Genomic DNA, 57671 nt, shown 5'->3' with positions numbered 1-57671 from the left:
TACCTGTGCCAATTCAACTGCTAAAAACCTTCTTGCCTAGTGATAAGTCACCAGAAGCTAATTCTTAGATCTAAAGAAGAAATTATATATGCCGGTATATAGGTTTCTTTTATTTTTCCCTAAGAACTATGCAATATGCGCTGGGTGACGTAAGGGCAAAATGATGCTGGCTACGCCGAGGGCAATTTTCGATGTCTGGCCTGAGAGCAGCCCAAGGTAGACGAATGGGTCAAAAGTTTGACCCGCATCGCCAAAAGAAGGCACATTGAAGAGGACATCTCTAAGCCAAATCGCACTAAACCCCAGTTCTTCCGCAAGCCGAACCTTTTCAACATGATTAAGCATTGTTGGAACTGGGTTCGTGCCGTAATTCTCTATGGGAACCACAATTCCCACCGTGAGCTTACCTGGCCTAAATACAGCGTTGTAACCGGCATTGATACTAGTAAAAGAGCCACATTGAGCTTGGTGTTGAGAGTGCACTGAGGTAGCTCCTATGCTTCTCGGATAGGAGAGGCTTGGTGGCCAAAGGTGCTAACTAGATCACTATTAGCGGCTTGGACCTGGCCATTTTTTGCGCCGCCGTTCATAAATACTCGTACATGCATCTTTTATCTCCCACAAAGCCTAGGCCAGTCATCAATCAGTGCTGGCTCGATCTATGATTCAAGACTAAATCATTGGAATCTATGTATAAACGGCGTATAAATGGAATCAGAATTCGGTTTTTGGAGATAATAAGTGGATACAAATGGGGTTCGGCTATTCGTGCTGGCCGCGGAGATGCTGAATATAAGCTCTGCGGGGCGAGGGCTTGGATTGGCTCCCTCTGTAGCCAGCGCCCGCTTGTCCAAGCTTGAAGTTCAGCTGGGGGCGGATCTTTTTCATCGATCTACCCGCAAGGTCTCACTGTCGATAGAGGGGGAGGAGTTCCTGCCTTTTGCCCGGGAGATCATCGCACAAGAGGATTCGGCATTTGCTGCGCTGGGGCGTGGAAATTCCTCCGTGAGCGGAACACTCAGGTTTGCGGCATCGAGCACTTTCGTTCAGCGCTTTATCGCGCCTATCCTGCCTGAATTCCTGGAAAGGTATCCTGGAGTCAACATAGAGCTGAAGCTCTCAGACACACAAGTCAGCCTTATCGAGGGCGGCTTTGATTTGGCACTACGCAATTATGCGGTTGAAGATAGCAGTTTAATTGGTCGGAAGCTTGCGGATGACAGGCGAGTTCTATGCGCTTCTCCCAGTTACTTGAAAAAATATGGTGTTCCCGAAAAGCCGGAAGAGCTAGTTGCACATCAGCTTTTGGCCTTTATCAATTCAAAACCCAGGAAACTCATATCTGCGAGCGATCAGACTACTTATCAATTCCCACCTTCAAACAGCAGATCTCGAGTGACTTGTGATGATGGCGCCAGCATGCGTATCGCTGCAAAAGCAGGGGTGGGAATTTGCATGAGTTCTATCTGGAATATCCAAACAGAAATTTTAGAGGGCTCCCTGGTTAGAGTGCTGCCAGAATATTATATAGATGATCAATCAGCCATTTGGCTCGTATACCCCAAGTCCAATGTTCTGACATCTAAAGTGCGAGTCTTTATTGACTACCTGATTGAGAAAATCGGAAAACCGCCAGTTTGGGAACAGTAGATTGTTGCTTCATCAAAAGGAATCCACTTCACATGGGTATGCGCAAGCTCTGTTCTGCATAGCATAGGTAGATTAATTTCGCTCCTTAAAGGGGAAGATCTCGGTGCTCAGCTAGAGGTCTTTTTTCTTTCAGGTAATAATTCACGGCTTGATGCGGCCTCCCTTTACTAACCTGGTAAGTTTTCTATCTATTATCGGTAGATTCATTTACAGGATATCTTACACGTCTAGTAGTGATACTTCAGTTGTATAAACCAACCCCTCTCAATTTAAAAGGCCAAAATCTAAGAAAATATGCCCAAAACCTAAAGGCCGCACTGCGAACTGCGTGTAGGCTTAAGTTTTAGAACAAACTGGGAATCTTTTGGATACTTTAGGTCATACGATCCACGGACTTTGATATTTTTTTAGCCTTTCCTTTGCGTATGAATTTTGTGTAAGGCATTTTTCAAGCCAAGCTTCCTAAGAATTTGGCTTTATTAATTGGATTCAAAAGATTAATTCAGTTTGTGTTCACAGATACAGACCTATAAACAAGTCAGGGTTAAGGGCGGTGAGCAAGTTCTTAACTTTGGCGTATTTGATAATAGTAGTTGGATTGGTGCTTATTTTTAGAGGCACAAAATATAGATTTAGTAGTTTTACATTCATCGTAATAAATTTCTATAAATAGCATTTATTTAGCTAATCGAAATTTATATGTAGGCTGCCCCGAAACAGGAAGTTAATACATGGACCTTATATTTAACAATGCTGCATTGCGTCAAAACCTTATAGGCTGCCCGGCTTCTCATGCAGACGCATTTAAAACCACTGCAGCATCTCACCGTTGCGTTATCATCGTTCGCGCAACAGGGCCAACATGTACCCAATTACTTGAGCAGGGATATGACACAAAGGGCTTTAGGATTCATGGGAAGTCATGTGATTGGGGGCCGATGGCAGGCTTTGTATTACGAGACCCCCGGTTAAATAAACACGGGATGAGAAAAGCGGCCTATAACCGTGATCAACATCGAGAAGCCTTTACTGATCTACAGTCTGGTGCAGGTTGGACTGCATCAACAACACCGCTTCGCTTGCATCAGGAACGGGTTGATTGGCTGATTCAGAACGGAAAGATCAATGTTACAAGAAAAACTCAAGATCGTTACGAAGGTATAGCCAGCCACCCCAGTGGCATTACTTTTCACTATTCTCTCATCAGGGTTAACACATGCTTGGGAGATATGTGGGGTGTTTATGTTGATAAGGAAAAGAGCAGACAGTCAGGTTTTATCCAGGAGCGGGGTAATATCGTTGTTCAGTATGACACTAAGTACAAAGACATGTATGAGCCGCTACTGGCGATGACCAATCCAGTGGAGCATCGTCATTTTCGAAATGAGCACCCTCTGAATGCCATTACCGGGGATTACGACTTATTTGCTATTTGGCCATTTAAGCAGGGGGCAAAGAGGTTTGATCGATATGGAGATGACCGCCGTATTCTCGGCACTGCTCAAGCTTGGTCGCAGCGCCAGCATATCGAAACTCAATTGGAAAGAAATTTCACTACCCAAGGGCAAGGCACCAAGCTGGGTAATATAACTAATCGGATTTATGAAGTAAGCCAGACACTCAATTCCACTATTGGTGGCATTCGCAACCCGAGAGCTGGAGCTGGGCATTGGGGGCCATTCCCCAGAAGAAATGTACTATGGCACAGTGATGAAGCCGCACGCCCATATGTGAACGACATAGATTTACCCCTTATTGCATTTACTCCTGCTCGCAGTGAAGTGGTTATTCAAACTTTGCAGGCTTTTAGAGAATTTATCGCAATGTGTAGAATACATGGTGTCCATGTCACTTTGGCAGAGGGTTGGGCAATGAACCCTACCAATAATAAGCCCGACCGATTGGGGCAAGGGTATGGAAGATTTGTACCTCGCGACTGGCACTTTGGTCAGTGGATCGTCCCACCTTGGTACAATGCTTAATAGAGTTATTATGTCGATGTCTGTGGTTACTTGAAAAGTAGCCACTACTTCTCCGGAGGCTGGTTGTTAACAGCGTTTTTTGGAGCGGTCCTTTTAGGTAAAGTAGATGATTCTGTATATATTTGAGGTGTTCAATATACACAGAGAGAAGGTGTGCGCGGAAATAAATACATTTACCTAGGCGGCAGTCAAGTGAGGTGCTCCAATCTAGCCAAGCTCACCATAAGCTTGTGGAGCAAATCATAGAGCATCAACCTACTTGGAAGTCTGATAAGGGGTTTCTACTTCAGGTGGTAGCTCTCGTGGGATGCGCAAGGTTGTAAGGGGGGCGACGGAATAGTACTAAACTGACATCAAAGATAAAATAGGAATTTGTTCTCAATTTTTTGTGTAACTAACTTTGAGTGCTGTTAAGCCATTTAATAATTTCTTTATGTTCGACTTCTCCTATTGTATTCATGCTTGGGTGATATCTGCCAGTAATTTTAATTAACGTTACATTGTCTTTTTTCAAGTTTTCATAATCCACATAAGGAGATATTTGGTCTGAATCTGAGAGTATTAGTAGTGTTGGAACCTTGGAGGACTTTAGGAGTGGTATTATCTTCGTGTCATCCAGATTGATTTTGGCTTTCTCTAGAGCCAGAATTGCACCCTTGCGAAAGTCTTTTTCAGGGATGATTTTGCTAAGTAGTGGGTGGTCACGTTTTGCATAATTGTACACAGCTTCATCAAATGATGGCATTGGGGCCGAAAGGATAATTCCACTAATGTCTTGTCGTTGGAAAGAAATATGGGCTGCCGTTAATGCACCCATCGAATTTCCCAGAATATAAATATCCTCATCTTTAATGACGCCCTCTTTAATTAAATTGTCAATGAGGTGGTTAATATAATTGCTGTCATCCACTCCGTATTTTTTATTGCCACCTGAATCACCATGACCGAGAAGATCTGGAACAACAACCTGAAACCCAAGAAAACGGAAGTATAAAGCTGAATTGATCATAAAATCTTTGGAGGTGCGAAATCCATGCAATAAGATTACGGTACCATCGTAACTCCGCTCCATAGAGTTTCTGGTTAAATCGATTTTAACATTGTTCTCTTTGTCGCCTTCTCCATGCTTTACGGAGTACTGAAGTTTGTTATCGGTTAAAGGTGGACCATAGTAATAGCTAATACAGTTCTTTTTTTGCAGTGGGCAATATTTGTCTTTTTTGAAGTCTAAGTCTTTAATTTGATCGGCAGTTATTCTGTTGTTAAAAGAATAATCTTCAGCATTGTCTATAAAGCTTGCGATCCTTTGGGAGCAAGCTGAAGTAGCTAAGCATGTTAAGGTAATGGCGAGTACTTCAATTAGAGATACTTTGGTTTTCATGGTTTTTGACTTTAGGAGGTTGCGGTAATTTACTCGCAGGATTATTCGTTTTTCTCTTGCCTTTGATATGTTCCATATAGGCAACCAGTTCTTCTACCTGCAAACCTGCTGTGAGGGGTACTTCGTTCATAATTTAGGGCTTTTCCAACTTTTGCCCTTGTTTTGCGAAGGGAGCTTAGGAGTCTGCTGAGGTATTGTGTTTCGAACCAGCGTACGCCTAAGATGAGTACTAATTACTTGAGCCGGTTTGTACTTCTTCTAGGCTAGCGTGTGCCACTTATGTTGGGAGTCTAGGGTTTTGCCGAATAACTAAAGTGACCACTAAAGCCCTTCTTTGGTTGAGAAGGCTGTCGGCTATCCTCTAAGGCAGCATGAAAACCTCCATTCCTCAAGGTGCTACCGTGTTATATCTAGTCACAGCAAAGCGTGAGGCCGAGTATGGTGCTTACCTTTGCTTGCTGTAGTTGCGTTCCAGCATTTCCTGGCGACTTTTTTCTTCAAAGGAGAGTTCTGCAGTGGGCCTTAATAGCAGTCGCTGCAAACCGATCGGATCTCCACTTATCTCACAGTACCCGTAAGTGCCATCTTTAATCTTCTCTAATGCCCGCTGGATCTTGCGCAGAAGTAGATGCTTGCGGCCGGTAAAGCGTAGGTGTTGCTGGTTTTCTTGCTCTGCGGCCGCTCGGTCCAGGTCATCAGCTAAGGCAAGGTTCGTGGTTGCAATAGCCTGCTGTCCCTGTTCAACCTCTGCCATTAGGTCGCTTTTCAATTCCATTAGACGATGCTGGAAGAATAATAGTTGTTTTTCGTTCATATAGTCTGAGGCGGGCATCCCCAGCAGTTCTTGCTCACTGATTTTTGGCATTCCATGAATCCCCTGTTCCATAGCTCACGTTGACTTGAAATATTAAATTGATGATATAACATATCATCATGTTGGCTGAAGTGTATGTGGTTGTCTTGGGTTCTCGTAGATTAAAAGGATTGTTGTGAGAGATACTTTAGGAATTTTGGCTTCTGGGCTTTGCTTGCTGCACTGTCTTTTGACTCCTTTGTTACCGGTATTGGGAGGTTTGGGGATACTGGGTGCTTTACAAGAGGACCAGTTTCTCCACTTGCTGTTGCTTGTACCCGTGGTAATTCTGGCCTTGGCCAGCTTCCCAGCCTCTTGCCGACGCCATCAGCGCTACGCGGTAATGATTGTTGGTTTCTCCGGGGCATTGCTATTGGTTGGTGCGCTATATATCGAGGGGGTATGGGAGCTAGTTGCCAGTGTTCTTGGTGCAGGCTTATTGATTGTTGCCCATTGGGTAAATCAGCGCTTGATTTATCGGGACGCTCTTGTCGAATAGGTGAAGATCATGAGGCTTGCAGGAGCATTGTTCGTTGTGTTTTTTTGGGCTGGCCCGGTGGCTGCAGAGGTGGGAAGCCATGTTCACGGTAAGGCGATGATGTACCTGGTGGCCGAAGCAGACAGAATCAGTGTCGAGCTGGAGTCGCCCACAGTCGACCTGGTGGGATTTGAGCATGCGCCACGTAACGATGCTCAAGAGCGGCTGTTAGAACAGGTTGCTTTTAATCTATCCAAGCCAGACCATTTTTTGGAGTTTGTCGGTGCTCAGTGCCATCCCTTAAGTGTGGAAGTTAAGGCGCCATATAGCGCAGAAGTTACCAGTGACAACTCAGTGCACAGTGGTTTCCGTGCTAGTTACCAATTCAAGTGTGATAATCTGGCAGAGTTCAACAGTGTCATTGTTACCCTGTTTGAGAGGTTTCCCGGTATTCATGGGATTGCAGTGCAATGGATCAGCTCCGGTTGTCAGGGGGCTGAACTGCTCACTGGTAAAGACAACAAATTGCAAATGAAATAGGCTATGAAAGCATCCCAAATCAAACAGACCCTGAGTGTGGCGGAACAAACCTGTCGCAGTTCAGGTGCCCGCCTGACTGAAAAGCGTAAGAACGTTCTTACCGTGTTGTTGCGGTCAAAAACTCCGCTCTCTGCCTATGAAATAGCGGAGCATTACAATGGTGACTTTGGCGACTCAATTCCCGCCATGTCAGTCTATCGAATGCTGGACTTTCTGGCAGCAGAGAACCTGGTTCACAAACTCAATTCAGAAAACAAGTACCTGGCCTGTGCTCATATTGCCTGTGACCACAGCCACCAGACTCCACAGTTTTTAATCTGCAATCGCTGCAGCAAAGTGCGGGAAATTGGCATTAGGCCCGAAGTCATTGATGCATTGCGGGATACGGTTGAAAGTGCCGGATATCATCTCCAGACATCCCAATTGGAGCTGGATTGTGTTTGTGATGAGTGCAGCCGGGATGCAGCTTAGTGGCAGCTAGTCAGTTAATACGCGGGGTACCTGCCAACGTTATCACTGGTTTTTTGGGCGTCGGCAAGACAACGGCTATCCGGCATCTCCTGGAAAGTAAGCCCGCTGATGAGCGCTGGGCTGTTCTGGTCAATGAGTTTGGAGAAGTGGGTGTTGATGGCGCACTTTTTGAACCAGAACAGGAAGGCAATATTTATATTCGAGAGGTACCTGGCGGTTGTATGTGCTGTGCTGCTGGTTTGCCGATGCAGGTCGCTTTAAACCAGTTACTGGCTAAGGCCAGGCCCCATCGATTAATAATTGAGCCGACGGGCCTGGGGCACCCCAGAGAGGTGCTGGCGGCTTTGTCTGATGCAGTGCGCGGCGGTGTGTTGGACCTTCGCGGTACGCTAACTTTGGTCGATGCTCGCTGTATTGAAGACGACCGCTACTTACGCAGTGAGACTTTTCGGCAGCAATTAGAAGTTGCTGATCTGGTAGTGGCTAATAAGTCTGATCTCTACGGCCCCGAAGACTTGCAAAACCTTCAGCGATTTCTCTCGTTCTTAGGTGAGGGCGCTGAAAAACCGCTGCAAGTGGTGGAGCAGGGGCGTATCGAATTGGATTGGCTCCAACTGCCCTGCAGTTTTCAGGTCTCGTTGGGGAGTGACCACCACCACCCAGTAACTCAGGCGGCGGATGAGATTGAGCTATTGCCGGAGTGTGGCTATCTCCGCTCAGAGAATAGCGGAGAGGGTTACTACAGCTGTGGCTGGCGTTTTAGCCCCGAATTTATATTTGATTATGATGCGCTCTTTTCACTATTCAGTGGCACTGACGCTGAGAGAATCAAGGGGGTATTTATTACCGAGCAAGGTGTATTTGGATTTAATAAGGCTGACAAAGTGCTTACAGTTTTAGAGCTGGATGACACATTGGAAAGCCGGGTAGAGGCGATTAACCAAGCGCGTTTGGATTGGGATGCAATGGAGAGCTCCTGGATCGCTGCCCTGGCGGATAACCAGGGTACCGAAACAAAAGTGTTTTACGAATCCAAATAGCTATATGGCCAGGTATTCAAATCTGGCCTGGCTTATTAGAAATTTTTGCATAAATTCGGTCATTTTTTCGCGGCCGTATTCCGTAAAGTTTTAATCTGACGTAAATCTCTGAAGTAAACCAATGAATATAAAATTACTCGGCCGCTTAACTGTGGCATGGCTTGCTATGTCCGGAACCTCGGGCAGCTTTGCCGCAGATCCCCTAAATGTAACCGGTGATAAGTTCCGCCAGCTGGAGGAACTGCTGCCGACACCGAATAGTTACCGAACAGCGTCGGGAGCCCCTGGTCATGCCTATTGGCAGCAGCAGGCGGACTACGATATCAAGGTTTCATTGGATGATGATAAGCAACTGATCACTGCTTCAGAGACCATCACTTACACCAATAATTCGCCGGACACCCTGCGTTACTTGTGGGTGCAACTGGATCAAAATCGCTTCAAGCCAAATTCCTCTGGTAATTTGGCGACGCCGGTTGATATGGAAGCTATTGAACCGGACACCATTCCATTTAAGAGTTTTCGTCGTGCAGTAGTATCCGGTGAATTCCCAGGCGGATACCAGATTACTAAAGTGGCTGACACTCGGGGTAGGGAGCTTCGCCATACTATTGTCGATACCGGCATGCGAATTGACTTGCCCCAGCCTCTGGCCCCAGGTTCCAGCGTGAGTTTCCAGATTGACTGGGCTTACAAGGTTATTGAGCAGAAAGCACTGGGTGGGCGTTCCGGTTATGAATATTTTGAGCGCGACGATAACTACTTATACGAGATAGCCCAATGGTTCCCTCGTATGGCTGCATATAACGATGTTAGCGGCTGGCAAAACAAGCAGTTCCTGGGACGCGGCGAATTTGCGCTGGAGTTTGGGGATTATCGCGTTGCTATTGAAGTGCCAGCAGATCATATCGTTGCTGCAACCGGTGTTCTTCAAAATCCCAAGGATGTATTGACCTCCAAGCAGCGCGAGCGTTTGAGAAAGGCTCGAGTAGCCAGTAAGCCTGTGATGATTGTCACTAAGGATGAAGCGCTGGAGAACGAAAAAAGTCGTTCAAATAAGCGTAAAACCTGGGTATTTGAAGCTGAGAATGTACGTGACTTTTCTTGGGCTTCGTCACGTAAATTCCTGTGGGACGCACAGGGTTACAAGAAGGGTGGAACCGATACGATGGCTATGTCCTTCTACCCGGAAGAGGGCACTCCACTGTGGGACAAGTACTCAACAGAGTCCATTATTCATACAATAGATATTTATAACCGCTACAGTTTTGACTATCCCTATCCGGTCTCTATTTCCGTCAATGGCCCTGTGGGGGGAATGGAATACCCCATGATCACCTTCAATGGTCCGCGCCCTGAAATAGATGAGGAGGACCGCAGCAAGCGCACCTATTCCCGTCGCACCAAGTATGGGCTTATCTCGGTGATCATTCATGAAGTAGGGCATAACTACTATCCTATGATCATCAATTCTGATGAGCGCCAGTGGACCTGGATGGATGAGGGGCTGAACACTTTCGTACAGTTCCTGGCTGAGCAGGAATGGGAAGAGAAGTATCCATCCCGCCGTGGCGATGCACGAAAAATTGTCGAGTATATGAAGAGTGAAAACCAGGTTCCGATTATGACGAACTCGGAATCTGTGCTTCAGCTTGGTAACAATGCCTACGGTAAGCCTGCAGCTGCACTGAATATCCTGCGTGAATCCATTATGGGGCGTGAGTTGTTCGATTTTGCTTTCCGGGAATATGCCCAGCGTTGGAAGTTCAAACGCCCTATGCCTGCGGACTTTTTCCGCACTATGGAAGATGCATCAGGTATGGACCTGGATTGGTTCTGGCGCGGATGGTTCTACACCACTGATAATGTCGATATCAGCCTTGATGCCGTACATCATTACACCGTTGGTACACAAAATCCTGAAGTGGAAGGGCCTTGGAAGCGCGCCCAGCATAAACGGGAACCCGAGACTATCACTGTTATTGAAAATCGCGCGAAAAAGTTGACTCGAATCGTCGATGCTAAGCCGGAGTTGGAAGACTTCTATAATACTCACGATGAGTTTGACGTTTCTAATGCGGATCGCAATAGCTACCAAAGTAAACTAGAAAATCTAGAGGACTGGGAAAAAGACATGCTCAAGGTTGAGAGTAATGTCTACGTGCTGGACTTTAGCAATATTGGTGGCTTGGTGATGCCACTGTTCCTGCGGCTGGAATATGAAGATGGGAGTGTTGAGGATTTGCGTATCCCCGCTGAAATCTGGACTCGCAATGCCAAGAAGACCTCCAAAATGCTGGTGAGGGATAAGAGCAAGGTGCTTAAGTCTGTAGTGCTCGATCCCCATTGGGAAACAGCGGATGTCAATGTGGAGAACAACTTCTATCCACGTCGAATTATCAAGTCACGCCTGGAACTATTTAAGGATGAAAAGCCGCGTAACTTGATGAAGGATTGGGACGTAGAGCTTAAAGAGGAAGATTAAGCCTTGGAAGAAGTGCAGCTCTGCGGCAGTGGGCCTGGAGAGCTGCACTTAGTGCTCTTTACTTAACGTATCCACCTGAAACATTCATTGTGTTGTGGTAGTAATTGATGAAAGTTTTATTTTCCTTCTTGTTGATAGTAACGACCTCGATATTTACACTCCAGGCAAATGCACATCGCTATCATTTTGGTTTGACCGACCTCTCCGTAAACGAGCGCACTCAAACACTGGAGGTCTCCCATCGTTTTTTTGTTGCTGATATTGAAAAGGCCTTATCAATAAGTGCCAGTAAAGAATTGAATGAAGCACAAAAACAGATGGAGAGCTATGTCAATTCAAGATTCCAGATTAGCCAGGAAAATGGTGAGTTGTTGAAGCTCAATTGGGTAGGTGTGGAGTCCGATGTTCATGACATCTGGATATATCAGGAAATACCTTTGGTAGATATTTCCAGCAAAAAATTGTGTGTTAAGCAATCAATGCTCATGGAAATTGAGCAGGATCAAGTGAATACTATAAATGTCAATCGAGGTAAGAAAACCCAAAGTTACACCTTAAAACCAGGTGGGAGTAGGGTAGAGTTTGCCTTATAAGCTGGAAATTTATCAGATAGCATCTAATTTTGTGCTTGTCTGAAGAGCTGTAGTTCAGGGTTGACCTGACAGAAGACCTTTTGAAAACCGGTAACTGTCAGATCAAATCTGAACTGATGCAGTCAAAAGCAGAATAGCTCAATAGGCTATACGTCCACTCTTGAGAAAAGTTAAATTACTTGCCCCGTTACCGGCATATATATCATGGTTGTATGGGAGTTGCCGTTATGATTACTATCTTTACCAAAAAAATGAGCCATATCTAGTAGCTCCCAACCGCCTGTATTTCCATCAGTAAAAACACAGTCACTTTTATTGCCTGCTCCATGACCATTTGAGGTATGAATCATTACATGTCTCATAACTCCTAAATTTGATAGAAAACCAACGAAGCAGCCCTCCGGCAAGGTCATTAAATCGTGCAGAGTATTAACTGATCGGGTTCTGGGGGTGGCTCCAAAAATTCTATTGTAGTTATTGTTACCAGTAACATTATAGTTTTTGTTGTCCATGGTTACACTTGGGCAGTTTACACCCTTGGCGCTCCAGGCACAGTAGAGCGCAGCGTCCCAGCATTGCAAACTGCTTAGTTTTGTATAAAGGGAAAGCTCTGGTCCTGTCAGAGTGCCGTTCATGAAAGCGGGTTTCGCATTCCCCATCGCTTCAGCTAACAGACGTGTTCTTCTACCCGGTGTTTGCCCCTCAGGGATTAAGGTCATTAGTGGCATTTTTGTTCCTTATTTTTATGCTTAGAAGTTGTTTTCTAAATGTTAATGCACCAAATGAATCGCATTGAAGCCATGATAAATGAATGGCGGACCTAACTGTTAGAAAAAAGTGCTATTTGTAATGCTGTGTTTTAGTAGGCTAATGGCAATCTATAGATATGACTCTTTATTTTATATTTTTCGATTAATAGGTTGTGCTTTATGGTGGTGTGAGTCGTAAAATCCTACTAGGTAGCAGAAATATAATTTTCGCTGCAAGCTTTCAGCTTGAGTAGATGTGTTTCTGATGATAATTCCTGTGTGTTATTAGCAGCTTGGTGTTTCCTGGGGGCTGGGGAAATAGGATCATTGTAGTTTTATTAAGTTAAAGTAATAGTTAATGGCAAACCTTTTCTGTTTTTTAATGGCGGTGGGGTAGTGTTCGCGGTTGTGTGTTTGATCTTCAACCTGGCGCTACATAATATCAACCTAAGCTTTTACATTACTTGAAGTTTATTGTTGTAATTTTTTTGTGATGCTTTTGGGTGTTGGCAGACGCTGGGTACTTTGGGATTATATTTCCTTACGCGCTTGCTTAAACCAGCTAAGTATTTTCTGGTGGTGCTCTGTTCCATATAAAAGAATAAAGTTGCGGGTATGGTAGTTGCTGTTGTCTTGCAGCGCGCGGATGCGTTCATCAGCAAATCCTGGAGTTAGCTCAATGCCGCACTCTATCGTAATGCAATGCAGCCACGCGTTGTAATTCTCGGGTACTATTGACTGGGTCATATTAATTCCTAGTTAGATACTTGGTGTCTATAGATCCAGGGGAAGCTCTTGTGAGAATGTAGGGACATTCCTCAGTTCTTATTGAGAGTTGTTTGTGTATGAAAAACCACCAGCAATAATTTTTGTTGGTGGTTTTACCGATATACTAGATCCTATTCCTAACTAGAAGCTGCCCCGTAATCCAATACTAAAGCTCCGCCCCGGCAGTGGAGCAAGTTCTTTTAGGAAGGACGAATGCACATAAGCTAACTCGTCCGTCAGGTTATTAGCCTTAAGGTAAACGGTCAGGTTGTTTGGGTTCCCTAGAAAAGTGTACGCAAGCTCAGTATTCAAAAGTGTGTAAGCAGCGGTGGCGGTTTCCAGTTCTGCTACTTTGGTTTGCTTAAACGCATGCGTAATCTCAATCCCTGCATCCCATCCATTGGAACTATAATTTAGCATGCCGCCCAATCGCATAGGTGGGATGCGAGGCAGATTACCTCCGTCATCCAGCTTTCCTCGAACAGTGTCGCCCCACAGTGTCAGTGTGAGAGGCTTGGATAATTGCCAGGCAAATTCAGCTTCTAGACCGTAGAGTGTCGAATCCGCTTGATCGAAGACATAAACCGGCAGTTCGCCATGATCATGACTCTCTTCTTCCTGTTCGTGATCGTGTTCTTCAAAGTCTTCGCTGGTGTAGCCCGTATTGCGTTCGTAGTAGAAATTATCTATCTGGTTGTAGAATAAGTTCAGTACCCAGCCGATATTTCCTGAATGCCTGCGAAAGCTCAAGTCAATGTTGTTGGATACTTCTTCATCAACATTGTTCTCATAGTAAAAATAGGGCTCTTCTGTGTCATCATCCGGTTTAAAGAGCGCGCCGACTTCGAAACTACTGGTGCCGATATGGGGGCCATACGAGAAAAGTTCAGCGGCGCTGGGGGCCCGTTGTGCGTGGGTAAAAGAGATCCCGGCATTGTAATTGGCGGCGATATCCCAGACCAAGCCAGCAGAAACGCTATAGGGCGTGAAAGCCAGTTTATCGAGATTTTCTCCTTCCCATTCATCATCGGCAGCTTCAACCGTGACTCTTTCGACACGGGCCCCTAGTTGCCAGAGGAATTCACCCGTGTGCTTTTCTTGTATCAGCCCAATTGCTGAGCTTTCTGTTGTACTCGGCGGAGTGAACGCCTCTTCGCCTATTGCTTCAAAATCGGTGGTTTTGCTTTCCAGGGTTATTGCACCACGCCAGCCGGCCATATCTTGCAGCAGCAGGTTGACCCGTGCTTGCAGTGTTTGATTACTGAATGTCGTACCGATAGCGTTGTTTTCGATCTCAGAATGTTCGTAGTCTGTGTAGCCAATTCTGGCATCCAGGCCGCTCAACCATGGGTTATCCAGTGACAGTTCGCTAGCCAATTGCCAGCGGTCCTGTTTCAAGTCAGAGACTACTTCTAACTCTTCTTCATGCTCGTCATGATGCTCTGACTCATCTTCCTCGTGTTCCTCATGTTCTTCAGCGTGCGAATGGCTGTGCCCGGGAATACTGTTAATTCGCTCCAGGCGTCCATAGGCAAGGCCGATTGAACCATTATCTAAAAACCAGTTGCCACCGATGTTGAACCCTTTGCTTTTTGAGTCACTGTTCTCTAATACCCCACTGGATTCTTCGCCATAGTCGCTTGAGGTGGGAATTTCATAGTTGTCACCTTTGCGCCAGAAACTGTCCACGTGATACGCGAGCTGATCATTGCCGCCGGTATGAGCCAGCGAGGCTTCGCGCTCATCTGCCACGGTATTGCTGCCCAGCGAGTAAGCGGTCCTGTTTTCACTAGAGGTAGGGATCCGCTCATCTACAACATTGACTACGCCACCAATGGCTCCTGAACCATAAAATAAAGTGGCAGGCCCCCGCAGGATTTCTATCTGCTCTGCAGTAATGGTCTCAGTGGCGACGACATGGTCTGGGCCAACTCGGGAGGCATCAGCGCTATCGAGCCCATTTTGGGTAATCAGAACGCGGGGGCCGTTGAGTCCGCGGATAATGGGACTACTGGCTACTGGTCCAAAGTAACTGGAATGAACCCCTACTTCATTCTTGAGGGTTTCTCCCAAAGTGGAGGCTTGTTTTCGACGCAGCTCTTCGCCGGCTACCACTGTTACTGGTTGTGCTGATTCAATGGTCGAAGCATGTAATGGCGTGGCTGTTACGTCAATTTGCTCGATAACAGTGTGTTGCAAGGTAACCTTCAGGGGCTCATCCTGACCAGCTTGTAAAATTACTGTCTTATGGCTGTGCCCCGGGGCATTGATATGGATCTCGCGGAGCTGTGAAGTATTCACCTCAAGTGAAAATCGGCCCTGCGCATCTGTTTGTGCCTGCTGTCTACTTCCCGCGACTTCAATACTAGCGCCATAGATGGGCTCTCCAGAAGAATCTAATACCTGGCCGGAAATCCCATGGGCCAGGTTAGATAGGGTCATCAGTGCGAAAAGGTTCGCAGTAAGTTTCATGAGTTATTCCTTATAAGATTTTTACGTCCAAGTGCACGCTAGTTACTCGTCGGCGGACCCGAAATCGAAAGTGAGTAGCAGTCGCAGTTGGCCGGGCTCGACACTCGGCGAGCAGTGGATTAGACCGGCCCCTTCATTGCCCTCCCAGAGTTCGCCTTTGAGAAGGGCAACCGAGCCGCATGCCAGGTGATTGATGGAAGTAGAAGGAAATTCCTGGTTGGCCTTCAAGTCGAGTGTATGAGGGGCAATAGAGTCTGGAGTCAGCCACTCTGTACCTGTACCTAAATATGTCGTAATCAATCGGCAGGGCACCCGATCTACATGAAACTTGGGGCACATTGCACCGTTCAGGGTTGTTAAACGAATACCGACTCCACTTAGCTCAAATAGGTAACTGAACATGTCTGCCAGTAGCTGGATATCAGCACATAAGTGCGGGTAGGGAACAAGCTCTGGCAATGCTTCACCGAGGTGCTCGATCTTGGAGGTGGGTAATAGAATCCTGCGGTTGGGGTGTACACCACTATTTAAGAGGGTGCGGCAATCACTGGCTATGCTACTGGGCAGTTCCCGTTGCCAGATGGCCATATTGATATCAGCTTGGAAAATATCTGTTAAAACTTCTCCATTATCTGCAGACACGGCCCGACGGATATTTGGCAGGTCTGCCTCTGACAGTCCTTCCTCTTTCGGAGCCAGTTCAGCACTTGGAGTTTGTGTGATAAGTGTCTCATGGCTTCTTTCTGTAAAGTCAGTCAGGCTCAAGCTAATCTCCAATTAAGTAACTTCGGCTAATAAACACAATTTTCAGGGGGGTTAATTGCTTTGCTCTCTGCTGTGGCGGGCGCTGCAATGCCTAAATTCCTCACTCGCACTACCCACCCCTCAATTCGGGCTATGATATAACATATCACATTGAGGATGGTCGGCCTAGGCAACCTCCAACATTGGGATGAGTTAAGCTTAAAGACCGAATTCATCGGGAGTTCTGACAGCTGGAGGGAACCTTGGTGAGGCGTATTGACCACTGCCTGGCGCAAGTAGATTATTCGGCGATGTTCTTTTTAGCAGAAAAACTGTTTATCGCAGATTTCTTTCTTGCTGTCGTCGTAATTCACATTTTGCTCAGATTTGATTGAATCAAAATGATACGGTATATCAAATGTGTATTTATGGTTTATCCCACTTGAGTGGAGGAGCCAGGGAAATAATGGCAATGATTGGCCGGATTTAGCTAGGGGTGCAGCTTCGTGCCGGCCTGCAGCCGGGGAGGGTGTGTTACTCTGTCAGCCTGCCGTGTTTATGAGTGAATTTTCGGTGTACCGGAAAAGGCAGGGTTAGCGTTGGGAAGTACCCAAAATTAACCTGTTATTTTTTAAATATTGCTGAGTAAATATGAAAATAAATAATTCTATTGTTTACGGGGTTGCAACTGCTGCACTACTCGCTGGAGCCAGTTACTCCAGCCTTGCTGCAGAGAAAGAAAGTGTTTCGACCGAGGGGATGTGGCAGCCTCACCAGTTGCCTGAATTGTCCAAGGAGCTTCGCAGTCATGGCCTCGAGCTGGACCCAGCCAGCATGACCAAGCTTACTGAATTCCCTATGAATGCGGTGATTAGCCTGGGGGGGTGTTCCGCTTCCTTTGTCTCTCCCACGGGATTGGTGATTACCAACCACCACTGCGCCTACGGTTCAATTTCATACAATTCAACTGAATCCAAGGATTTACTGGCTGAAGGTTTCCTGGCCGGAGATTTGTCTGAAGAGCTGCCTGCTGCACCGGGCTCCCGCGTCTACGTCACCGTTGCAATGAACGAAGTAACGGACAAGGTTAACGAACGCCTGACAGATGAGATGGATGGTGCTGCACGTTTTGCCGCAATCGAAGAAGCGGAGAAGGCGCTGGTTTCCGAGTGTGAAAAAGATCCGGGCCATCGCTGTGAGGTCTATAGCTACTACGGCGGTTTGAATTACTACCTGGTTAAGCAGCTGGAAATCCGCGATGTGCGTTTGGTTCATGCGCCGGCGTCTTCGATTGGCAAATTCGGCGGCGATATCGATAATTGGATGTGGCCTCGCCATACCGGCGATTACGCTTTCTACCGCGCCTATGTTGGCAAAGATGGTAAACCGGCTGATTATTCCAAAGATAATGTCCCTTACGAGCCCAAGCACTACCTGCCCGTAGCGGCAAAAGGCCCTAAGGAAGGCGATTTTGTGATGGTTGCCGGTTACCCTGGCCGCACTAATCGCTATCGCACCGCCCAGGAAGTGGAAAGTAACTTTAATTGGTATTACCCAAACATGCAGCGGGTATTGGGTGAGTGGTCAGAAACGATTGGTGCGGCTACCGCCGACAATAAAGATGCAGAGTTAAAGTATGCAAGCCTCGTGGCAGGTTTGAATAATTACTCTAAAAACTTTACCGGCATGATGGAGGGTTACCAGCGTAGCGATCTATTGCAGCGTAAAGAAAAGCTGGAAAAAGATTTGCAAGCTTGGGTGGATTCAGACAAGGCCCGCGAGAAAAAATACCAGTCGACGATCGATGATCTCGAGGCGCTGGTTGTAGAAAAAGAATCAACCCGTGAGCAGGACCTGGCCATCGATTATATGGATCGTTCAGCCATGCTGGGTGCCGCGAGCAAACTGTATCGATTGGCCAAAGAGAACGAAAAACCGGATGCTGAGCGCAAGCCGGGTTATCAGGAGCGGGATCTAACCCGATTCAAAGAGGGCATGCGTCGTATAGAGCGCAGCTATCACCCATCAGTCGACAAGCAGATCTGGCTTTACTTCCTGGACCGTTACCAGGCGCTCCCTAAGGAGCAGCGTATAGCCAGCTTTGATCGTTACTTGAATATCGGCAAAGGCAATACTGACTTAGAGGCAACTCTCGACAAAATGTATAAGGAAACAGAGCTTTCCAATGTCGAGGTACGTGAAGCGTGGATCGGTAAAAAGCCCGAAGACTTCAAAGAGAGCAAGGATCCGTTTATCCAGCTGGCAGTGGCCATGTACGATGATATGCTTGCCCGTGAAGAGCATGAGGAGTCCATGAAAGGGCGCTTCGCCCAATTGCGCCCACAGTATATGGAGATGCTGATTGATTATTACCACTCACTGGGTAAGCCGGTTTATCCTGATGCAAATAGCTCCCTCCGCGTGACCTATGGTTTGGTCAAAGGCTATGAGCCACCAGCAGGTACGATTAAGAAGGCCGCTGACGGCAATGACGGTAAGCAAGGTTTTGTACCCTTTACAACTTTGCGTGGCATTAAGGCCAAGTACACAGGTGAGGCTCCCTTTGATGCCCCTAAGGCTTTGATGGAAGCTATCGATAAGAAGAGCTATGGCCGTTACTATGAAAAGCAGCTGGATTCGGTGCCGGTTAATTTCTTAAGTACCGTAGATATTACGGGCGGTAACTCAGGATCTCCGACAATGAATGGTCGCGGCGAGCTGGTGGGAGTCGTATTTGACGGAACCTACGATAGTATCAATGCTGATTGGGACTTCACCGATAGCACCCGGGCGATTCATGTCGACATCGCTTACATTCTCTGGGTAATGGAGAATATCGACGGTGCCGGATACCTGGTTCGGGAGATGGGCCAATAGCCGGCAATCGATGAAGTAGTGTCCTCGGGTGAGCAGCGCTCGCCGGGGACATTATTCTGTGTAAGGTTGTATGTTATCCACTTCCATACTGTAAGCCGCAGTTCCGAACTCGCTTTCTATTTTCAATGTTCTCAGTTTCCCTTCTATAGAGAAAGGTTCATGCAGAGCGTCAACTTGAACCCCCTCAGGAAAACTGCCATGGATAACCTGATTTGGGGGTGGGGGCGGCAGGTGGATACAGGCTCCGAAGTAGGGAACAAAAAGGAAATTGGAAATTGTTAATTCGTCATTGAATTCAATTGGAACTATAAACCCAGAAATACGTATCTGTTGGTTGTCGAACTCTGGTTTTATTCGGGTGGAAGTCAAAGCGGCTTGGTAGCGGCTTTCATTTTCGCTCGTAGTGGCAATAGCTGATGTGTTAGGCATTGAGTCGGCAGTGGAGCCTTCAACAATATCATCTATGTATTCTGGTGGGTTGAGTAACGCATCCAGATCATCTTTTGGGATTAACTCTTCCCAGCTGACTTCACGATAATTGATACTTACCTGTTTGACTTGAGTATCTTCAGCGACTGGCGCTGAAACTTGATTGGTTTCAACTGGGCTATCACAGCCAGCTACGAGTAGTACGATTGCCAGGGTGCAGGCTGATGAGAAGAGATATCTGTTCATGGCTGGGGTTTATTTATCGCATTAAATGATTTGATATATCATTATATATCTGTTTGCAAAAATCCATGCTGCAAATGAGGTGCAAGATGAATGCTTTCACTACGAAATTGAAACTAGCGGTTGAAGTGGAGCAGCTGCGCTTCGCCTATCGTACAGGTCCTTCGGTTTTAGAGGTCCCTTATTGGTCAGTGCCTGTCGGTGAGCAGGTATTTTTACGTGGCCGCTCCGGTAGTGGTAAATCAACACTGCTGAACCTCCTGGCCGGTATTCTGTCAACAAAAGTTGGAAGCCTTAAGGTTCTGGGTCAACCACTGGGTACACTGAGTGAGCGCAAGCGGGATCGCTTCAGGGCGAGACATATTGGCGTTGTATTTCAGCGCTTTAACCTAATTCCCTATTTGAGTGTGGAGGACAATATTCGTGTCGCTACCCACTTTTCTGGTTTCCGTGGCGATTTTCGCGGCAGGGTTAATGAGCTGCTAACGGGGCTCTGTTTAGGAGAGGAAATTTTACCCAAGAAAGTGGCCAGCTTGAGTGTCGGACAGCAACAGAGGGTGGCAATCGTGCGGGCATTGATCAATGAACCGCAGTTATTGCTGGTTGATGAGCCTACATCTGCTTTGGACTCTGAAGCGAGAGATGCTTTTGTCCAGTTGTTGATGACTGCATGTCAGCAAAAGAAATGCACTCTGATCTTTGTCAGCCACGATAGCTCTTTGGAACGACACTTCCCTCTGGTTATGGATATGCGCGAAATAAATATTGCCTGGAAACTTAGGCCCGAGTGGGACACTGTACCGGAGGCTTTAGCCGATGTTTTTTAAACTTGCTTGGCAAAGCCTGATGCAGCGTAAGGGTAGTGTGTCACTGGCCGTATTGTCTGTAGCAATCAGTTTGATTCTAATGTTGGGGATCGAGCAGTTGCGAAGCCATACTAAAAACAGCTTTAGTCGAACTGTGTCAGGAGTAGACCTTATTGTTGGGGCGCCTACGGGACAATTGAATCTCTTGTTATACAGCGTATTCCACATTGGGAATGCCAGTAATCATATTTCATGGGATAGCTACCAGGAACTTTCTCACTTACCCCAGGTAGGTTGGGCGATACCCCTATCCCTGGGGGATTCGCACCAAGGTTACAGGGTGGTGGGAACCTCAACGGGATTTCTCGATCACTATCGGTATGGGAATAAGAGGCCATTGGAGCTATCAACCGGCCAGAATTTTATCGATACTTTTAGTGTCATATTGGGGGCGGAGGTCGCTCGGGAACTCAACTACCAACTTGATGACACTCTCACATTGGCGCACGGTTTGGTTGGAACGCGCTTTACTGAGCACGGTGAAAACCCCTTTATCGTTAGTGGCATACTCAAGCCTACTGGTACACCAGTAGATCGAGCACTCTATGTAAGCTTGGCGGGACTGGAAGCCGTTCATGGTGCTGATGCGGAGCACGATGATCTGGTGCCTAATAACATTACTGCCTTCTTATTCGGGCTTAATTCCCCTATAGCTACATTTCAGGTACAGAGAAAAATAAACGAATATTCGAAGGAGCCGCTGCTGGCAATATTGCCGGGCATTGCACTATCGGAGCTTTGGCAGATATCCGGTGGTATAGAAAAGGTATTATTTTTTGTCTCAGCTATGGTGGTTTTGGCTGCATTACTTGGCTTATGTATCTTACTACTTTCCACGATGCGCGAGCGCAGACTGGAGATAGCACTACTGAGAACTGTAGGTTCTGGCCCTTTGTTTTTATTCCTATTGATCCAGACTGAGGCATTTTTGGTTTTACTTTTAGGTGCGACAATTGCTGTTTCTGGATTGGTAATGGGAGGCTGGCTGGTTGAGCCAATTCTGATAGATAAATTTGGAATCTATTTGGACGGCGTTGTTATAGGCGAACATACGATTGTGCTTTTAGCTTTAGTACTGGTAAGCACATTAATTGTGGCTGCTATTCCCGCTATAAGTGCATGCCGCCAGTCTTTGGGGGATAGTGATCTTCTGCATTGACTAGAAGCTGAGGCCGAGCCAAATTCAGAGTAAGACTTTCTCTAGATTTTGATGTCAGAGGTAACCGAATATCTTTTATTTTATGGGCGATATTAGCTTTGTAATTTCTATATATTTGCTTTGTTGCCTTTCCTCACCATTCGTGATCCTATTTCCAGGCTGCGAGCTTTTCCTGTCACTGGGACTATTTATATCCCGTGGCTTGTAGCAGCCTACAAACACTATCTAATAATTTTTCATGACAAGGAAATAGTTTTGAATAGGATAATACTAACAATCTTAATGTTGCTGGGTAGCCTCAATATATTTGCTTCAACCCCAGATATTGAGCAGGCCAGAGATTCCTTAGAGATTGTGAAAGAATTAACCCCCTGGCCTTGGGAAGAGCCGGTAACTCCAATTATTGAAGAGTATCTGGCAGCTGATTTTGATCAATATTCGGGAATGGCAAAATCCCACTATATGGTTGATGAGCTGCTGATGCACAAGTGGGGTCAGTCAATCACAGAATTTATTGTATTAGCCGAGCTTCTGTACACGTTTCAGCCAGAAGATTACCAGAATCAGTATAGGTCAGAATTTGATGCGGCTATTGCTGACCTGAATCTCTTCAGGTTGGCAATTAATGAGTTACTGCTTCCCCATGTACCCGGTTATAAACTGAAACAGCAAATTTTGACTAAACGCTTTGATGGCGAGGGTATGGTAATTGCTGTCTTTGATTTGTTTGATCCGACACGCTTACAAGAGCAGCGCGAACAGTATCCCAATATTGAAGCAGAAGTTGCATTTGGTGATCCCATTACTTTCCTTCATGGTAACACCGTAATTGATATCATTTTGGATATTGCTCCGAAGGCGACTATTGTACCCGTTAGTGCCGAGAGCAAAACTTATAATGATGCAATGGCCTATATGCGGTATCGAGATGACATTAGTGTGATCAATATGAGCCGTGCATTTCATATCACCAATGACCAACTCGACCCAGAGTTTGCAGAGCATCTTTCCGCTATTTTACAAAGTAAGATTTTTACCAAGTCACTGGGGAATACAGGTACAGATCTTGAGCATAACAACACCGATGTGAGAGAGCGCTTGGAGCTACCACCACTCGGCAGCTTCTTTACCTATGACCTGGATTTAATCAGGGCATTCCTTGCTCAGAACGAAGGGCAAGCCGGTGCTGAGAATTTGTTTTTTGCAATCAACCTCCAGCCATTCTCAAATGAGATCTCACTTACGGCGACGGTTCCGGGTTACAACCCCTTGGCTATTAGGCAGAGCTTTGCTATTGCCGGCGATGCAGTATATTCAGCTTCCAGTCAAAACTTTGAGTCTGGTAGCTCTTTTGCCGCGCCTCAACTAGCGGCTGTCAGTCTATTGCTCCTTGAAATGGCAGACTATTATGGCCTTAGCAGGGTAGAAGCTGCTCAAATAGTGAGCAAATCATTGAAAGATAATGCTCGCCGCAGTTGGTTAGGTGATCACAACACCGGGCTTGGGTTCGTTGATGCCCACCGGGCTATGAGCACTATTCTGAGAGCGAATAGCAAATAAGCTTGATTTAGTCATCGAGTTGAATGAGAGTTCGCTGGCAGGTTGAATATTTGCAACCTGCCAGTTACCTGTATAGATGGTACTGCGGGTAAAGGAAGTGAATAGGAGTGAATATTGAACATACTTTCTGCTCATATGGGGTCCTCATTCAATGAATTATCTCCACTGTTGCAATTTGCACACACTGGGGTGAAGAGGTATGAGGGTTCTGTTGTAGTCAAACGAGGTGGAGTTATTGCGAATACTATTTGTTCAATATTTAGATTCCCGAAGGCGAGTTCAAGTTCGCAGTTAGTTGTAGATTGTGGACACTTTTCCGATCGGATGGATTGGGTGAGAGATTTCGATGGGTTCAAGATGAGTTCATCATTTTATTCAGAAAAAAACTACCTGGTAGAAAAGCTCGGTCCTCTAGAAATGCAGTTTACCGCTCATAGTGTCAACGGAGCCCTCGAATATCAGTTTTCGAAAACAAAGTTGTTTGGTATACCTCTGCCAAAATTTCTTTGGCCTAAAGTCACGGCTTATGAAACAGCAAGTGAAGGGCAATATCAATTCAGTGTCAGCGTACACATGTTTCTAGTAGGGTTCATCTTGTCATATGCTGGCGAGCTGAAAGTTAAGGAGCCTGCTTGATTTAAAGCATAATTAGGGAAGAGCGACCTCTGTAACAAGCTCTACCCTAACTATCACACTTTATGTACTCACCTGTTCTTAGATGCTTCTGCTAAGCCCTTTAGGAGTTTCTCACTATCTGCATGAGCGCCAAAGACGCCCCCCTGCATAGTAATCATCTTGAGAGCCGACTCATGGTTGCCGATGTCGGTAGCCCCAGTGCAGTCTGATAGAAGCAGGCACTCGAATCCTCGATCATTTGCTTCCCTCATGGTGGTGTGTACGCATACGTCGGTTGTAACGCCCACGAGAATCAAGTTATCGATCCCTTTAAGCTTGAGTATGAGCCCGAAGTCTGTAGAAAAGAAGGTACCTTTGCCAGGCTTATCAATAATGACCTCACCAGCTTTGGGCGCTAGTTCAGGGATCACGTCCCAACCAGGTTCCCCTCTGACTAAAATACGTCCACATGGTCCTGGGTCGCCGATACCGGCAACAATTTGTCGCGAGCGCCAGCGTTTGTTTGGAGGGAGGTCAGAAAGGTCGGGGCGATGCCCCTCCCGGGTGTACATAATGTGATAGTTTTCTGCCCGCATCGCATTCAATACTTGCTGGATGGGTTCGATGGGCTTGCGCATTGCCTCCAGGTCATATCCCATCTTGTCGACATAGCCGCCGGGGCTGCAAAAGTCCACCTGCATATCAATAACCACGAGAGCGGTGTTTTCTGGCCTGAGATCCCCATTATATGGCCACTTGTATGGGTTGGCCTCGACAGGGCCATTTTTGTCCGATGAATCTGAAGTACTCATTGTCAAGGCCTCTACTTATTGATAGAGAAAGTGATTGCTAATGGATAATAGCGTTGATTGAGAGCTTGATTGAATGGCAAGGCTTTATCGGGCGCACAATTCTTGCTTAGGTGAGGCATAGCTGGATTTGCATAAGTAATAAGTGCTCATCTGGTAGTGGTTTTAGGCGTATCTCTCCTATATCTTTTATTCATGAAGGGCCAAAAATATTTTGACATATATTTTTGTGTATACGTGTCTCTTCAAGTATTTGATCAAATTTAAAAGGCGGTTTTTATTCGTATATCTAGCATTTGAAATTGCGAATGCGATTTTATTGTGCGCTAAATATCTACAAACAAGATCGCGGTTGGATAGTTGAAGCTTACTTCTATATTACGGTTCAAAGAGTTCGTTCCACTGATATGTGGAAGTGAAACGTCATACTTTTTTTATTGAAAAATTATCTATATCATCCTGCGGGTCATTTTGAGTGAATTTTAGTGGGGCTTATTTGGTACTCCCTTCTGATTTAGAAATATAGGGATTAAAGAATATCCGCTTATGTATTCATCTTTGAAGTTAAGAACCGTTTTTGGATGTAAGTAGTTAAAGGAAAGTTTGTGGAAAATCTTAAGAAGGGAATTTTCGCTGGTGTTGCATTACTGATTATTCCTATCGCCATGGGGACTGTTTTCACGGTTGACGAGGGGCACGTAGGAATTGTAAAGCGATTTGGTAAGGCAATCTCACAGGTTGATCCTGGAATTCATACGAAAGTCCCATTTATGGACAATGTGGTCGAAATCGAAGTAAGAACCCGGAAAAATGTTGAGACGATGAATGCCGCCACTGCAGAACAAATGCCGTTAAAAGCAGTGACTGCGGTGAACTGGACGGTAACTCGCAGTGCAGCCATTGATTTGTATAAGCAATATGGCGGTTTGGAACAATTTGAACAGCGGATTCTCGATCCCAGGCTGAGAAGCGCCAGTAAAGCTGGTTTGGCTGAATTCAAGGCAGAGCAGATTATCCAGAACCGGAATGCAGCAATTCGACGTATTGAGGAACTCTTGGAGGAGGAAACCAAGGGGTTGCCTATGGAATTGGGAGATGTACAGATTGAGAGCATCAGCTTGCCTCCCAAGTACATCCAATCTATTGAAACCAAGCAGACAGAGTTGAATCTGGCGGCTGCCGAAAAGCATAAATTGGAACGTCAAAAACTGGAAGCGCAACGTGAGGTGAATACTGCTAATGCGCGCCGTGATGCCACCAAAGCTAAAGCAGATGGTGAAGCCCATAAGATTCGTGTAGAGGCCGAGGCGGAAGCTTTTGCGATTCTGGAGAAAGGGGAAGCGGAAGCTGCAGCGATTAAAGCAAAAGCTGATGCGATTGCCAGAAACCATACCTTGGTTGAATATATCCGCGCGCAGCAATGGAATGGTCAAATGCCTTCAACGATTATGGGTGGCGATCAGCCAATTCTGTGGGATATGGGGAATAACTCAGACCGCAGAAATTAAGATGGCCCAAAGCTAGATTTTTGCTCGCTTTTTACACAAAAGGTTTGGCGTTTATCAATAGGAAACGCCAAGCCTAGTTTGTTCAGTTGGCAGTATTTCCTAAATTCTAAATGATGGTACAGTTATTACTTAATAAGGACTGTTTGTTAGTCTCTTAGTTACTTGACTTGCCAAGTAACTCCTCCCAATACCCGAAAGGTACTTTTCGGTGTGCTAATTACCCAGTTTATCCGGATTAAATTTATTGATGTTCCTCGGGTATTACGCACTCTAAATCAAGGAGATTCCGGTTGAAACACTTTATATGGTTTATCACTGCTGCAATATTGGTTTTTGGTGTCAGCAACTCGGTGATTGCAGAAGATGGGGGCTCATGTAGCAAGTTATGTACTTTTGTGCTCAAGAATAGTCGGACCTCAGAATATACGGTAATTAATAGGGAGAGGGCAGCCAGACAGTTCACACCATTCTCTACTTTTAAGGTTCCAAATACCCTTATTGCACTTGACTTGGGTTTAGTTGAGAACCTGTTACAAGAGCTAACCTATAATCATGACAAATACCCGGCTAAAGGGTGGTGGCCTACAATCTGGTCAGAAAGACCTTTGACAATTCGCGAAGCATTTCAAAATTCAGCGGTTCCGATCTATCAGCAATTAGCAACGGAGATTGGCGCGAAGAGAATGAATCAGTATTTGGCAGGTTTTAATTATGGTAATCGGGATGCTTCGTCTGGTATTGATACCTTCTGGCTCAATGAGAGTATCAAAATATCCGCGTTGGAGCAGGTAGACTTCCTGGAACGTTTATTTACTGGTCAATTACCTGTATCGCAGTCAGCTATAGATAAAATTAAAGAAGTGATGCTGGTAGAGGAGACTGATACCTATAAGTTATATGCAAAAACAGGAGGAGGGCCAATAGCTAAAAATAAGGCTTTAGGCTGGTATATTGGAATTGTAGAGTCCAATAACAATATTCATTATTTTGCGATTAACATAGATGGCAGCAGTTTTCGGGAAGTACAAAAGAAAAGAATTGAAATTGCCAGAAAGAAACTATCTGAGTTGGGGGTTATTTAGGCTCTTTATAGCAAAGCTGTGGTACGTCTGTTTTGCAATGGTTAGGGCTTTTTGATTGATTGTTGGGAGTCAATCGGCATAATGGCGATCAAATTCACTTTCATATGGGGCTTCCTATGGGAACTCAAACTGTAAAAGTTATATTTGCTTTATTTATCACCACCTTTTGCTCATTATGCCTGGCCGCCGATAAAGTAGCCAATTTGGATAAGCTTCTGCTTGTATCGGGTTTCACCAAGCAGGTTGAGGGGTTTCCTGAGCTAGTAAAATCTGGATTTGCGGAAGGCGTACAGCAGGGTGCACCAATTCCTCAGGATAAACTGCAAAAGATTCTTGAAAGTGCAGATAATACAATTTTGCCGTCCATCATTATGGATGAAGTGCGCTCGTCACTGAGTACTTCTTTGACCGATAAAGATGTTGAGGTCTTATTGGCTTGGTATGAGTCAGATATCGGTAAGAAAATTACTAAGGCTGAAGAGGAAGGAAGCTCTGAAGAGGCATTCCAGAATTTGATGGCTAATGCACAGCAGTTGATGGCTGACACAAAGCGCGTTGAAATGGCAACTCGTATTGATCAGCTTGTTGGTGCTACCGATATGGCGATGGAGATGCAGGCCTCTACGGGTATAGCTGTCTATTCCGCAGTGATGGCAGTGATGGCTCCCGGCCAAGAGATCAATTTAGATGCTTATAAGGCACAAATGGAAGCAATGAAGCCCCAGATGCGTCAAAATGTTGAGCAATTTGTTACTCTCTCTTTCGTGCAAACTTATCAAGGCTTCGACGATGCAAGCTTAGCGAAATATGAGAAGTTCTTGAGCCAGCCAGAAGCTAAAAAATTCAATTCCTCTTCAATGGCAGGGCTTAATAAAGCTTTAACACAAGTAATCGGCCGTTGGTCCGGTGATATGGCTTCTATACTTAAAAACGAAGCGAACTGATTATGGGGTAGGGAGCTCCTGAATATCTTTATACTTCTTAATTAGAGTATTTAGGGGGTTCTCGGCCTACCGCCTGCATCCATATTAGCTGTAAAGGAAGCAGGCGGTATGACCATCACACTTTTACCTTTCCGTTCTATACCCTAAAGTGAGTCTCATAGGCTTGTCAGTTATTTAATAAAATAGCTTGTCAATTCAAATCATTATATTTTCTTGCACTTCTACAGTCCGATTAGCTGGAATGCGGTAATAGTCGATAGCACTACTTGAATTCCTTACCATGGCGGCAAAGATCCGCTCTCGCCAATTTGCCATTTTGCTATAGCCGCCTTTAACAGGAAATATGTTATATCGGCAGGTAAAGAAAGAAGACTTACTTGGATCTATATCCAAAAGGTGCATTTTGTTGAGTTTATTTATGGCCCCTTCGACATCTGGGCGTTCCATATATCCATAACGTAATATTAGCCTGAAACATCCCTCTCTGATCTTGCTAATGATTGCTCGGTTCTTTGGGAGTACTTTTGGTGTGTTGGCCGACGTAACGGTTAGGAAAAGATTCTTTTCATGAAGGACACTATTGTGCTTCAAATTGTATATCAGGGCATGAGGTACAAAGAGTTGATTGGTTCCCACAAATATTGCAGTTCCAGGTACTCGTAATGGGGGATTATCAAAAAGTGAGTTTAAATAGGGCTCTAATTTAAAATTTTTCCCCTGTAAGTAACAATTTATCGCTTTTTTTCCATCTCTCCAAGTAATCATCAGCATCGCAATAAAGGCGGCTAAACTTATAGAGAACCACCCCCCGTGGCCTATCTTTGCCAGGTTTGAAGTAACAAAGGCAAAATCAATAAAAGCAAAGAATGAGCCGACAGCCAGGCAAATTATCAGATTGTATTTGAGGTAGTGACGATACACGATTGCTGCAATGCAGGAGGTAATCAACATTGCGCCACTCACTGATACACCATAAGCACTAGCCAGGTGGACTGAGCTTCCAAAGAGAATTGCCACCAGTATTACCGCTGTCATTAATAGGTAATTGACACCGGGCATATAGACTTGTCCCGCGAGTGCTGATGACGTGTGCCGGATGGCAAAACGGGGCATCAAGCCAAGTTGGATTCCTTGTTTTGTCAGGGAGAAGGTCCCCGAGATACAGGCCTGGGAAGCGATGCAGGTTGCTACAGTTGCAAGAATAATCATTGGGTAGAGCGACCAGTCCGGGTACATCCGGTAAAAGGGGTTGTCTACCGCAGAGGTGTCACTAATAAGTAGAGCGCCCTGTCCCATATAGTTCAACACCAGGGCGGGGAACACCAAACCTATCCAGGCAATTCTTATAGGCATACGTCCAAAATGCCCCATGTCGGTATATAGAGCCTCTCCTCCGGTAAACACCAGTAATACTGCACCTAATATCCAGAATGAAGCCATGCCATGGTTAGTGAGGAAGCTCAAAGCATGCAGCGGATTGACGGAATGGAGGATTACAGGGTTTTGGAGCACCCAGTAAAGGCCCGCGAGCAGCAAAACTAAGAACCAGATGGCGGTGATCGGGCCGAACAGTTTCCCCACGGTTTCGGTGCCGAAGCGTTGCACAAAAAACAATCCAAAGAGTATGCCGATAGAAATTGGCAGGATAAACGGTTTTAGAGTCTTGTTGACTATCTCCAGTCCTTCGACTGCGGAGAGAACGGAGATGGCTGGTGTGATAACGGCATCACCAAAAAATAGTGCCGCCCCACAGATCCCTCCGCCGATAATAAGCTTTCTTAATAATTCTCGCCCTTTTGTCGCTTCCAGGGCCAGTGTCATCAGCGCCATGATCCCACCTTCCCCTCGGTTGTCCAGGCGCATTACCAATATGACGTACTTAATAGTGACAATGAGGGTAAGTGCCCAGAAGACAGCAGAGACCCCACCAATAATGGTCTCGGTGTTATGGGGAATTCCAAACCGGGGGTGGAAAATCAGTTTAAAGGCGTAGAGTGGGCTAGTGCCGATATCACCAAATACAACCCCGAGAGCGGCAAGTGATAGAACCCAGTGTTTTCTTGCGCCTTCTGAGCGAGATTCCATTTGCAACTCTTATCATCCGGTGTCATACAAAGGCAGTGATTTAAGACTTATCAGGGAGTTTGCTGTCATCACTTGGATGGTGGATATCAGCGCGCAAGAAATTAATTTTCCCTGAGACTGATCTTAGCAATACATTGCTAAGGCACCATGTGAGCTACTGTGCAGGGTGCAAACTTACAAGCCGATAAAGTGAGATGTAAGAGAGGTATCCGCGTAATTGAGCAATCGTGACAGGCAGTTATAAAAACAGCTCTTTTGGCGGGGATCTTATTGTTAGTAAGGCGGGACTACAGGAGCCTCCCCAATGAAAGCATCGGACCTTTTTATTCGTGCCCTGGAGAAAGAGGGCGTTGAGTATATCTTCGCGATTCCTGGTGAGGAAAACCTGGATATGCTGGAGTCTTTGCGGGGCTCAAAGATAAAACTAATTGTCACGCGCCATGAACAGGGTGCCGGTTTTATGGCTGCCACCTATGGTCGGCTTACGGGCAAGCCAGGTGTCTGTATGTCTACTTTAGGTCCGGGGGCCACGAATCTGGTGACTGCCGCAGCTTATGCCCAGCTCGGTGGAATGCCGATGGTGATGGTCACCGGTCAAAAACCTATCAAAAGTTCCAAGCAAGGGCAGTTTCAGATTATTGATATTGTTGACATGATGCGCCCCCTGACCAAATTCACCAAGACAATCGTGGGGGGCGACTATGTGCCAGCTCATGTCCGTGAAGCCTTTCGGCAATCTGAAGAGGAGCGGCCGGGGGCAACCCACTTGGAATTTCCTGAAGATATTGCCCGTGAACACTCCACCATGCCGGTCTTGGAGCCCAGCTATAACCGCAGGCCAATTGCCGAAGAGAAGGCAGTGCGCAAAGCTGCAGAAGCGATTGAGGCATCCCGTAAACCTCTGCTGTTGGTGGGAGCAGGCGCAAACCGTAAATTAACCGCCAAAATGTTGCGCAAGTTTGTCGACAAGCTGGGTATTCCGGTGGTGACAACTCAGATGGGTAAGGGAGTAATTGATGAATCGGGACCGCACTTTATTGGCAATACCGCGCTATCCGACGGGGATTTTGTTCACCGGGCCATTGAGCAGGCCGACCTGATTATCAATGTGGGCCACGATGTTGTAGAAAAACCGCCTTTCTTTATGCGTCCCGGTGGCCCGGAAGTTGTACATATCAACTTCAATTCAGCGCAGGTGGATCCAGTCTACTTCCCGCAGATAGAGGTGGTTGGCGATATTGCCAACAGCTTGTGGCAGCTGGACCAGCACTTGGAACCCCAGGATCACTGGAGCTTTACCGATGCGCACCGTATCCGTGCCGCGCTTCAAAAGCACATCCAGGAGGGCTCAAATACCACCACTTTCCCAATTCGTCCGCAACGACTGGTAAAGGATCTCCGCGAAGTAATGCCGGAGAAGGGCATTATTGCGCTTGATAATGGCATGTTCAAAATCTGGTTCGCGCGGAATTATCCTGCTTTAGCCCCGAATACCGTGCTGCTCGACAACGCACTGGCAACGATGGGGGCGGGCTTGCCTTCGGCAATGGCTGCCAAGTTGGTGTGTCCAGACCGCCGTGTGGTCGCAATTTGTGGGGATGGGGGCTTTATGATGAACTCCCAGGAGATTGAAACGGCGGTTCGCTTAAAGCTTGACCTTATCGTACTTATTTTGCGCGATGATGCCTACGGAATGATCAAGTGGAAGCAGGCCATGATGGAGTTTGATAACTTTGGTCTGGATTTTGGTAACCCTGATTTTGTCGACTATGCAAAATCCTATGGTGCTCATGGCCACAGAATAACGGCCACGGATGAGTTTAAGCCGATGATAGAAAAATGTTGCAGGGCGGGTGGAGTCCATCTCGTGGATGTGCCCGTGGATTACAGCCACAACGACCGTATCCTGAATCATGAAATTCGCGAGTTGTCGAGTAAGTTGTAGGGGTAGCCGGCTCGGGTAAGGTAGTTGTAACAGGGAGGCGTTCGACTTTCTTTTAAACAAGCTCCTCGGGCCCAAGTACTTTAAAGTAGGGGCCAATATCCAGCCTTATGGAGGACATGGCAATCTTGATCATTTCTCTGCGATCTTCGAGTATGTCCTCCTTAGCTATTCCATGTAGAACCATATAATCTTCATATTTCCCGGTAATAAAGTCCTCTTTCCGTATACCTTCGTAAGCTCTACATAAAACTCCATGAAGGTTCTCTATGAATTGGCGGCGGCTCTGCATTGTTTGTCGGGGCCCATGCTCGACTTCGAGTTCATGAGCATGTTCATAGTTGATATTCACCAAGCAAAAATTTGTTTTGTTCTCTTTCCAGGCTCTTGCCGCCTGGTTGAGTTCTACGATCAGGGTGAAGGGTAGGTCAGCGAACATAGGGTTATGGTCAGTAAAATCGAGAAATGCATAGCCAGCTCTTAGGTAGCTACTGGCGCGTTCCGTAATGTCGTAGCTGTGAATGTCCCCGGTGCGTATGGATTCGCTGTCGGTATCTTTCTGGCAGTTGAGGCACAAAAAACCTATCTCCACTTCTGAGCTGGCATGGCCGCAAGCATTGCAAATAAGTAGTGTGCCGGGTTTGTCGTAGTCACTGCCGAAGTGTAAAAGCTCCTTTCGACATTTGGGGCAAATTAGGTCTTCACCTTCCCTGAAGTCAGCTTCGCGTCCCAGGTAGGCGCAGCTGAAATGGTGCAGATAGAAGTCTTCGGTAAGGTTAGAGGATCTGCATACCGCGCACTCTTCACGGACATTAAACTGGGAACCTCCACAGCCGTTACAGATATGGCGTCGATCGAAAAACTTGCCCTGTAGAAATCCTGATTCGATCAGTTTTTCACATTCCGTCACAACCGTCGGGCTATCGAGGATAATATTAAAATCAACAGTAGCTTTGGAGTTGGGGCTATAGTGCGGCGAGAGACTTACGCCAGATACAAATAATCGCGCTAGTATTTTGTCGCTATCTTTCTGAGTGGTGTGGAAATCCAGGTGGACTTGCGCGCGCCGATAGTGAAAGTCGTCAATAACCTGGCTCACAACGGGCATATCCTGCGCACTAAGCTTTGAGCAATCCAGATCTGCCTTCTCGCCGACTGTTCCAGTGAGATCAATAACCGGGAGTAGATACAAGCCACCACGCATATGCCATATATGCGTCAGGTCATCTACTGATGCTGGCTCCTCAATTAAAATAGCGTCTTTGGATTCACCGGTATGCGATGTCACCTTAGAGTCGCCGGGCCAGCGAAAAAAGCTATATTCGTCACTTAAAAAGGAGATGCTGATTCCTCCACACCTATATAACAGCTGGCGTTTGAAAGATTAACTGAGTGTTTTAGCTTATTTCATGCCAGTTATGCGTAACTGTGTAGCCTGTAGTGTATATGGCGTCCCTTTAACTGAATAGATTGTTGAGTATTTAAGAAAAGATAGGTGAAAAATTGGCAATAGGCAGGGATAGGTGCCCTACGTCCCTGGCGGGAATTAGGAATAATTGTATGACATAGAAGGTAGTCGTCATCTGGGGAAGTTAATTAATAAATTTATCAATAATGACATCAATCCAGTCAATCTTTAGGGTTATGGTAACTTTCTCGTTCACCGGAAATTTTGATGGGTCAAGTAAGACTATTTTCGCTAACTGATTACGCGATGTGGGCTTGAATGTATTTTGGAACTCCTGGGGTAGTGCGGCTGAGAGGGGGATCATTTCTACAAGTACCCCTTTGTCTTTAAAGCGTCCACCAGTAACCAATACCTCCATTCCAGGCTTGATCACGAATTGATATTGATTGGGTAGATAGGCTAGGACATAGGCTTCCCCGGTGTAGATAGACATAAGGGGCTCCCCAGCATCATAGACATTGCCGACATGGGGGACTGAAGCCCCAACTAGACCAGAAGTGGGGCTTTGAATAATACCGTTATTGTAATGCTCCTCCAGTTTTCTTAGCGCTTGTTCGGAGCGATAAATTGCCTCATCAACAGATCTACGTTTTCCTTCCAGGGTGGCGCTTTCAACTTGTAATTTTACCAGGGTCTCACTGGCCTCGAAGTTATCTTTCAATACATCTTGGTAACCGACTTCGCTGACTACTCCTCTATTTGCAAGTTTATTGATTCTATCTACGATTCGGCCAATTTGTACTTTACGCTCCTTGGCGGGAGTAAGTAGTTTTTTTGCAGTCTCTGCCAATAAAGTGAATTCAGCAGAAATCTGTATTAGGTTAGCTTGGCGGGTGGAGAGATCGGCTATTCGCTCCAGTAGCTCCATTGATTCAATCCTTAAGAGTAGCTCGCCCTCTCGAACAGCTTGCCCTTCATCTACGGCAACCTCTACCACTTTTACCAAGTAGCCCATTTCAATAACGCTTTGATCGCGTAGTACCAACCCATCGCTTCGTAGTAAAAACCAGTCGCCCCATATATATCGGATAACACCAATGCCAAATAAGATTAACAAAGCCAGATATATTCGTCGGCTGGCAGATCCCCGGGTTTTTCGCTGCTCGCTTTCGAAGCTATCTGGGCGTAGTCGTTTTCGCAGAGCCTTCATTCAAGCTACTCACGAACACGGTGTACTTTTAAAGGGGCGAAAGAATCTTTATAGGATGTTCTAAAGATCCATTCCTGAACATAAGCATACAGTCTTACGACTCGCATAAAGTTTACATAAAAGATGCTATAGGCAGGAATATAGGGCCAAAGGGGAAGTGACTTGACTTTTGGGGTTGCGTAAGAAGCTAAAGCAAAGGTAATTGTATCGAGTGCAATTAATACAACCTGGGCTCCCGCTAAAATAAACCAGGCATTTTCGCCATAACGCACGAATAGCCAGATTAAATAGACGGGTAAAGCTATTGCGGCAATAACATTGAAAACCAGGAATTCATATTGGTGAAAAAACTCTTTTAGCTGCATTCCTTGGCGGAACGGATTAATAAAATGCAGGTACTTGCGGTAACGAAGACGAATAGCATCCCGTTCCCACCTAAAGCGCTGGCGCATTAGAACGGTGATGCTGGTGGGAACATCGGTATAACAAATAGCCTCAGGTGCAAATTCCACTTTCCAACCGTAATCCCGCAAACGAAAGGTGATATCTAAGTCTTCTCCTCCGCCGGCATCAAAGCCGCCAATTTGATTCATTGCGGATACCCTAAAAGCACTGAAGGCACCGGAGGCACAACACATTTGGTCGAGCATCGCTAGAGAGTGTCGCCCCAAGCAAATACTGATTACATATTCAATGGCCTGGAATGAGCTGAGTATATTTTCTGTGGAGTTTCGGACAATTACATTACCTGAAACCACGCCAACCCTGGGATCTGCAAAGCCTTGCATCACGTATTTCATAGCGTGGCGATCGAAGGTGCAATCGCAATCAATTGAGGCGATAAAGTCGCCAGTTGAAAATCTCTGTCCTAAGTTGAGGGCTGAGGCCTTGCCTCCACGCAGTTCTGTTGCATGAGCGCCATCCAAGCGGCCCTTGTTTTGCAGGTAATGAATATCGTCTCGGGTTTTATCTGTGGAGCCATCGCTGATTGCAATTACTTCATAGGGGATATAGCTCTGTTCCTGTAAGCGCTCGCCACACTTTTCAATAGAGTTTTCTTCGTTGTGACCGGCGATGACTGCAGTGAGTCTGCCCAAGGATTCAATGTCCTCCTCGTACTCTGGTTTTGTGGCGAAAAAGAATACCGAGGTAAAAAACGACATTAAATATCTAGGGAATTCCAATACCACCACGATCCAAAACATCGTAAAGAGGGTGGCGTAGCTCTGAGTGGCAAAGAAAGTAATTCCATCATCGATCATTTCCCACATTTAGGTCTGCTCCTGAATAGGCGAATACAGGCCCCGGCTATTGCTGTTACCTATCTGTGATGTGGTAGTGATCTTATTTGGAGAACAGCGAGTGTCTTGCGGCACTTCGCTTGGGTGGACTAAGGGGCAAGCATGGAAGGTTGGTCTTACGCTTGGCTTCCATTCACTGGTAAGGGCTATCAGCTCACTGCTTGTATAGGCTAAGCCCAATTTTGATACCCCCTGACTTTGGCCCTTTATGCTATAGAGCCTGTAAAAGAGACCTTGGCTCAACCAGAGGGGCAGCCATAAGTCTCCCTAGAAGGAAATGCTATCTCTGAGACTGTCAGTATAGTCCACGGTGGTTTGAGGTGTCGGGCAATGCAGAGCCCCAGAGCCAGCAGAGGCTCTGGGTTGATTTATTCGCTGCTAATAGGAAGGGGGGAATTCGGAGGCGGCGGTTCAGCCTTTATCGAACCTCAAGGTCCAGATTGTATTGAGCAACCACGCGACCTATGTAGCCCAGTTTTAGAAACGTCGCACTAATCACCATAAAGATATGTCCGGCGACCTGCGCGGGAATTGAAAACAGGTGAGATAGGGGATAGCAAATAACAATCGTAAGAATAAGCAGGGGAACTGACAGAAGCAGCGTAAAGTTACCGGCTTTTAGTAGTAGCTTGAAACGCTCACGCAGTAAGGGGTTTTCCGTATTCAGCATATCGGCCTCAGGTTCAAACGGCGTCAATCTATCTTTAGCAACTGCTATGCCAAATATAAATACCAATAAAAACAACGGGTTACGGCTTATTCTTGGTGTTTAAGTGTCATATTGACCTTTATGGTTGCTGTGTCATAATGACTCTAAAAGGTCTTTTGGACTGACTTGGCTATGGTAGATACCAACGCAACCTTGCTGCTCGAAGTGGCTCTGGACCTGGCTAACAGCCTTAATAACAGCGATCGTTTTGAGCGTCTGCTCTCTACTACCCGCAAGGCGATCAAATGCGATGCTGTTGCCTTGCTTGGGCTCAATGGCGATACACTCACCCCCCTCGCAGTCCAAGGGCTTGCCCGACGGACCCTGGGGCGGCGATTCCTGATTGATGAGCATCCACGGCTGGCGCAAATCTGCGCTTCTGAACACCCAGTTCGCTTCCCTTCTGACTGTCAGCTACCAGATCCCTTCGATGGTCTGCTGTTGGATAGGGAAGGGGATCTTCCCGTGCACTCTTGTATGGGCTTGCCTCTCTATTCAGATAACCGCCTGATTGGTCTGGTGACAGTGGATAGCATGACAGCAGATGCCTATGCCCGAATCAGTGATCGAACCCTTGAACTGATAGCCGCGCTGTCTGCGGCCACTTTACGCACAGCTTTAGAGCTAAAGGCCCTGTCACACTCCGCTGAGCATGCTGAGCAATTGGTGAAAGACCTAACCCAGCAGGCACTGGAGCGGGATGGAGGTGAATTAATTGGTGAGAGCGCGGAAATGCAGTCCCTGCGCAGTGAGATAGAGCTGGTGGCTGGGTCGGACTACAACGTGCTGATTCTCGGTGAAACGGGGGTGGGGAAAGAGCTGGTGGCCCGTACCGTCCACAGGTTGTCGACTCGCAAGGAGAAGCCCTTAGTCTATTTGAACTGCGCTTCCCTGACTGAAACCCTGGCGGAAGCTGAACTTTTTGGCCATTCAAAAGGGGCCTTCACCGGCGCAGATCGCGAGAGGCCCGGTAAATTTTTACTGGCGAACGGCGGCACTATTTTCCTGGATGAGGTTGGCGAGTTACCGCTTGTGGTGCAGAGCAAATTGTTGCGTGTATTGCAAAGTGGTGAGATTCAGCCGGTAGGTAAGGACACGGTGCAGCATGTAGATGTTCGTATTGTAGCGGCGACTAATAGGGATTTACGCAAGGGGATTGAAAACGGTACTTTCCGAGCTGATCTCTACCACCGCCTCTCTGTATATCCCCTTGAAGTCCCACCGCTATGCCGGAGGGGTAATGATGTCCTGCTGTTGGCAGACTACTTCTTGGAGCGCTCCCGCAGGAAGCTGGGTTTTCGTCAGTTGCGTCTCAGTACAGAGGCCACCAATAAGCTACAGCGATACGCTTGGCCGGGTAATGTTCGTGAGTTGGAACATATTATCAGCCGCGCAGCCCTTAGGGCCCGCAAAGGTAGCTCTCCAGAAGCTATTGTTGCCATTACTGCAGTACAAATTGAAATTCCCGATGACCTGGTTATTCTGAAGCCTCCGCAGAAACCGGTAGAGTCGCTGTCTGGGGCTATTGATTTGAGGGTGGAAACGGAAAACTATCAGCGCGAACTCATTGGGCGTGCTCTGGCTGAGACCGATGGGAACTGGAGTAAAGCGGCCAAATTACTATCCGTAGACCGAGGGAACCTGGTGCGTCTCGCTAAAAGATTGGGTGTTTACATCAAGAAAGAGGTAGTTCGAAGTAAGTAACCTATATGAAGCAAGGAGTTGCAATGTTGATTAGCGATAAAGGATTACGGTTTTCGCTGGTTGTAGGGGTAATTTCCCTGACTATCGGCTTACTGGCATTTGCGTATAACTGGAAAATTATTGGTGGGGGATGGCCGTATTTCGGTACATTTTTATTTCCAGGCAATCTTGTACTGTCATTCTTCTCTGAAGAAATAGATTTCTGGCCAAAGTTTGCGCTGCAGATGAGTGGCCAGTTTCTAGTTCCTTTTTTGGTTGCACGCGGTATTATCAAATTCAAAGATTGGTTGAGGTCACAGCTTTAGGTTTGTGATTTTGCTCGTTGCACTTCTTTCGTTAGGGTAAGCAATGAACGCGGCGCTAAAAAAATTCCACTTCTATTTCTAATCTTTATCTCCATTTTTTGGGGATTATACTATAGCTCTAACGGCCCCCTAAATGATTACGGTCGCGCTAATTACGAGTGGTTGCTACTGATAGATGGCCTTATTATTTTACCTATTCTGTGTTTAATTTGTTCCGAAAATAAGCGGGACGCACTGCTAAAAATACTGGTCTTTGGAAGCCTGGTAGTATTGGTTGGAAGTTACATTATCCCTAATCAAAGTAAAGTCCTTTGGCCATACCTGGAGATGGGGAGATACTTGCTATTGGCAGGCTTGGTTATAGTTGAAGTGACGGCTATAGCTACAATGTGTTCGGCAATTAGGGCGGCAACTATCAACCATGACGATCCTGATATCGCAATACGCTCGTCAGTGGAGAAATATACCGGTGGGGGAGTGTTAGCACAAATATTGGAGTTCGAGGCCCGTGTTTGGATGTTCACGTTCCTTGGTCATCGCATTGACCCAAGCCAATATCATGGGAGTAAGCATTTTAGTTATCATTTGAAGGCTGGAGCAAAAACTACTGCTCTCGGATTCATTTTTATTATTTTATTCAAACTGCCAATAGTACATCTCCTTTTACACTTTATTTGGTCGCCAATGGCAGCAAATATTATCAGCTTTTTAACTCTGTTTGGGCTTCTATTTTTGGTTGCCGAATATAGGTCAATGGGGCGTAGACCAATATCTCTTAATAATGACTACCTCATAGTAAGGTTTGGCCTCTTTAATCAGAAGAATATTTGTCTAAGTGATATCCATTCTATTACCCAAAGCTCTGGTTACGTTCCAAGGTCGAAAGCTGTAAAACGATTTAACTTTTCCGGTAATCCAAATATTCTTATCGAACTAAACAGGCAAGTTGGGCAGGTAAGACGGATTTATATTGGAGTTGATCAGCCGGCGGAATTAATCAGTGCTGTGATCAATGCTAAGAATAACTTAGAGGTGCCGCTCTCCAGCACTGACTAACTTGAGTAGGATTGATTATTTTCTCATCACTCGGAGCCCATTAAAGACTACTAACAAACTGGTCCCCATATCGGCAAAAACAGCCATCCACATGGTTGCCTCTCCGGCAAAAGCAAGCACCAGAAAAACCGCTTTAATACCCAGCGCCAAGATAATGTTCTGCCAAAGAATATGGGCCGTTGAACGAGATAGTTGGATAAAGGTGGCGATCTTGCCCAGATTGTCGTCCATCAGGGCCACATCAGCGGTTTCTATCGCTGTGTCGGTTCCCGTTGCTCCCATCGCAAACCCTATATCAGCACGTGCCAAGGCGGGGGCATCGTTAATGCCATCGCCAACCATGCCAACCTGGCCTTTTCCAGATAGAGCCTCCACCTCTCTGAGCTTGTCTTCCGGCAGTAGGTTGCCTTCAGCCCGATCGATGCCGACTTGTTTAGCAATCGCATCTGCAGTGTGCTGGTTGTCCCCGGAAAGCATCAGTGTTTTCACGCCCAGCTTGTGAAGGCTCTCAATGGCGTGTTGGCTCGATTCCTTCACGGTATCGGCGACAGCAAATATCGCCAGTACGGAGTTCTCCCGGGTCAGCATCACAACAGTTTTCCCTTCTTCCTCAAGGGTTCCCAATTGGCGCTCCAGCTCGGCGGAGCAAATGCCCAATTCTTCAATAAGCCGGTGGTTACCCAGGTAGCACTGATCTCCCTGAAGTCTGCCCCTGACGCCGCGCCCGGCCAGGGCTTCAAAACTATCCACTTCTTGTAGGCGTTCGTGAGGAATCTGAGCAAACTCAAGTACGGCCCTGGATACCGGATGATCGGAACGTTCGGCTAGGCTCGCCGCCAGGGTTTGTACCTCTTCCGCGGGCATTGGCGCTAACACTTTAAAATCCGTGACGGTTGGCAGGCCGTGGGTGATGGTTCCAGTTTTATCCAATGCCAACCAGCGAAGGTGGCGCCCCAGCTCAAGGTAGGCCCCGCCTTTAACAAGGATTCCGTGGCGGGTGGCCGATGCCAAGCCGCTTACGATGGTGACAGGAGTTGCAATCACCAGTGCGCAGGGGCAGGCGATTACCAGTAACACGAGTGCGCGATAGATCCATTCCATCCAGCTGCCGGCAAAAAGCAGCGGCGGTATTACCGCAGTAGCCAGTGCCACTGCAAATACCAGGGGCGTATACCAGCGGGCGAATTGGTCGACAAAGCGCTGGGTTGGTGCGCGACTACCTTGTGCGGCTTCCACCGCATGAATAATTCGGGCGAGCAGGTTATCGTTGGCTGCTGCTGTAGATTGGTATTCGAGTGCCCCGGATTCGTTGATACTGCCGGCGAAAAGTTCATCTCCAGGACCTTTGTCTACCGGAAGGCTCTCCCCGGTAATTGGGGCCTGGTTTACTGCTGAATTGCCGCGTATTACCTCCCCATCTAGAGCGATACGTTCGCCGGGGCGCACCCGGATGGTTGTGCCAACCGGAACAGTCTTGGCTGACATGGAAACCCACTCGCCATCTGGCCCCTGTACAGTGGCGGTTTCCGGGGCCAGGTCCATTAACTCCCGAATCGCATTGCGGGCACGATCCAGGGATTTGGCTTCAATTAATTCTGCCAGGGTGAATAGCACCATGACCATTGCCGCCTCGGGCCAGTGACCGATAAGCAGGGCGCCGGTGACCGCGATGGACATCAGCGCGTTCATATTCAGGTTGCGATTGCTGAGCGCGATCCAGCCCTTTTTGTAGGTCGTGAGTCCGCCGCCAGCGATAGCGGCCAGGGTCAGTATCATCACCAGCCAATTGTTCCCCCCCTGTAACCAGAATACGACCTCGGAGGCAATCGCCGCCAAACCGGCAGCGCCCAATAACCACCAGTTTGCATGGGTGGTAGGTGGCGCGGAATCGATGTCATCTTCCGTGGCCAGGCGTGCGTCCAGGTCAAGAGGGGTCAGAGTGTTGAGGATCTTGCTCTCCATACCGGGCGCGTGGCGCACCTGTAGGATTCGCTGCACCAGGTTAAAGTCCAGCTGGTAAATTCCCTGCATGCCAGAGAGCTTGGCGCGTATCAACCCTTCTTCAGTGGGGCAGTCCATCTTGCTGATGGAGAACAGGGACAGGTCACCTTTGTCGCTGTTGTTATTGGTGTTTTGAATCGGCGTCATGGTTGCGGCTTGGGTTGCCTCGCTGCAGCCACAGCTGGAATCGCGCTTGACCATTATTCACTCTCGGATAGATCAGTCAGTGAGCCAGTATTACAATCCCTCTAGTAACTATAGAGTCAAGAGGGAGTGGCATGGCTTACAAAATTGGTGAAGCTGCCAGGAGAGTGGGCTGCAAAGTGGAAACGGTTCGTTACTACGAGCAGGCAGGGCTACTGCCAGAGCCCGCTCGCTCAGAGGGTAATTTCCGGCTCTATTCAGAGTCTCACCTGGAACAACTGCGTTTTATTCGCCACTGTCGTTCTCTGGATATCCCCCTCGAGGATATTCGCAACCTGTTGAGATTAAAAGAGGCTCCATCGCAAAGCTGCACTGATATTGATAGCGTGGTTGATGATCAAATTCAAAGAGTCGAAAAACAACTGGAATCGCTCAAGCAGTTGCGAAAAAGCTTGGTAGATTTACGCAATCGATGTGAGGGTGGCCAGGCAATTAATGCCTGTGACATTATGCGGGAGCTGACAGATTGTAGCTGTCATGGCCATCCGGCAAATAATAATGAGTGTTAGTCGTAAATTTTGGGCCTTGTTTTGAGTAAGTGGCGTATAACTTTTATCGTATTATTTTGTATTGGTTTGTTGTTAGCCGTATGGGCATTTATCGTTGAGCCAGCAAGTTTCCGAATTAATGAAGATGATATTGTCGTAGATACCTGGCCAAAGGAATGTAACGGGCTAAGGGTCGCGATACTTGCTGACCTGCATGTAGGTTCCCCTTACAAGGGGCGGAAGAGCCTACAAAACCTTGTTGAGGCTGTTAATAAAAGCCAACCCGACCTTATTCTCCTACCCGGTGACTTTGTTATTCAGGGGGTTGTTGGAGGTAAATTCGTTCCGCCGGAGGATGCAGCGGGAATTCTTAAAGAACTCAAGGCCCCGATGGGGGTGTTTGCCGTATTGGGAAATCATGATTGGTGGCTTGATGCAGCGCGAGTTGAGCAGTCCCTTGCAAGCCAGGGGATTTCAGTGCTAGAGGATAAGTCAGTAAGTCTGGTTAGTAGCGAATGTAAATTACGACTAGTGGGAATCAGTGATTTTTGGGAGGGGCCTCACGATGTTAAAAAAGCAATGCAGTGGATAGATGAAGGTGAGACGATATTGGCCTTCACTCATAATCCGGATATTTTCCCCGAACTGCCTGCGGAGCTGTCATTAACTATCGCCGGGCATACTCACGGGGGCCAGGTTTACTTGCCGTTTATTGGGCGGCCCATAGTACCTTCAAGTTACGGGCAGCGTTTTGCTATTGGGCATATTGTTGAAGGTGATAAACACCTCTATGTAAGCCCTGGGGTAGGGACCAGTATTTTGCCAGTACGTTTCCTGGTGCCACCAGAAGTAACTGTATTATCCATATTTGGTCCTTGAGGTTTGATCTCTCAATGATGGATTTGGGTAGGTGGTTTGGTAGGAATGGAGCGGGGACCTTCACATATAATTCCAGCCCAGATAAGAAATAACGGGTTGATACGATGATAACCGTCAAACGAAAAGTACTGTTCGGGGATTGTGATCCCGAGGGAATCGTATACACCCCAAGGTTCTCATCGTTTGCACTTGAGGCAACCCATGATGCAATGGCTGTTCTGCTTGAAGGGCCTGCTATCGCCAGAATGAAACAACTGGGTTTTCTTACACCTGTAAGAGCTTTTAACCTGGAATTTCTATCCCCTGTAACCTGGGATCAAGAATTAAATATCCATGTTTCTGTTGCGGATATTGGTAATCACTCTTTTACGTTTCAAACGAAAGGCTTTTTGGATAATGGGATACTAGCGTTCACCGCTAATATTACCTATGTCACTCTGTCATCCCCTGAAAAGGAGAAGACCCCATTGCCTGGCTATCTTAGAGAAGCCCTGCTGCGCGTCAGTTAGCTGCTAATTCATCGGCAAGTTATTAGAGTAGGGTGCTTCCTAATTATCTTTTTGAAAGACCGTTGTCGGAATTCCCTTAGCACCAGCGTAAAAAATGATGAGTGTCGCAGGCTTGTCGCCTTCATTGCGCCCAAAATGCCACATATCGGTGACTTCAACGTAGGCTTTCCCCTCATCCAAAGTTAGGCTTTTATCCTGGTCAACGAGGGTAACTTTTAAAGTGCCTTCGGCAACATAGACGCTATTAGGTACGGGGTGTTTGTGCACTGGTAGCCGTGCGCCGGGCTCGATTGTCACACGCACCACAGAGAGCTCTGGCTGCCCCTCTGGATATTGGGGTAGGGTATCTCCGGCCCAATCCTTGGTCGATTCTACCAGTGTGTCAAATTTTACCCCCTGCATATTTTCCTGTAGATAACCCGCCAAGGGGAGCAGTAGCAGTAATACTAGGGCAGCTATAGGCTTCCAGGTGCTCATGGGGCGACTCCTTATCGCTCTAAGTAAGCAGCCGTCGCCATTCCGCCGGCAGTGCAGACACCAATAATTGCCCGATGGGCGTCGCGCCGGCCCAGCTCTAACAGGGTTGAACCCAGGTAGCGGATGCCCGACATACCGTAGGGGTGGCCGAGCGCAATAGCTCCGCCATTAACATTGGTAATGTCCCAAGGGGTTTTGAGTTCAGCTTGGTTGTATAGGGTGGTTACGGCAAAAGCCTCATGTAGCTCCCAAAGGTCAATCATATCCTGGGTGAGTTGGTGGCGCTTCATAAGGCGACTGACCGCTGGCGCTACCGCAATACTCATCTCTTTTGGCGCTACCGCTCCCAGCTGCATACCGCGAAACAGCCCCAGAATAGGCAGGTTTCTCTGCGCTGCCAGTTCAGCATCCATCATGACGACCGCTGCGGCCCCATCGGATAACTGGGACGCATTACCGGGAGTTATCGTCCCCCCTGTGTTTACGGGCTCCAGCGCAGACAGGGCTTCCATGGTTGTGCCGGGGCGGGGGCCTTCATCTTCTGACAAGGTGACTTTCAGACGATTGGTTTCGCCACTCTCCTTATCTTTCACTGCCATTACCGTATCAAACGGCGTGATTTCCTCGGCAAACTTTCCGGCCTTTTGAGCTTCGGCAACACGCTTTTGTGATTCAACCACATAGCGATCCTGGTCTTCGCGACTGATGTTGTATTGATCGGCGACATAGTCGGCCGTTTGGATCATGGTCCACCAAACTGCCGGCACTTTCTTTTGCAAGGGCTCATAGACAAAATGGTTCAGGTTCAAGTTGAACTGCACCAGGCTGATACTCTCGACGCCACCGGCCACCCCAATTTGCATTTCGCCTGTGGCAATACGGTTGGCCACAATAGAAGCCGCGTTAAGGCCAGAGCCGCAGTAGCGATTTATAGTAAACCCCGGCACTTGAGACCCAAAGCCGGCAAATAGTGCCGCGTTGCGCGCGACATTGTGTCCGGTAGCTCCCTCGGGTAAGCCGCACCCCAGCACAACGTCTTCCACTTCCTGTGGCGTTAAACCCGCCTTATAAACCACCTCCCTCAGGACATGGGCAGCCATAGAAATACCGTGAGTTTCATTCAGCGCACCCCGCCTGGCTTTGGCAATGGCAGTTCGGCAATAGGCAACAACAGCGACATCTCTCATGGGTGTAGCTCACACGATCGGGGAGGGGATGTGTTTACATTAGATCAGATAGAGGGGCTTGCAGGAGGGAGGTGAGTTTGGAGTTGCTTTCAAGCGTAACCGCTCCAACGGGAGGGGTTGTTTTGGGCTAGATTCTCCTCAATTTTGGCAGCTAACACGTTGAGGGAGTCTGTAGTACCCATGATAATCTGCCATTCACAAAATAATGGTATGGCATCACAGTATTCTTCATGCGGAAACTTCCCTCGACTAACTTGCTGGTAACCTTTGATGCGGCTGCTCGGCACTTAAGCTTCAAGGACGCTGCACAAGAGCTTCATGTAACACCTTCCGCTGTTGGGCACCAGATACGAACGCTGGAGGCGGAGTTGCAAACCAAGCTATTTATTCGTTTCAATCGAACTATTGAACTTACGGGTGTTGGTAGGGAATACCATCTGAAAATTGCCAAGGCACTGGAAGTGATTCGACGGGCAACTTTGGATTTACTTGCGCGGGATCAAAATAAAACACTTACCATCCACAGTATTCCATTTCTGACCAATACAGTACTCGCCCCAAATATCAAATCCTTTAAAGCGCTATACCCCACAGTGTGTATTAGTATCGAGTCGCAAATTGCCCGCGCCAGCATAGACCCTGGCGAGCTGCAGGTTGCTATACGTTATGACAAGGAGTCGAATGATGATTTGTGTTACCGGGAGATTTCAAGGGTGCGAATTTCACCGGTTTGTGCACCGGGTTACTTGAAGAGTGATCGAGCAAATCAGATCCAATTGTCTACAGATAAGCTGGGTTGGCAAAGATGGTCGGCAGATTGGGGCTTATCAGTTGAATTCAATGAGACGCTGACTTGTGATGGCTTACAACCCGTACTCGAGATGGCCGAACAAGGGTTAGGAGTCGCAATGGGATACTTTCCCGCACTAACGCCTAAAGTCAGATCTGGAGAGCTTGAACTACTCTACCCTGAAAAATTCAGTGAGCTGGCTCCTTTGTATCTTGCCTTTAGCAAGTCATTGGAGGGTAACGAAATTATTGAAGGATTTGTTCGCTGGTTTATAGAAGTTGTCCATTTCCTAGAAGGTTAATCACCTAGCTTTATTTTCCCGGACAAGATTTTCTTGCCTGAGCCTAAGGAAAAACCCATTTGTCGCAGTGTTGTCACTTCCCTAGGATTATCTGATTGAGTATCTAAAGTAATCAGGTGGCCAGAGTATGATGTCGGCAGTTATAGATGGCTTTGTGCCGAGTTTGCTTAAAAGTCAAACCCTTAAAGGGTACGCAGCTCACTCAAGAGATGGTATTCAGTTTATGGATTTGGGCTCTTGTGTGATTCGCTATCGAAAGATAGGGCGAGGCAGCCGTGTAATTGTATTTGAAGCAGATCCGCCAGTTGTTATTGAGCATTATGACTATCTTGTAAGCCAAGTTCCAAGTGATTTCACCGTTGTAATATTTGAACCACCTGGCTTTGGTTTTTCCATTCCTTCAACGAGTATTGATTATAACTTTGCATCTTTGGTTAGCCTTACCGAGGTGTTTTTACAAAACCTTGCCCTTGGATGTGTGACGCTTGTTGCTCCATGCGTACTCGGCTTTGGAGCAATCGCACTCGCGTACAAGCGCCCAGATTTGCTTGACCACATAGTGCTATCTCAAGTACCGAGCTGGGGAGAAATGTTGAGATGGAAGGAGGGGAGAGATCCACGAGGATTGCTGAGCAAGCCAATTTTAAGTCAGCTGTTGCTAAAAGCCCTGAAACGTAAGCGAACACTTGCCTGGTTTGAAGCTGCGCTAGGGAGGAGTGAGCTGATCACACCGTTGAATGAATTGGCCCAACAAGCCTACCAACATGGAGCAACTTTTAATCTGGCGTCAGCTTTTCAACGATTATTAGTCGGCGAATCTCCTTTGCAGGGTACTCTTTTCTCCAAACCCTTAACAGTGAGAGCCTTATTTCTTTGGGGGGAGCGGGACCTTTCTCATAAATGTACTTGTAAGCATTCAAGTTTGAATATGATCCCGGAGGCCTCTCTACTACGCATAGCAGAAGCTGGACATTTCCCTGAGCTGGAGGCTCCGGATGTGGTGCTGGGCCCTCTCGTAAATTTTGTATTAGACCAAGACATGGAGGCCTCAAATAATGATTGAAGAATGTCGAATAGTAACTCAGGATGGCCTATCTCTCGGGGCAACGCTATTTTCACCAAAAGGTCCGCCTAAAGCGGGGGTAATCATAAATTCGGCTACTGCGGTAAAGCAGGGCTATTATGCTGAATTTGCAAAATTCCTGGCTAAGAATGGCTACTTGGTAGTGACCTATGACTATCGAGGTATAGGTAAGTCTGCGGTTGCCAATCAACGAGACTCCCGACTATCTATGAGCGCGTGGGGAGAGTACGATTTGGCCGCTGTTATCGATTGGTCTACTAGCCAATACAAAACGCTAACCTGGCATTGTGTGGGGCATAGCGTAGGGGGCCAAATTATTGGCTTCGCAGATAACAATACCCAACTTGCTAGTGTCTACTGTGTATCCTCCCAGAGCGGGTATTGGGGGCACTGGGGATTGCGTCAAAGGCCCAAAATATTGTTTGCTTGGTTCGCTATGATACCGCTCTTATCAAATATTTTGGGGCAGGTTCCAGGCCTTTTCCTCGGTGGTGAGAGTTTACCCGCAGGTATTGCCCGGCAGTGGGCCTACTGGGGGCGCCATAAAGATTATATTGTCGACCAGAGAGGTAGTCCCGTACGAGATGGCTTCTCCCGTCTAGAGTGCAATATGAAGTTTTTATACATAGATGACGATATAGATTTTGCTCCACTGCAGGCTGTGAAGGCTCTCAAGGCGTTCTATTGTAATGCAAATACAGAAATACAGATTGTGAATGCTAAAGCCGTGGATATAAAGCCAATAGGTCATTTTGGTTTCTTCAAGGCGCGCTACGAAGATAGTTTGTGGAGGGACACTTTAGGTTGGTTGAATGCTGCGGCTTGAGCATCTAGGGGGACCATTTCTATTTTGATTTGGAAGTCGCCCCACTCATCATACTATTTACTCTTATGTATCAGGTCCTGCTGGTTAGTCTTGGGTTTTCTTCTTAGAGTGGGTTTTGATGACTGAAAAACTTAAATTTGCGAAGGAAAATACAGTGCGTGCGGGACAATATAGGCATAGATGCCGGCTGAAAGCTTATAAACACCTATTCACAGCGCGTTTTGAGACCACTGTATTCTCCCGTCCTTTTCAGTTGCGAAAGAGTTGCCGATAATGGTCGTTAAGAATCTAAAGAAAGTTATTGCCGTACTTTTGACTGCGCTCTATTGCGGCCAGCCCTCAAGCGGTATGGCTTATCGTGATAGGGCATTTATAGTTGAGAGCAGAAATGTAAATGAAACACCAGAATACTTAATGGAAATAGGTCTTTCCAATAGTGTATTGCCTAGACCAACTGACTGGTGGTCAGGTGAAAATACATGTAATTACCATGGGGTTAATGCGGGCAGATGTGCACCAGAAGGAATCTCCCAGTGGATTCTTACTATGAACGATACGAATAGGGCTAATGAAAGTAGCTCTAGTGTTGCGGTACATGGTAATTCAAAAATAAAAAACTACAGGCTTTTTGAACTTCACTCAAAATACAAGGGTGAAGATGTAAGGTGTCTTAAAAAATTTAAATATATGTGTCCTGCATATGTTATTTATTACACAGATGCCCAGCGAGAGGGGACGAAACTATCGGTGATGGACGGGAAGATTTATGACTCTACTGGTGAGCTTTTTGATACTAGGCGCGCACAACAGGCAGAAGATTATAATGGTAGAGCCGCTATCTATGTTATGGATAAGAATGGGAATATATATTCAAGTTATTTTTATCCAAAGCCAGTCTTTGCTCATTCGACGTTTCTGGCAGGAGATAGTGTTGCAGCAGCGGGTGAGATCGTAGCGGAGGGTGGAAAGATAGTTTTCGTTAACACCTGTTCTGGCCATTATCGGCCCACTCCAGTTGCCATTGATCAACTTCGTACTCAGTTATTGTTGCTAGGATATACGGATATAGGCTTTAGTACTTCGACTGAATGTAGATGGCGGTGAAGGTTGTTTAGCGTATAGTTTTATTTTTGTCTAACTATATTCGAGTATATCTGGAGTGCGGCGATGTGGGTTTTCTAGGCGATTTGCAAGTTTCTTAAGCTATGTGAGCCTTGTTTTTGGCGTTTACAGCTATGATTTCTTTTGTGCATGCCTCGTGGTTATCTTGAATCGATTTTTATAGATGTTATGTGGCAATAGCGCTTTCTCATTCTATACTGTCGGCAGTGATCTCCCCACTGGGAAGAGCCTGCAATGAATAAAGTAAAACCTTTTCGGAAGCTTGGGGCTCAGGAAGCACTCTTTGTAGAGTTGACCGAAAAGTCTAACGGTGCAGTTCAACTAGCCGTCTTCTTCAGGACCTGTAGGTCTCTGGGTGTTGAGGAATTACTAAAGGGAATGGAATATCTCCATAATCTGCACCCAATGCTCCGTTCTCGTGTAGAAAAAAATCATCATGCTTATTGGCTCTGTGATGTAGCTTTTAAAGCTATTCCTTTTGAAATAAAGCATGATGCATTGCCTTTAAATTATCAGGAAGAGTTTAAGCGATTAGGAAGTAAAGTTCTTGAGCTGGATAAATATGCTTATCGTTTCACGGTTTATGTGAATGAGCATGAAGAAGTAAAGTGGATTGCTTTTATGGTAAGCCATGCTGCCATGGATGGACGCTCCTTATTACTCCTAGTTAGAGACTTGGATCGGTACTTGAGAGGCGGGGCTGAAGATGAATCCTCTGCTTCGATCATGAAAAAATCGGTGGTGGATTATGTTAGTTCCATAAAACACCTTAATAAAAGACAGTTGGCAGTTGGTGACGGAAATGATATTTCTCCAAAGTGGCCTGTAGAGCAGGCAGTAAATGCTTCCCTTCGAAAGGGATGTTCTATGTACCGGGTCCTACCCAAAAAATTATTTTCTCTTTTGTATTTACTTTCAAAACATGAGAATGTGCAGGTCACCTCTATCTATAATGCTATTGCGATTATAGCCGCCCAGTCATTACCAGGTTTCCGTTCAGTAGCAGAGTTAATGTTGCCTATGAATGCACAATGCTTGTGTAAACACCAGATAGAACGGGATGTTATTGGGGAATGTACAATTGCGTTAACTATATCCTTATCATCAAATGAAACTAGTCTTGACTTATTGAGCCTTGCACGTTTAATTCAAAGTAAATTCTATTTACAGGTGAGGCGAGGGAATTTTTTTAAACCTCCACTTGTACCAGATTACAGCCTTGTTGATATCGAACATTTGGCTAAAGATTCTAGTACTGCTAAAGGTTACTTTCCCTCTGGGATTTGCGTATCCAATGTAGGGGATATAGGTGAGTATACGGGCCCTTTGGAGTTCTTTGACTTTGGTGTAGTTATGACGGTACAAACACATGGAGAACACCCGATCATGCTAGTGACTTGTACAATAGATGGAGAAGGGGTGTTCGTTTTTGGATATTGCGAACCGCTAGTTAGCAAAGAAAGTGCTCTAAAGTATGTAGAAAAATATATGAAGACACTAAGAGACTTTTCCGAGAGCAATGATTTCCATATAAGTTAGTGATCTGTAAGGGATAATGTGAGATTACAAGATCTACCCACAATATCTATATTGAGATCAGAATAGGTCAACACTTGTGTTTTACTTCTTAAACTATCCTCTTCATTAGTCTGGAAGCATCAATTTTCAAAATAATTCAGGAGGCCTGAATGTTGAATGAAGATGTTAGCAGTGGTGGTAGTAGACCGGGTGTTGTGGTAGTAAGCGATATCTATATAGGGGGCATGTGCTTGCACAGTATTTGATCCTGCTGGTCCTAATGTGTCAATATTTGTGACGCTTTCGCTACGAATTATGCGACTTTTTTTAATCTAGTTGGATTGTATCTGTACCAAGGAATACTGATGGTGGTAGTAGGTTGCTTTGGAGGGCTTCCATATACTCTGTTAATAGTGCGATATAATTACTTTAGAAAAAAGATTGAGTTACGGGCAAAATCAAATAACGTAGAAATTTTAAGTATAGAAAATAACAACCTAATCAAGAGTAAGTTGATTTGGAAGGTGTCCGATATTCAAGATGTATTTTATTTGCAGGGGCGCGATGAAGAATATTGGGTGGCATGTGGGTCATGGTTTTGGGGGCGTTCAATCGTGAGTTGAAAGTACATAGAGAGTCTAACGGGAGTTTAAGGTTAGTTGCTTCCTGGTGAATACAATATTTGACTAAAGGGAGTGGTTGATCCTAAATGATAAATCCAGGACACCAAAAGACTAGAGATGAGAGCTAGTTATATTATTGTAACCGGTACCGAGGGATGTTTCCCTTCAAGTCAGGGCAAAGGTATGGTAAAAAATTAAAAAACCTAGTTGTGCGATGGAACCCATTAGGTTCGATAAACGCTGCAAGGAGAAGTAACTAGAGGTTGGGGTGATAGTTAACAGTCGCTGAGGAAGTGGATTGATATTTATGAACCTTAATAGGCTCTTATTGTTTTGTTATTGGTTGGTCATATTCTTAATGGTTGTGTTGATTGATTTAACAAATGTTATTGCACATGTGTATTCACTGTTTTTTGATTCAGAGAATGAAAAGGCAATCAACTCAATTCAGATGGGGTGCAAGGTCGGATTTGTAGTTGTTGCTTATCATTTGTTTGTATTTGTTAGGCGGAGAATATTGAGCGGCGTTGACAGTAAGTGAAAGTTCATGAAGGTCCTGAAAGATATCATCAATAAGTAGGTGGAAAGAGATCCCATTACCTATGGCGCCGAGATCTATAAGGTTTGTGAGAGTCTCGTGGTTATCTAGAATCGATTGTTATAAATGTTACAAGGGTATAGCGCTTTCTCGTTCTATACTATTGACAGTGATCTCCCGACTGGGAAGAGCCTGCAATGAAAAATACAAAACCTTTTCGTGAGCTTGGAGCTCAGGAAGCACTCTCTGTAGAGTTGACTGAAAAGTCAAATGGCGCAGTTCAACTAGCTGTCTTCTTCAGGGTATGTAATTCTCTCGGTATCGAAGAATTACTAAAGGGAATGGAATACCTCCATAACCTGCACCCAATGCTCCGCTCTCGTATAGAAAAAAATGATCATGCCTATTGGTTCTGTGATGTGGGGTTTGAAACTATTCCTTTTGAAATAAAGCATGATGCAATGCCTTTAAATTATCAGGAAGAGTTCAGGCGCTTAGGAAGTAAAGTTCTTGAGCTGGATAAATATGTGTATCGTTTCACGGTTTATATGAATGAGCAGGAAGAAGTAAAGTGGATTGCTTTTATGGTAAGCCATGCTGCCATGGATGGACGCTCCTTATTAATCTTGGTTAGAGATTTGGATCGGTTCTTGAGAGGGGGTTCAGGAAGTAAACCCTCTGCTTCGATCATGCAAAAATCGGTGGTGGAGTATGTTAGTTCCATAAAACACCTTAAAAAAAGACAATCGGCAGTTGGTGGCGGAAATGACGTTTCTCCAAAGTGGCCAGTAGAGCAGGCAGCAAACGCCTCCCTTAGAATGGGATGTTCTATGTACCGTGTCCTCCCTAAAAAATTATGTTCCTATTTACATTTAATTTCAAAGCGTGAGAATGTTCAGGTTACCTCTATTTATAATGCCATTGCTGTTATTGCTGCCCAGTCATTACCAAGTTTTCGCTCAACAACAGAGTTAACGTTACCTATAAATGCACAATATTTGTGTAAACGCCAGATAGATCGAGATGTTATAGGGGAATGTACAGCTGTATTAACCATATCCTTATCATCAGATGAAAATAGTCTCGACTTATTAAACCTCGCACGTTTAATTCAAAGAAAAGTTTATTTGCAATTGCGAAATGGGCATTTTTTTAAACCTCCACTTGTGCCTGATTACAGCCTTGATGAGATCAAAGATTTGGCTAAAAATTCTAGTGCTGAGAAAGACTATTTCCCCTCTGGGATTTGTGTATCCAATGTAGGGGATATCAGTGAGTATACAGGCCCCTTAATGTTCTTTGACTTTGGTGTGGCTATGACTGTTCAAACACATGGAGAACACCCCATAATGCTAGTGACTTGTACAATAGATGGAGAAGGGGTGTTTGTTTTTGGATATTGCGAACCGCTAGTTAGCAAAGAAAGCGCTCTAAAGTATGTGGAAAAATATATGAAGACACTAAGAGATTTTTCCGAGAGCAGTGATATTTATACAAGTTAGCGATCGGCAAGGCATAACGCGAGTTTAATAAATAGGGTGTAGGTACAATTTCCATATTCAAGCGAGCGTCTATAGATTCTTACGCTCCACCGCCAATTTGAAGTAATTTAGGGCTACCAACCATCCTTGTGCGATAAAGCCCATAGGTTTCGCAAGGAGAAGTAGCGAGATATTGGGTTGGGATTAGGTCTGGTGGAAAGGAAGTGCCGACAGTCGCTTACGCTGTATATCTGTTGGGGTAGAACTGGGGACAGGATTAATACTCTTGATCTAAAAGTGGTCAAAACTCAACTTTCATATTATGACGTTCATATTTTTTGTAACAGGGAAACTGACGCCGGCAGGCAAGTAATTACTGCGCCAAAATCTTTGGTCAGCCCAACAGGAAATGAATCAATCGGAGGGCTAATGTTACATAGTGCTCTGCTCTGTAATGACCTGCCCGATGCATAAATGAAGTCATCATTATTACCTCTCAGGCAGGTTTGACCTCTATTTGCCAAAGGTAGTGACAGTTTGCCATCTACTTGTCAAAATCATTCCCTGGGTGTTGGGTTAGCTCTTCTCGGCGGAGTGTTGATGGGGTGTCTTGGTATTGCCGGTAAGCTGGGTTCTGGTGCAGGCCTTAGTCCATTTCTACTATTGGCTGCACAGGTCATATTGCTTGCTCCATTGTCGGGTATGTTTCTTCTGATGCGACAAGGGGTGGCGGGGATAAGGCCGGTGAATCCCCAGATCCTTATCCTTCGCTCCATATCAGGTTTTGTCTATTTTGCTGCCTTCTATTGGGCGGTCAAGGGCATACCCATCGCAGATGCCCTGGTGCTGGAAAGCACGAATCCATTCTTTGCCATGTTGATGGCCCGAGTATTCCTCGGTCACCGGGTTAGTATCGCCACTATCTTTCTTGCGATACTGGCATTCTTGGGCGTATGCCTCATTTTGATCCAGCACAGTGTTCAGGGCATTTTCAATCCCTACTCACTCCTTGCGTTGCTGGCGGGAGTAGCGCGTGCAGCGGGTAGTATCACAACCGGTGTCGCAGGCCGGACCGAGCCACCTGAGCGCATCATGTTCTATTTCGCTGTTGGGATGTTGGTCTTTAGCTTATCTATTGTATTCTGGGAGGGGGCGAAGGTAGAGACATCGTCGCTATGGATTCTCGCGATTCCCGCACTGCTGTTTGTTCCACAGAATCTTGCTTACACGATCGCTAATCGTGTTGCACCTGCTTACCTCGTTGGGGCACTGTTTTACAGTGCGATCCTCGTCGGTGTGTTAGCTGATCGTTTTATGTTTGGCACAGAATTCGGTATCCGTGGTGTGATAGGCATGGGTATTACGGTTGCCGCTGGTCTCGGGTTGGCTTGGTTGCGGGCGAAAGAGCTCAAAGAGTAACTTGGTGCTCAGTACTCCAGCGTCAATCAAGTGCCTAAATACTCAAAAGTCTTTGAAAAATTTGGTGGGTTAGGGAGCGGTTGTTTACTAGGCCACTTTTCTCAATGACAGAGGCCTCTCCAGAGCTTCAACTTGTTACCTTTTTTGCCTGGTAAATCGCTAAGTCAGCTATTAGACGATAGGAGTTTTCGGAGTAGCCGCCACTGGTTACGGTGACCATAGGCACATCCAGCGATTGAATCTGGTCAACCAGCCATTGGTCCCTTTTTCTGGCCCCATCGATACTGACCTGGAGCCCCCCCAGCTTGTCCTGGGCAATAATATCTGTGCCTGCATTGTAGATAACCAATTTAGGCAGCGGACTCTGCTTAATGAAGTCCGAAAATTCCGACTCCAACCGACTGAGGTAACCTTCAGTATCTGTTCCTTGCTTTAGGGGGACTAAAAATGGCCAGCGAGATTCCTGCTCATCGGGGTGCAAGCCGGGGTAGGCTTGCATATTGTACATATCAAAGATATGTATATTGGGGTCCTCCATGGCCCAGTCAGCAAACCCATTCCCTCTATGGGCATCAAGGTCAATTACCCAGATCTTGTCATCTGGTGAGAGCAGGTGCTGTTTGCGGGCACGATTAATAGCAATGGCTACATCGGCGAAAGCACAGAACCCCTCACCGTGACCAGCAAATGCGTGGTGATAGCCTCCACCGAGATTTAAGGTAGAGGCTTTCTTATTCAAGGCTTCCTGTACCGCCAAGCAAGTGCCTTCAGCTGCAAAGCGCATTGGCTTCATGAAATATTTATTTAATACGCCTGCGGGCAGCAAGCGCAGTAGCGGCATCTCTATAACGCGAGCCAGTGTTTTCGATTGATGCAAGCTATCTAAATAGGGCTGCGTATGTACAGATAATAGCCAGTCTTGACTAAGAGGCTCTGAAACAACTTTTAACTCAATGTTCGCTTCTGACTCGGCATTAATCAGTGCCAATGCTTTCTCATATTTACAGCCATCAAAAGGATGCAAGCTGGAAAGCAGCGGCAAGCTGATGTTGTAATTTGGAGAGTAGAATAGCGGTAGGTTCATGAGGTTATCTGGCTTCGAATTTGTAGCGCATAAGCTAACACATCATTGGGTGTCCACATATCAATATGATTACCGAAAAAGCGTAACTGGAAGAGAATACGATGAATAGGGCTTGCTGCCCAGTCACTGATTTTGATTCCTCCTTTTCCAGGTGATGCGAACCCTGAGCCAGTCTCAAGTAGCCAGGCAACGACCGTCGAGCAATTCTGATCCTTCATATTGTAATGCTTCTGTTCGCCCTTGAAGTTTTCCCAGGCTTCAATCATTTTTGTTTCATTCAGCCCATCGATAAGAATGTTCTGATCCGCATCACCGCCCTCGAGGCGTCTGTCAACTCGATAACCACTTGGAAAGGAAAGGCTGTGCGATCGCGCGATTTTAAAGTCCTTTTTCCCTGCCGCTGAAGAAGGCCAGTAGCTGATATAGGTGTTATCAATGGTGATGGAAGCATGTCCGACATTCCCGGTCTTTTGCTTCCAGACATGAACAGTAATAGCCATTTCCTTATTGGGTAGCGACTTCTAAATTCAATACTCAATGAAGAAAGGGCGGTTCAGTTTTTGTAGTTCAGTGACTAATTTTATTTAGGCGGGAGGTTAGCATACTTGCATCTGGGTATGTATTTTCAGGCAATTGCACTGATCTGATGCCGTACTATTCTACCGATCCAGTAGTCATTGTATGAAGAAACAGTAGTTTTGAGTTTATATTCGATAGGGATTTGCCATCGATCGATAAATGGATGAATAGCACTTCTTTATCTTTGGAGGTTATGGAGGCCTAACAGTTGTGTGATAAAACTGGAGAGCAAAAGCCTACATTTTTATCACAGCTAGTTTAACTTTTTATGAATGAATTAATTAGCGCTATTTGAGTGGTAAATCATCGCCTGCCAAACGTTCTGCTTACCGCCGCCCAGGAAAACAGTATCGTCATTTCTGCCCTGGCCAGATATCTTCAGTTTTACATTGCCTTGGAATACACTGAGAGCTGCACCAGCCTCAATAGTACAGAATAAATTATCGAACCTAAAATATGAGAGAGCAGTGCCAGCAACATTACAGGTAACAGCTTTAGGAGCATCACTTACCGATTTAGATCTAAGACGTATCCAAACTATGA

The 57671-nt window shown here is 46.2% G+C and carries 51 protein-coding genes (1 of these 51 only partly in view); 31 read left to right on the top strand and 20 right to left on the bottom strand.

Annotated features, from left to right (window positions below):
* Positions 1–68: the final stretch of a hypothetical protein gene (locus tag ACJJIN_RS07145; protein WP_444894029.1), read on the top strand. Its footprint begins 1657 nt before the window's first position; 68 of the gene's 1725 nt are visible here — the last part of the coding sequence; its start codon lies beyond the left edge, outside the window; it ends in the stop codon at positions 66–68.
* 58 nt (positions 69–126) lie between these two features.
* On the opposite strand, the gene ACJJIN_RS07140 is transcribed toward ACJJIN_RS07145, so the two are convergent.
* Complete coding sequence (locus ACJJIN_RS07140; protein WP_444894028.1) at positions 127–483, bottom strand: LLM class flavin-dependent oxidoreductase; 357 nt, start codon at positions 481–483, stop codon at positions 127–129.
* Positions 484–741: 258 nt separating this feature from the next.
* Here ACJJIN_RS07140 and ACJJIN_RS07135 point away from each other — a divergent pair, with 258 nt between their 5' ends.
* Entirely contained in the window at positions 742–1650 is a 909-nt protein-coding gene (locus ACJJIN_RS07135; RefSeq protein ID WP_444894027.1) for a LysR family transcriptional regulator, read from the top strand.
* A 731-nt stretch (positions 1651–2381) separates the two neighbouring features.
* Positions 2382–3632, top strand: a complete 1251-nt coding sequence (locus ACJJIN_RS07130) for an anthrax toxin-like adenylyl cyclase domain-containing protein (protein WP_444897488.1) — start codon at positions 2382–2384, stop codon at positions 3630–3632.
* Between the two features lie 394 nt (positions 3633–4026).
* On the opposite strand, the gene ACJJIN_RS07125 is transcribed toward ACJJIN_RS07130, so the two are convergent.
* From ACJJIN_RS07125 to ACJJIN_RS07115, 3 genes are all read right to left on the bottom strand, one after another.
* The gene (locus tag ACJJIN_RS07125) at positions 4027–5013 is read right to left on the bottom strand and encodes an alpha/beta hydrolase (RefSeq protein WP_444894025.1); all 987 of its coding nucleotides are present in this window, start codon (positions 5011–5013) and stop codon (positions 4027–4029) included.
* Positions 4988–5143: a hypothetical protein gene (locus tag ACJJIN_RS07120; RefSeq protein WP_444897487.1), complete on the bottom strand. Its 156-nt coding sequence runs from the start codon at positions 5141–5143 to the stop codon at positions 4988–4990. The genes ACJJIN_RS07125 and ACJJIN_RS07120 overlap by 26 nt, the downstream gene beginning before the upstream one ends.
* 315 nt (positions 5144–5458) lie before the next feature.
* A complete protein-coding gene (locus ACJJIN_RS07115) occupies positions 5459–5878 on the bottom strand; it encodes a TraR/DksA family transcriptional regulator (protein ID WP_444894024.1) in 420 nt (139 codons plus the stop codon).
* A gap of 124 nt (positions 5879–6002) precedes the next feature.
* Here ACJJIN_RS07115 and ACJJIN_RS07110 point away from each other — a divergent pair, with 124 nt between their 5' ends.
* The 6 genes from ACJJIN_RS07110 to ACJJIN_RS07085 all read left to right on the top strand — a co-directional run bounded on the left by ACJJIN_RS07110 (position 6003) and on the right by ACJJIN_RS07085 (position 11473).
* Positions 6003–6365: a MerC family mercury resistance protein gene (locus ACJJIN_RS07110; RefSeq protein WP_282933009.1), complete on the top strand. Its 363-nt coding sequence runs from the start codon at positions 6003–6005 to the stop codon at positions 6363–6365.
* Between the two features lie 9 nt (positions 6366–6374).
* Entirely contained in the window at positions 6375–6884 is a 510-nt protein-coding gene (locus ACJJIN_RS07105; protein WP_444897486.1) for a ZrgA family zinc uptake protein, read from the top strand.
* 3 nt (positions 6885–6887) lie between these two features.
* On the top strand, positions 6888–7355 hold the full coding sequence (locus tag ACJJIN_RS07100; protein ID WP_282933007.1) for a Fur family transcriptional regulator: 468 nt from the start codon (positions 6888–6890) through the stop codon (positions 7353–7355).
* Positions 7355–8395: a CobW family GTP-binding protein gene (locus tag ACJJIN_RS07095; RefSeq protein WP_444897485.1), complete on the top strand. Its 1041-nt coding sequence runs from the start codon at positions 7355–7357 to the stop codon at positions 8393–8395. The genes ACJJIN_RS07100 and ACJJIN_RS07095 overlap by 1 nt, the downstream gene beginning before the upstream one ends.
* A 121-nt stretch (positions 8396–8516) precedes the next feature.
* A complete protein-coding gene (locus tag ACJJIN_RS07090) occupies positions 8517–10880 on the top strand; it encodes a M1 family metallopeptidase (protein ID WP_444897484.1) in 2364 nt (787 codons plus the stop codon).
* Between the two features lie 107 nt (positions 10881–10987).
* Positions 10988–11473 carry a DUF6702 family protein gene (locus ACJJIN_RS07085; protein WP_444897483.1) on the top strand — a complete coding sequence of 162 codons (486 nt, stop codon included), beginning with the start codon at positions 10988–10990 and terminating at the stop codon, positions 11471–11473.
* Positions 11474–11643: 170 nt separating this feature from the next.
* On the opposite strand, the gene ACJJIN_RS07080 is transcribed toward ACJJIN_RS07085, so the two are convergent.
* From ACJJIN_RS07080 to ACJJIN_RS07065, 4 genes are all read right to left on the bottom strand, one after another.
* Positions 11644–12201, bottom strand: coding sequence for a hypothetical protein (locus ACJJIN_RS07080; RefSeq protein WP_157953999.1), 558 nt, complete (start codon positions 12199–12201; stop codon positions 11644–11646).
* A 552-nt stretch (positions 12202–12753) separates the two neighbouring features.
* A complete protein-coding gene (locus ACJJIN_RS07075) occupies positions 12754–12969 on the bottom strand; it encodes a PD-(D/E)XK nuclease superfamily protein (RefSeq protein ID WP_444897482.1) in 216 nt (71 codons plus the stop codon).
* 162 nt (positions 12970–13131) lie between these two features.
* Positions 13132–15462, bottom strand: a complete 2331-nt coding sequence (locus ACJJIN_RS07070) for a TonB-dependent receptor (protein WP_444897481.1) — start codon at positions 15460–15462, stop codon at positions 13132–13134.
* Between the two features lie 42 nt (positions 15463–15504).
* On the bottom strand, positions 15505–16227 hold the full coding sequence (locus ACJJIN_RS07065; RefSeq protein ID WP_444897480.1) for a DUF1826 domain-containing protein: 723 nt from the start codon (positions 16225–16227) through the stop codon (positions 15505–15507).
* Positions 16228–16857: 630 nt separating this feature from the next.
* On the opposite strand from ACJJIN_RS07065, the gene ACJJIN_RS07060 reads away from it, so the two are divergent.
* The gene (locus ACJJIN_RS07060) at positions 16858–19083 is read left to right on the top strand and encodes a S46 family peptidase (RefSeq protein ID WP_444897479.1); all 2226 of its coding nucleotides are present in this window, start codon (positions 16858–16860) and stop codon (positions 19081–19083) included.
* 51 nt (positions 19084–19134) lie between these two features.
* On the opposite strand, the gene ACJJIN_RS07055 is transcribed toward ACJJIN_RS07060, so the two are convergent.
* Positions 19135–19758, bottom strand: a complete 624-nt coding sequence (locus ACJJIN_RS07055) for a DUF3299 domain-containing protein (RefSeq protein ID WP_444897478.1) — start codon at positions 19756–19758, stop codon at positions 19135–19137.
* Positions 19759–19844: 86 nt separating this feature from the next.
* Between ACJJIN_RS07055 and ACJJIN_RS07050 the strand changes: the two genes are divergently transcribed.
* The 4 genes from ACJJIN_RS07050 to ACJJIN_RS07035 all read left to right on the top strand — a co-directional run bounded on the left by ACJJIN_RS07050 (position 19845) and on the right by ACJJIN_RS07035 (position 23976).
* A complete protein-coding gene (locus tag ACJJIN_RS07050) occupies positions 19845–20582 on the top strand; it encodes an ABC transporter ATP-binding protein (protein ID WP_444897477.1) in 738 nt (245 codons plus the stop codon).
* Entirely contained in the window at positions 20572–21780 is a 1209-nt protein-coding gene (locus ACJJIN_RS07045) for an ABC transporter permease (RefSeq protein WP_444897476.1), read from the top strand. Before ACJJIN_RS07050 ends, ACJJIN_RS07045 begins: the two co-directional genes overlap by 11 nt.
* Before the next feature lie 255 nt (positions 21781–22035).
* Entirely contained in the window at positions 22036–23340 is a 1305-nt protein-coding gene (locus tag ACJJIN_RS07040; protein WP_444897475.1) for a S8/S53 family peptidase, read from the top strand.
* 114 nt (positions 23341–23454) lie between these two features.
* Positions 23455–23976 carry a DUF4166 domain-containing protein gene (locus ACJJIN_RS07035; RefSeq protein ID WP_444897474.1) on the top strand — a complete coding sequence of 174 codons (522 nt, stop codon included), beginning with the start codon at positions 23455–23457 and terminating at the stop codon, positions 23974–23976.
* A gap of 68 nt (positions 23977–24044) precedes the next feature.
* On the opposite strand, the gene biuH is transcribed toward ACJJIN_RS07035, so the two are convergent.
* Positions 24045–24767: a biuret amidohydrolase gene (biuH, locus tag ACJJIN_RS07030; RefSeq protein ID WP_444897473.1), complete on the bottom strand. Its 723-nt coding sequence runs from the start codon at positions 24765–24767 to the stop codon at positions 24045–24047.
* Between the two features lie 602 nt (positions 24768–25369).
* On the opposite strand from biuH, the gene ACJJIN_RS07025 reads away from it, so the two are divergent.
* The 3 genes from ACJJIN_RS07025 (at position 25370) to ACJJIN_RS07015 (ending at position 28298) form a co-directional block, all read left to right on the top strand.
* On the top strand, positions 25370–26272 hold the full coding sequence (locus ACJJIN_RS07025; RefSeq protein WP_444897472.1) for a prohibitin family protein: 903 nt from the start codon (positions 25370–25372) through the stop codon (positions 26270–26272).
* 290 nt (positions 26273–26562) lie between these two features.
* The gene (locus tag ACJJIN_RS07020) at positions 26563–27354 is read left to right on the top strand and encodes a penicillin-binding transpeptidase domain-containing protein (RefSeq protein ID WP_444897471.1); all 792 of its coding nucleotides are present in this window, start codon (positions 26563–26565) and stop codon (positions 27352–27354) included.
* 116 nt (positions 27355–27470) lie between these two features.
* A complete protein-coding gene (locus ACJJIN_RS07015; protein ID WP_444897470.1) occupies positions 27471–28298 on the top strand; it encodes a DUF2059 domain-containing protein in 828 nt (275 codons plus the stop codon).
* Positions 28299–28493: 195 nt separating this feature from the next.
* Here the strand turns inward: ACJJIN_RS07015 and ACJJIN_RS07010 are convergent, their stop codons facing one another.
* Positions 28494–30383, bottom strand: a complete 1890-nt coding sequence (locus ACJJIN_RS07010) for a potassium transporter Kup (RefSeq protein WP_413662144.1) — start codon at positions 30381–30383, stop codon at positions 28494–28496.
* 304 nt (positions 30384–30687) lie between these two features.
* Here ACJJIN_RS07010 and ACJJIN_RS07005 point away from each other — a divergent pair, with 304 nt between their 5' ends.
* Positions 30688–32328 carry an acetolactate synthase large subunit gene (locus ACJJIN_RS07005; RefSeq protein ID WP_413662143.1) on the top strand — a complete coding sequence of 547 codons (1641 nt, stop codon included), beginning with the start codon at positions 30688–30690 and terminating at the stop codon, positions 32326–32328.
* 52 nt (positions 32329–32380) lie between these two features.
* Here the strand turns inward: ACJJIN_RS07005 and ACJJIN_RS07000 are convergent, their stop codons facing one another.
* From ACJJIN_RS07000 to ACJJIN_RS06985, 4 genes are all read right to left on the bottom strand, one after another.
* Positions 32381–33613, bottom strand: a complete 1233-nt coding sequence (locus tag ACJJIN_RS07000; protein WP_413662142.1) for a TackOD1 domain-containing metal-binding protein — start codon at positions 33611–33613, stop codon at positions 32381–32383.
* A 304-nt stretch (positions 33614–33917) separates the two neighbouring features.
* The gene (locus tag ACJJIN_RS06995; RefSeq protein ID WP_413662141.1) at positions 33918–34943 is read right to left on the bottom strand and encodes an HlyD family secretion protein; all 1026 of its coding nucleotides are present in this window, start codon (positions 34941–34943) and stop codon (positions 33918–33920) included.
* A gap of 5 nt (positions 34944–34948) precedes the next feature.
* Complete coding sequence (locus ACJJIN_RS06990) at positions 34949–36214, bottom strand: glycosyltransferase family 2 protein (RefSeq protein ID WP_444894014.1); 1266 nt, start codon at positions 36212–36214, stop codon at positions 34949–34951.
* Positions 36215–36662: 448 nt separating this feature from the next.
* A complete protein-coding gene (locus tag ACJJIN_RS06985; RefSeq protein WP_444894013.1) occupies positions 36663–36914 on the bottom strand; it encodes a hypothetical protein in 252 nt (83 codons plus the stop codon).
* A 171-nt stretch (positions 36915–37085) separates the two neighbouring features.
* Here ACJJIN_RS06985 and norR point away from each other — a divergent pair, with 171 nt between their 5' ends.
* The 3 genes from norR (at position 37086) to ACJJIN_RS06970 (ending at position 40018) form a co-directional block, all read left to right on the top strand.
* Positions 37086–38657, top strand: coding sequence for a nitric oxide reductase transcriptional regulator NorR (gene norR / locus ACJJIN_RS06980; RefSeq protein ID WP_444897469.1), 1572 nt, complete (start codon positions 37086–37088; stop codon positions 38655–38657).
* Between the two features lie 23 nt (positions 38658–38680).
* Positions 38681–38962, top strand: coding sequence for a hypothetical protein (locus ACJJIN_RS06975; RefSeq protein WP_444897468.1), 282 nt, complete (start codon positions 38681–38683; stop codon positions 38960–38962).
* A 345-nt stretch (positions 38963–39307) separates the two neighbouring features.
* Positions 39308–40018, top strand: coding sequence for a hypothetical protein (locus tag ACJJIN_RS06970; RefSeq protein ID WP_444897467.1), 711 nt, complete (start codon positions 39308–39310; stop codon positions 40016–40018).
* Positions 40019–40033: 15 nt separating this feature from the next.
* Here the strand turns inward: ACJJIN_RS06970 and ACJJIN_RS06965 are convergent, their stop codons facing one another.
* Entirely contained in the window at positions 40034–42220 is a 2187-nt protein-coding gene (locus tag ACJJIN_RS06965) for a heavy metal translocating P-type ATPase (protein ID WP_444897466.1), read from the bottom strand.
* A 77-nt stretch (positions 42221–42297) separates the two neighbouring features.
* On the opposite strand from ACJJIN_RS06965, the gene cadR reads away from it, so the two are divergent.
* From cadR to ACJJIN_RS06950, 3 genes are all read left to right on the top strand, one after another.
* A complete protein-coding gene (gene cadR / locus ACJJIN_RS06960) occupies positions 42298–42732 on the top strand; it encodes a Cd(II)/Pb(II)-responsive transcriptional regulator (RefSeq protein WP_444897465.1) in 435 nt (144 codons plus the stop codon).
* Between the two features lie 21 nt (positions 42733–42753).
* On the top strand, positions 42754–43590 hold the full coding sequence (locus ACJJIN_RS06955) for a metallophosphoesterase (protein WP_444897464.1): 837 nt from the start codon (positions 42754–42756) through the stop codon (positions 43588–43590).
* A 104-nt stretch (positions 43591–43694) separates the two neighbouring features.
* On the top strand, positions 43695–44099 hold the full coding sequence (locus tag ACJJIN_RS06950) for an acyl-CoA thioesterase (protein ID WP_444897463.1): 405 nt from the start codon (positions 43695–43697) through the stop codon (positions 44097–44099).
* A 39-nt stretch (positions 44100–44138) separates the two neighbouring features.
* On the opposite strand, the gene ACJJIN_RS06945 is transcribed toward ACJJIN_RS06950, so the two are convergent.
* Together ACJJIN_RS06945 and ACJJIN_RS06940 are read right to left on the bottom strand one after the other, a co-directional pair.
* The gene (locus tag ACJJIN_RS06945; RefSeq protein WP_444897462.1) at positions 44139–44576 is read right to left on the bottom strand and encodes a cupin domain-containing protein; all 438 of its coding nucleotides are present in this window, start codon (positions 44574–44576) and stop codon (positions 44139–44141) included.
* Between the two features lie 11 nt (positions 44577–44587).
* Complete coding sequence (locus ACJJIN_RS06940; RefSeq protein ID WP_444897461.1) at positions 44588–45763, bottom strand: thiolase family protein; 1176 nt, start codon at positions 45761–45763, stop codon at positions 44588–44590.
* A gap of 230 nt (positions 45764–45993) precedes the next feature.
* On the opposite strand from ACJJIN_RS06940, the gene ACJJIN_RS06935 reads away from it, so the two are divergent.
* From ACJJIN_RS06935 to ACJJIN_RS06905, 7 genes are all read left to right on the top strand, one after another.
* Entirely contained in the window at positions 45994–46854 is an 861-nt protein-coding gene (locus ACJJIN_RS06935) for a LysR substrate-binding domain-containing protein (RefSeq protein ID WP_444897460.1), read from the top strand.
* 127 nt (positions 46855–46981) lie between these two features.
* Positions 46982–47917, top strand: coding sequence for an alpha/beta fold hydrolase (locus ACJJIN_RS06930; protein WP_444897459.1), 936 nt, complete (start codon positions 46982–46984; stop codon positions 47915–47917).
* Entirely contained in the window at positions 47910–48764 is an 855-nt protein-coding gene (locus ACJJIN_RS06925) for an alpha/beta hydrolase family protein (protein WP_444897458.1), read from the top strand. Before ACJJIN_RS06930 ends, ACJJIN_RS06925 begins: the two co-directional genes overlap by 8 nt.
* 273 nt (positions 48765–49037) lie before the next feature.
* Complete coding sequence (locus ACJJIN_RS06920; protein WP_444897457.1) at positions 49038–49868, top strand: IQM protein middle domain-containing protein; 831 nt, start codon at positions 49038–49040, stop codon at positions 49866–49868.
* Between the two features lie 252 nt (positions 49869–50120).
* Positions 50121–51425, top strand: a complete 1305-nt coding sequence (locus ACJJIN_RS06915; protein ID WP_444897456.1) for a hypothetical protein — start codon at positions 50121–50123, stop codon at positions 51423–51425.
* A gap of 1337 nt (positions 51426–52762) precedes the next feature.
* Positions 52763–54067 (top strand): condensation domain-containing protein, encoded by a 1305-nt coding sequence (locus ACJJIN_RS06910; protein ID WP_444897455.1) that lies wholly within the window; start codon positions 52763–52765, stop codon positions 54065–54067.
* Between the two features lie 516 nt (positions 54068–54583).
* Entirely contained in the window at positions 54584–55465 is an 882-nt protein-coding gene (locus ACJJIN_RS06905) for a DMT family transporter (RefSeq protein ID WP_444897454.1), read from the top strand.
* A gap of 127 nt (positions 55466–55592) precedes the next feature.
* Here the strand turns inward: ACJJIN_RS06905 and ACJJIN_RS06900 are convergent, their stop codons facing one another.
* Both ACJJIN_RS06900 and ACJJIN_RS06895 read right to left on the bottom strand, forming a co-directional pair.
* A complete protein-coding gene (locus ACJJIN_RS06900) occupies positions 55593–56549 on the bottom strand; it encodes a histone deacetylase family protein (protein WP_444897453.1) in 957 nt (318 codons plus the stop codon).
* Positions 56546–57049, bottom strand: a complete 504-nt coding sequence (locus tag ACJJIN_RS06895) for a hypothetical protein (RefSeq protein ID WP_444897452.1) — start codon at positions 57047–57049, stop codon at positions 56546–56548. Before ACJJIN_RS06895 ends, ACJJIN_RS06900 begins: the two co-directional genes overlap by 4 nt.
* Between the last annotated feature and the right edge of the window lie 622 nt (positions 57050–57671).

The sequence above is a fragment of the Microbulbifer maximicatervae (SeqCode) genome (assembly GCF_052467505.1).
This window is presented reverse-complemented; position numbering and strand designations above follow the sequence as displayed.

Bases quoted from the DNA above. Each gene is read 5' to 3' on its own strand.
- ACJJIN_RS06925 (WP_444897458.1), top strand. From the start codon at position 47,910: ATGATTGAAGAATGTCGAATAGTAACTCAGGATGGCCTATCTCTCGGG.
- ACJJIN_RS07060 (WP_444897479.1), top strand. From the start codon at position 16,858: ATGAAAATAAATAATTCTATTGTTTACGGGGTTGCAACTGCTGCACTA.
- ACJJIN_RS06965 (WP_444897466.1), bottom strand. From the start codon at position 42,220: ATGGTCAAGCGCGATTCCAGCTGTGGCTGCAGCGAGGCAACCCAAGCC.
- biuH (WP_444897473.1), bottom strand. From the start codon at position 24,767: ATGAGTACTTCAGATTCATCGGACAAAAATGGCCCTGTCGAGGCCAAC.
- ACJJIN_RS07050 (WP_444897477.1), top strand. From the start codon at position 19,845: ATGAATGCTTTCACTACGAAATTGAAACTAGCGGTTGAAGTGGAGCAG.
- ACJJIN_RS06915 (WP_444897456.1), top strand. From the start codon at position 50,121: ATGAATAAAGTAAAACCTTTTCGGAAGCTTGGGGCTCAGGAAGCACTC.
- ACJJIN_RS07045 (WP_444897476.1), top strand. From the start codon at position 20,572: ATGTTTTTTAAACTTGCTTGGCAAAGCCTGATGCAGCGTAAGGGTAGT.
- ACJJIN_RS06920 (WP_444897457.1), top strand. From the start codon at position 49,038: ATGGTCGTTAAGAATCTAAAGAAAGTTATTGCCGTACTTTTGACTGCG.
- ACJJIN_RS07125 (WP_444894025.1), bottom strand. From the start codon at position 5,013: ATGAAAACCAAAGTATCTCTAATTGAAGTACTCGCCATTACCTTAACA.
- ACJJIN_RS06945 (WP_444897462.1), bottom strand. From the start codon at position 44,576: ATGAGCACCTGGAAGCCTATAGCTGCCCTAGTATTACTGCTACTGCTC.
- cadR (WP_444897465.1), top strand. From the start codon at position 42,298: ATGGCTTACAAAATTGGTGAAGCTGCCAGGAGAGTGGGCTGCAAAGTG.
- ACJJIN_RS06950 (WP_444897463.1), top strand. From the start codon at position 43,695: ATGATAACCGTCAAACGAAAAGTACTGTTCGGGGATTGTGATCCCGAG.
- ACJJIN_RS07120 (WP_444897487.1), bottom strand. From the start codon at position 5,143: ATGAACGAAGTACCCCTCACAGCAGGTTTGCAGGTAGAAGAACTGGTT.
- ACJJIN_RS06975 (WP_444897468.1), top strand. From the start codon at position 38,681: ATGTTGATTAGCGATAAAGGATTACGGTTTTCGCTGGTTGTAGGGGTA.
- ACJJIN_RS07080 (WP_157953999.1), bottom strand. From the start codon at position 12,201: ATGCCACTAATGACCTTAATCCCTGAGGGGCAAACACCGGGTAGAAGA.
- ACJJIN_RS06985 (WP_444894013.1), bottom strand. From the start codon at position 36,914: ATGCTGAATACGGAAAACCCCTTACTGCGTGAGCGTTTCAAGCTACTA.
- ACJJIN_RS07055 (WP_444897478.1), bottom strand. From the start codon at position 19,758: ATGAACAGATATCTCTTCTCATCAGCCTGCACCCTGGCAATCGTACTA.
- ACJJIN_RS07105 (WP_444897486.1), top strand. From the start codon at position 6,375: ATGAGGCTTGCAGGAGCATTGTTCGTTGTGTTTTTTTGGGCTGGCCCG.
- ACJJIN_RS07130 (WP_444897488.1), top strand. From the start codon at position 2,382: ATGGACCTTATATTTAACAATGCTGCATTGCGTCAAAACCTTATAGGC.
- ACJJIN_RS06895 (WP_444897452.1), bottom strand. From the start codon at position 57,049: ATGGCTATTACTGTTCATGTCTGGAAGCAAAAGACCGGGAATGTCGGA.
- ACJJIN_RS07010 (WP_413662144.1), bottom strand. From the start codon at position 30,383: ATGGAATCTCGCTCAGAAGGCGCAAGAAAACACTGGGTTCTATCACTT.
- ACJJIN_RS06930 (WP_444897459.1), top strand. From the start codon at position 46,982: ATGATGTCGGCAGTTATAGATGGCTTTGTGCCGAGTTTGCTTAAAAGT.
- ACJJIN_RS06935 (WP_444897460.1), top strand. From the start codon at position 45,994: ATGCGGAAACTTCCCTCGACTAACTTGCTGGTAACCTTTGATGCGGCT.
- ACJJIN_RS07015 (WP_444897470.1), top strand. From the start codon at position 27,471: ATGGGAACTCAAACTGTAAAAGTTATATTTGCTTTATTTATCACCACC.
- ACJJIN_RS06995 (WP_413662141.1), bottom strand. From the start codon at position 34,943: ATGAAGGCTCTGCGAAAACGACTACGCCCAGATAGCTTCGAAAGCGAG.
- ACJJIN_RS07070 (WP_444897481.1), bottom strand. From the start codon at position 15,462: ATGAAACTTACTGCGAACCTTTTCGCACTGATGACCCTATCTAACCTG.
- norR (WP_444897469.1), top strand. From the start codon at position 37,086: ATGGTAGATACCAACGCAACCTTGCTGCTCGAAGTGGCTCTGGACCTG.
- ACJJIN_RS07100 (WP_282933007.1), top strand. From the start codon at position 6,888: ATGAAAGCATCCCAAATCAAACAGACCCTGAGTGTGGCGGAACAAACC.
- ACJJIN_RS07005 (WP_413662143.1), top strand. From the start codon at position 30,688: ATGAAAGCATCGGACCTTTTTATTCGTGCCCTGGAGAAAGAGGGCGTT.
- ACJJIN_RS06940 (WP_444897461.1), bottom strand. From the start codon at position 45,763: ATGAGAGATGTCGCTGTTGTTGCCTATTGCCGAACTGCCATTGCCAAA.
- ACJJIN_RS06910 (WP_444897455.1), top strand. From the start codon at position 52,763: ATGAAAAATACAAAACCTTTTCGTGAGCTTGGAGCTCAGGAAGCACTC.
- ACJJIN_RS07085 (WP_444897483.1), top strand. From the start codon at position 10,988: ATGAAAGTTTTATTTTCCTTCTTGTTGATAGTAACGACCTCGATATTT.
- ACJJIN_RS07075 (WP_444897482.1), bottom strand. From the start codon at position 12,969: ATGACCCAGTCAATAGTACCCGAGAATTACAACGCGTGGCTGCATTGC.
- ACJJIN_RS07090 (WP_444897484.1), top strand. From the start codon at position 8,517: ATGAATATAAAATTACTCGGCCGCTTAACTGTGGCATGGCTTGCTATG.
- ACJJIN_RS06900 (WP_444897453.1), bottom strand. From the start codon at position 56,549: ATGAACCTACCGCTATTCTACTCTCCAAATTACAACATCAGCTTGCCG.
- ACJJIN_RS07115 (WP_444894024.1), bottom strand. From the start codon at position 5,878: ATGCCAAAAATCAGTGAGCAAGAACTGCTGGGGATGCCCGCCTCAGAC.
- ACJJIN_RS06990 (WP_444894014.1), bottom strand. From the start codon at position 36,214: ATGTGGGAAATGATCGATGATGGAATTACTTTCTTTGCCACTCAGAGC.